50 protein-coding genes and 6 pseudogenes (1 of these 56 running past the window's edge) are annotated in these 54,016 nt (G+C 45.8%); 33 read left to right on the forward strand and 23 right to left on the reverse strand.

Annotated features, from left to right (window positions below; genetic code table 11):
• A protein-coding gene (locus tag HQQ92_RS00220; protein ID WP_173242382.1) for a ParB family protein crosses the window boundary here: on the reverse strand, positions 1–94 show its 5' end (the start). It extends 1,004 nt beyond the left edge of the window; the window shows 94 of its 1,098 coding nt (coding positions 1–94); it begins with the start codon at positions 92–94; its stop codon lies beyond the left edge, outside the window.
• Positions 94–1,293: a ParA family protein gene (locus tag HQQ92_RS00225; protein WP_173242384.1), complete on the reverse strand. Its 1,200-nt coding sequence runs from the start codon at positions 1,291–1,293 to the stop codon at positions 94–96. Before HQQ92_RS00225 ends, HQQ92_RS00220 begins: the two co-directional genes overlap by 1 nt.
• Before the next feature lie 250 nt (positions 1,294–1,543).
• Here HQQ92_RS00225 and HQQ92_RS00230 point away from each other — a divergent pair, with 250 nt between their 5' ends.
• Positions 1,544–1,690 carry a hypothetical protein gene (locus tag HQQ92_RS00230; RefSeq protein WP_217272597.1) on the forward strand — a complete coding sequence of 49 codons (147 nt, stop codon included), beginning with the start codon at positions 1,544–1,546 and terminating at the stop codon, positions 1,688–1,690.
• Positions 1,691–2,328: 638 nt separating this feature from the next.
• Here HQQ92_RS00230 and HQQ92_RS00235 read toward each other — a convergent pair.
• Together HQQ92_RS00235 and HQQ92_RS00240 are read right to left on the reverse strand one after the other, a co-directional pair.
• Entirely contained in the window at positions 2,329–3,060 is a 732-nt protein-coding gene (locus tag HQQ92_RS00235; RefSeq protein WP_006087331.1) for a hypothetical protein, read from the reverse strand.
• 437 nt (positions 3,061–3,497) lie between these two features.
• Entirely contained in the window at positions 3,498–4,115 is a 618-nt protein-coding gene (locus tag HQQ92_RS00240; protein WP_173242386.1) for a LexA family transcriptional regulator, read from the reverse strand.
• Between the two features lie 160 nt (positions 4,116–4,275).
• Here HQQ92_RS00240 and HQQ92_RS00245 point away from each other — a divergent pair, with 160 nt between their 5' ends.
• The 22 genes from HQQ92_RS00245 (at position 4,276) to traI (ending at position 30,527) form a co-directional block, all read left to right on the forward strand.
• Positions 4,276–4,455, forward strand: coding sequence for a TraY domain-containing protein (locus HQQ92_RS00245; protein ID WP_173242388.1), 180 nt, complete (start codon positions 4,276–4,278; stop codon positions 4,453–4,455).
• A gap of 52 nt (positions 4,456–4,507) precedes the next feature.
• Positions 4,508–4,879 (forward strand): hypothetical protein, encoded by a 372-nt coding sequence (locus HQQ92_RS00250; RefSeq protein ID WP_115407282.1) that lies wholly within the window; start codon positions 4,508–4,510, stop codon positions 4,877–4,879.
• Between the two features lie 3 nt (positions 4,880–4,882).
• Positions 4,883–5,185 carry a type IV conjugative transfer system protein TraL gene (traL, locus tag HQQ92_RS00255; RefSeq protein WP_012197972.1) on the forward strand — a complete coding sequence of 101 codons (303 nt, stop codon included), beginning with the start codon at positions 4,883–4,885 and terminating at the stop codon, positions 5,183–5,185.
• 40 nt (positions 5,186–5,225) lie between these two features.
• Positions 5,226–5,792, forward strand: coding sequence for a type IV conjugative transfer system protein TraE (gene traE, locus HQQ92_RS00260; protein ID WP_173242390.1), 567 nt, complete (start codon positions 5,226–5,228; stop codon positions 5,790–5,792).
• Positions 5,792–6,607: a type-F conjugative transfer system secretin TraK gene (gene traK, locus HQQ92_RS00265; protein ID WP_173242392.1), complete on the forward strand. Its 816-nt coding sequence runs from the start codon at positions 5,792–5,794 to the stop codon at positions 6,605–6,607. Before traE ends, traK begins: the two co-directional genes overlap by 1 nt.
• The gene (locus HQQ92_RS00270; RefSeq protein WP_173242394.1) at positions 6,604–8,136 is read left to right on the forward strand and encodes a TrbI/VirB10 family protein; all 1,533 of its coding nucleotides are present in this window, start codon (positions 6,604–6,606) and stop codon (positions 8,134–8,136) included. The genes traK and HQQ92_RS00270 overlap by 4 nt, the downstream gene beginning before the upstream one ends.
• A 20-nt stretch (positions 8,137–8,156) precedes the next feature.
• Positions 8,157–8,612, forward strand: coding sequence for a type IV conjugative transfer system lipoprotein TraV (traV, locus tag HQQ92_RS00275; RefSeq protein WP_254306280.1), 456 nt, complete (start codon positions 8,157–8,159; stop codon positions 8,610–8,612).
• Between the two features lie 3 nt (positions 8,613–8,615).
• Positions 8,616–11,204 (forward strand): type IV secretion system protein TraC, encoded by a 2,589-nt coding sequence (gene traC / locus HQQ92_RS00280; protein ID WP_173242396.1) that lies wholly within the window; start codon positions 8,616–8,618, stop codon positions 11,202–11,204.
• Position 11,205: 1 nt separating this feature from the next.
• Positions 11,206–11,577: a TrbI F-type domain-containing protein gene (locus HQQ92_RS00285; protein ID WP_173242398.1), complete on the forward strand. Its 372-nt coding sequence runs from the start codon at positions 11,206–11,208 to the stop codon at positions 11,575–11,577.
• Positions 11,574–12,278 carry a type-F conjugative transfer system protein TraW gene (traW, locus tag HQQ92_RS00290; protein ID WP_063883625.1) on the forward strand — a complete coding sequence of 235 codons (705 nt, stop codon included), beginning with the start codon at positions 11,574–11,576 and terminating at the stop codon, positions 12,276–12,278. The genes HQQ92_RS00285 and traW overlap by 4 nt, the downstream gene beginning before the upstream one ends.
• A complete protein-coding gene (traU, locus tag HQQ92_RS00295) occupies positions 12,265–13,272 on the forward strand; it encodes a conjugal transfer pilus assembly protein TraU (RefSeq protein ID WP_173242400.1) in 1,008 nt (335 codons plus the stop codon). Before traW ends, traU begins: the two co-directional genes overlap by 14 nt.
• A 22-nt stretch (positions 13,273–13,294) precedes the next feature.
• Positions 13,295–14,035, forward strand: a complete 741-nt coding sequence (gene trbC, locus HQQ92_RS00300; protein WP_173242402.1) for a type-F conjugative transfer system pilin assembly protein TrbC — start codon at positions 13,295–13,297, stop codon at positions 14,033–14,035.
• Complete coding sequence (gene traN, locus HQQ92_RS00305; RefSeq protein ID WP_173242404.1) at positions 14,032–15,900, forward strand: type-F conjugative transfer system mating-pair stabilization protein TraN; 1,869 nt, start codon at positions 14,032–14,034, stop codon at positions 15,898–15,900. Before trbC ends, traN begins: the two co-directional genes overlap by 4 nt.
• A 104-nt stretch (positions 15,901–16,004) precedes the next feature.
• On the forward strand, positions 16,005–16,772 hold the full coding sequence (gene traF / locus HQQ92_RS00310) for a type-F conjugative transfer system pilin assembly protein TraF (protein ID WP_309247070.1): 768 nt from the start codon (positions 16,005–16,007) through the stop codon (positions 16,770–16,772).
• A gap of 40 nt (positions 16,773–16,812) precedes the next feature.
• Positions 16,813–17,226 (forward strand): type-F conjugative transfer system pilin assembly thiol-disulfide isomerase TrbB, encoded by a 414-nt coding sequence (gene trbB, locus HQQ92_RS00315; protein ID WP_254306281.1) that lies wholly within the window; start codon positions 16,813–16,815, stop codon positions 17,224–17,226.
• 11 nt (positions 17,227–17,237) lie between these two features.
• Positions 17,238–17,414 (forward strand): hypothetical protein, encoded by a 177-nt coding sequence (locus HQQ92_RS00320; RefSeq protein ID WP_173242410.1) that lies wholly within the window; start codon positions 17,238–17,240, stop codon positions 17,412–17,414.
• Positions 17,411–18,799, forward strand: a complete 1,389-nt coding sequence (locus tag HQQ92_RS00325) for a conjugal transfer protein TraH (protein ID WP_131525418.1) — start codon at positions 17,411–17,413, stop codon at positions 18,797–18,799. The genes HQQ92_RS00320 and HQQ92_RS00325 overlap by 4 nt, the downstream gene beginning before the upstream one ends.
• Positions 18,800–18,801: 2 nt before the next feature.
• Positions 18,802–21,618, forward strand: coding sequence for a conjugal transfer mating-pair stabilization protein TraG (traG, locus tag HQQ92_RS00330; RefSeq protein ID WP_173242412.1), 2,817 nt, complete (start codon positions 18,802–18,804; stop codon positions 21,616–21,618).
• Positions 21,619–21,655: 37 nt separating this feature from the next.
• Positions 21,656–22,189: a hypothetical protein gene (locus HQQ92_RS00335; RefSeq protein ID WP_173242414.1), complete on the forward strand. Its 534-nt coding sequence runs from the start codon at positions 21,656–21,658 to the stop codon at positions 22,187–22,189.
• 2 nt (positions 22,190–22,191) lie between these two features.
• Entirely contained in the window at positions 22,192–24,315 is a 2,124-nt protein-coding gene (traD, locus tag HQQ92_RS00340; RefSeq protein ID WP_173242417.1) for a type IV conjugative transfer system coupling protein TraD, read from the forward strand.
• A gap of 13 nt (positions 24,316–24,328) precedes the next feature.
• Entirely contained in the window at positions 24,329–24,508 is a 180-nt protein-coding gene (locus HQQ92_RS00345; protein WP_006087381.1) for a hypothetical protein, read from the forward strand.
• Positions 24,509–24,566: 58 nt separating this feature from the next.
• Entirely contained in the window at positions 24,567–30,527 is a 5,961-nt protein-coding gene (traI, locus tag HQQ92_RS00350; protein WP_173242420.1) for a conjugative transfer relaxase/helicase TraI, read from the forward strand.
• Positions 30,528–30,547: 20 nt separating this feature from the next.
• On the opposite strand, the gene HQQ92_RS00355 is transcribed toward traI, so the two are convergent.
• The 13 genes from HQQ92_RS00355 to HQQ92_RS00415 all read right to left on the reverse strand — a co-directional run bounded on the left by HQQ92_RS00355 (position 30,548) and on the right by HQQ92_RS00415 (position 40,468).
• The gene (locus tag HQQ92_RS00355) at positions 30,548–30,907 is read right to left on the reverse strand and encodes a hypothetical protein (RefSeq protein WP_006087379.1); all 360 of its coding nucleotides are present in this window, start codon (positions 30,905–30,907) and stop codon (positions 30,548–30,550) included.
• A 558-nt stretch (positions 30,908–31,465) separates the two neighbouring features.
• Entirely contained in the window at positions 31,466–31,765 is a 300-nt protein-coding gene (locus HQQ92_RS00360) for a hypothetical protein (protein WP_173242422.1), read from the reverse strand.
• 48 nt (positions 31,766–31,813) lie between these two features.
• Positions 31,814–32,812, reverse strand: coding sequence for an ArdC family protein (locus HQQ92_RS00365; RefSeq protein WP_173242424.1), 999 nt, complete (start codon positions 32,810–32,812; stop codon positions 31,814–31,816).
• A 603-nt stretch (positions 32,813–33,415) separates the two neighbouring features.
• Positions 33,416–33,754, reverse strand: a complete 339-nt coding sequence (locus HQQ92_RS00370; protein WP_012197942.1) for a type II toxin-antitoxin system HicB family antitoxin — start codon at positions 33,752–33,754, stop codon at positions 33,416–33,418.
• Positions 33,751–33,996, reverse strand: a complete 246-nt coding sequence (locus HQQ92_RS00375; RefSeq protein WP_006087375.1) for a type II toxin-antitoxin system HicA family toxin — start codon at positions 33,994–33,996, stop codon at positions 33,751–33,753. The genes HQQ92_RS00370 and HQQ92_RS00375 overlap by 4 nt, the downstream gene beginning before the upstream one ends.
• Positions 33,997–34,191: 195 nt before the next feature.
• A complete protein-coding gene (locus HQQ92_RS00380) occupies positions 34,192–34,593 on the reverse strand; it encodes a hypothetical protein (protein ID WP_011979512.1) in 402 nt (133 codons plus the stop codon).
• Between the two features lies 1 nt (position 34,594).
• Positions 34,595–35,218, reverse strand: coding sequence for a hypothetical protein (locus tag HQQ92_RS00385; RefSeq protein WP_173242426.1), 624 nt, complete (start codon positions 35,216–35,218; stop codon positions 34,595–34,597).
• Positions 35,219–35,905: 687 nt separating this feature from the next.
• Positions 35,906–36,127: a hypothetical protein gene (locus tag HQQ92_RS00390; RefSeq protein ID WP_173242428.1), complete on the reverse strand. Its 222-nt coding sequence runs from the start codon at positions 36,125–36,127 to the stop codon at positions 35,906–35,908.
• A gap of 2 nt (positions 36,128–36,129) precedes the next feature.
• Positions 36,130–36,636, reverse strand: a complete 507-nt coding sequence (locus HQQ92_RS00395; protein ID WP_254306282.1) for a hypothetical protein — start codon at positions 36,634–36,636, stop codon at positions 36,130–36,132.
• A 1-nt stretch (position 36,637) separates the two neighbouring features.
• Positions 36,638–37,093, reverse strand: coding sequence for a type II toxin-antitoxin system HicB family antitoxin (locus HQQ92_RS00400; RefSeq protein WP_173242429.1), 456 nt, complete (start codon positions 37,091–37,093; stop codon positions 36,638–36,640).
• A gap of 124 nt (positions 37,094–37,217) precedes the next feature.
• Positions 37,218–39,098, reverse strand: a complete 1,881-nt coding sequence (locus HQQ92_RS00405) for a ParB/RepB/Spo0J family partition protein (RefSeq protein WP_173242430.1) — start codon at positions 39,096–39,098, stop codon at positions 37,218–37,220.
• A 390-nt stretch (positions 39,099–39,488) separates the two neighbouring features.
• Positions 39,489–39,722 (reverse strand): hypothetical protein, encoded by a 234-nt coding sequence (locus HQQ92_RS00410; RefSeq protein ID WP_173242431.1) that lies wholly within the window; start codon positions 39,720–39,722, stop codon positions 39,489–39,491.
• Positions 39,723–39,736: 14 nt separating this feature from the next.
• Positions 39,737–40,468, reverse strand: coding sequence for an endonuclease (locus HQQ92_RS00415; protein WP_173242432.1), 732 nt, complete (start codon positions 40,466–40,468; stop codon positions 39,737–39,739).
• A 253-nt stretch (positions 40,469–40,721) separates the two neighbouring features.
• Here HQQ92_RS00415 and HQQ92_RS00420 point away from each other — a divergent pair.
• Positions 40,722–41,323: pseudogene (locus tag HQQ92_RS00420) on the forward strand (IS3-like element ISSba5 family transposase); the annotation flags it as partial.
• 31 nt (positions 41,324–41,354) lie between these two features.
• On the opposite strand, the pseudogene HQQ92_RS00425 reads toward HQQ92_RS00420, so the two are convergent.
• Positions 41,355–44,320, reverse strand: a pseudogene (locus HQQ92_RS00425) (Tn3-like element ISSod9 family transposase).
• 225 nt (positions 44,321–44,545) lie between these two features.
• On the opposite strand from HQQ92_RS00425, the gene HQQ92_RS00430 reads away from it, so the two are divergent.
• The 4 genes from HQQ92_RS00430 to HQQ92_RS00445 all read left to right on the forward strand — a co-directional run bounded on the left by HQQ92_RS00430 (position 44,546) and on the right by HQQ92_RS00445 (position 46,537).
• Positions 44,546–45,103, forward strand: coding sequence for a recombinase family protein (locus tag HQQ92_RS00430; protein WP_173242433.1), 558 nt, complete (start codon positions 44,546–44,548; stop codon positions 45,101–45,103).
• 211 nt (positions 45,104–45,314) lie between these two features.
• Positions 45,315–45,656: a type II toxin-antitoxin system RelE/ParE family toxin gene (locus HQQ92_RS00435; RefSeq protein WP_173242434.1), complete on the forward strand. Its 342-nt coding sequence runs from the start codon at positions 45,315–45,317 to the stop codon at positions 45,654–45,656.
• Between the two features lie 11 nt (positions 45,657–45,667).
• On the forward strand, positions 45,668–45,967 hold the full coding sequence (locus HQQ92_RS00440; RefSeq protein ID WP_173242435.1) for a helix-turn-helix domain-containing protein: 300 nt from the start codon (positions 45,668–45,670) through the stop codon (positions 45,965–45,967).
• A gap of 309 nt (positions 45,968–46,276) precedes the next feature.
• Positions 46,277–46,537, forward strand: a complete 261-nt coding sequence (locus HQQ92_RS00445; protein ID WP_173242437.1) for a hypothetical protein — start codon at positions 46,277–46,279, stop codon at positions 46,535–46,537.
• A 226-nt stretch (positions 46,538–46,763) separates the two neighbouring features.
• Here HQQ92_RS00445 and HQQ92_RS00450 read toward each other — a convergent pair whose 3' ends face one another.
• Complete coding sequence (locus HQQ92_RS00450; RefSeq protein ID WP_173242439.1) at positions 46,764–47,399, reverse strand: SDR family NAD(P)-dependent oxidoreductase; 636 nt, start codon at positions 47,397–47,399, stop codon at positions 46,764–46,766.
• A gap of 42 nt (positions 47,400–47,441) precedes the next feature.
• Positions 47,442–47,978: a hypothetical protein gene (locus HQQ92_RS23630; RefSeq protein WP_254306283.1), complete on the reverse strand. Its 537-nt coding sequence runs from the start codon at positions 47,976–47,978 to the stop codon at positions 47,442–47,444.
• Positions 47,979–48,300: 322 nt separating this feature from the next.
• Between HQQ92_RS23630 and HQQ92_RS00460 the strand changes: the two are divergent.
• Positions 48,301–48,609 (forward strand): annotated as a pseudogene (locus HQQ92_RS00460) (recombinase family protein).
• Here the strand turns inward: HQQ92_RS00460 and HQQ92_RS23975 are convergent.
• The 3 genes from HQQ92_RS23975 to HQQ92_RS00470 all read right to left on the reverse strand — a co-directional run bounded on the left by HQQ92_RS23975 (position 48,545) and on the right by HQQ92_RS00470 (position 51,524).
• Complete coding sequence (locus HQQ92_RS23975; RefSeq protein WP_375539951.1) at positions 48,545–48,931, reverse strand: integrase core domain-containing protein; 387 nt, start codon at positions 48,929–48,931, stop codon at positions 48,545–48,547. The pseudogene HQQ92_RS00460 and the gene HQQ92_RS23975 overlap by 65 nt on opposite strands.
• Positions 48,932–49,492: 561 nt before the next feature.
• Positions 49,493–49,708, reverse strand: coding sequence for a transposase (locus tag HQQ92_RS23980; RefSeq protein ID WP_375539952.1), 216 nt, complete (start codon positions 49,706–49,708; stop codon positions 49,493–49,495).
• Positions 49,709–50,003: 295 nt separating this feature from the next.
• Positions 50,004–51,524: an EAL domain-containing protein gene (locus tag HQQ92_RS00470; protein WP_173242441.1), complete on the reverse strand. Its 1,521-nt coding sequence runs from the start codon at positions 51,522–51,524 to the stop codon at positions 50,004–50,006.
• A 279-nt stretch (positions 51,525–51,803) separates the two neighbouring features.
• Between HQQ92_RS00470 and HQQ92_RS23635 the strand changes: the two are divergent.
• The 4 genes and pseudogenes from HQQ92_RS23635 to HQQ92_RS00485 all read left to right on the forward strand — a co-directional run.
• A pseudogene (locus HQQ92_RS23635) lies at positions 51,804–52,324 on the forward strand (DDE-type integrase/transposase/recombinase); the annotation flags it as partial.
• 36 nt (positions 52,325–52,360) lie between these two features.
• Positions 52,361–52,498, forward strand: a pseudogene (locus HQQ92_RS23640) (IS3 family transposase); the annotation flags it as partial.
• 166 nt (positions 52,499–52,664) lie between these two features.
• The gene (locus tag HQQ92_RS00480; protein WP_173242443.1) at positions 52,665–53,663 is read left to right on the forward strand and encodes an OmpA family protein; all 999 of its coding nucleotides are present in this window, start codon (positions 52,665–52,667) and stop codon (positions 53,661–53,663) included.
• Positions 53,660–54,016: pseudogene (locus tag HQQ92_RS00485) on the forward strand (hypothetical protein); the annotation flags it as partial. The gene HQQ92_RS00480 and the pseudogene HQQ92_RS00485, both read left to right, overlap by 4 nt.

Consider the following 54,016-nt stretch of genomic DNA (forward strand, 5'->3'; position numbering starts at 1 on the left):
AAGACTCAATATTAGCTTTGGCTGCATTTATTTGTGCTTCTTCGGCACCAACAGCATTACCTAGAGGGCTCATTACCCCACGTTTTTTAGCCATTATGCTTGCTCCTGTTCACGCCAGACGTTCACAATATCTCTTAGAACTTGGCTGGTTACTTCATAACAATTTTGCTGTGCACTTTGGAAAGTCGCTTTACTTTTAGGGTATTCACTCTTAGACATATCGAACACAGTTGAAAGCAACGAAGATGACTGACGAATAGCTTCACTATGTTTAAATTCATTTGAGTACATATAAGGCGCAAAATGATCGTATAAACTATTCATTAGATCGGTTGTTGTAGTGCTATCACGATGATTTGTAATTAAAATCTTCATAAAGTCATAACCATGATGATTCGCATTAGCCAATAAAGCCCACACTTGAGGGATATAACTAAAATAGGAACAAGTAGCATCAATGTCGTTTTCTGTGATGGACAACGGGAAAACTACACTGGTAGCAGCAAAATATGCATTATAAGTTGCATACCCTAATGAGGGAGGGGTATCGATAATGATGATATCAAATTCATCTTGAACAGCATCGATGATCGTGCTCAAAAGAGAGTAAGGAGACTTTAACTTTTGACCAAATACTTGTTCATGAAACCAACCTTCAATAGCTCTATCACTTTGTGATGCCGGTAAAATACGGAGATTAGGTATAGTTGTAGGTAAGAATGCGTTTGAAACGACTTGTTCAAGTGTCTCACCTTCATCTAGATCAAAATTATTCATCATGAGATCGCCAACAGATAAACAACCTTCTAGATCCGCTTCTGGTGCGTAATACATGGACAAAGTAGCTTGACCATCCATATCGATGAGGCCTACCCGATACTCTTGATGAAACTCTGTAGCCAAGCCTGAAGCAATTGTTGCAGCAGAAACGGTTTTACCAACACCACCTTTTTGATTTTGTATAACAATAACCTGCATTTTTTGGTTATCACTGCGCTTAAATTTAGATGCTTTGCGCAAATTTTCTGGCAGCAAATCTCGTAACTGATACATTTCTTCTATGTTGATTAGCCATTGAGAATCTTCATGCCGCCTTGGATCAAAATCCGCTGTAGATACATATTTATCAAGTGTTTTTGCGTCAATATCCAAATAGGTAAAGGCTTCTGCACGCGTAAATTTTCGCAACTCTTTCCGGTGATTAGACAATAACCGTTGGTTACGTCGCTTAATATAGGCATCGGCCCCCATTTTAAGCTCTTGAAAAGTCTCTGTAGTCTGCATTCTATCCATGAAATCCTCCTTAAATAATTAAATATAAGTGTATACCTTAAAATTTAAGGTGTATACTTATATTCGATGGAATTTCTATTCTAAAAGTAAAAGTACCCGAATTTGGTCAGATTGTTAATGTGGCCAAACAACGAAATACGGAAGTTGAGGGTATTTAAATGAGAAATGATGGATAAAAAATACGGCCAATGATGATGGTCAAGATCATCACTGGCCTGTGCCACAACCTAGGATAAAGGTAACTAAACTTATGTCACAATTTCAGTATAACCAAATTGAAAAAGCGCGTCTAATCGACTTACCAATGATCCCATCGGGATTGTTGATTCAATGGTTAGTAACGAAACCTGATTGGTTACAACAGCGAGTATTTAAACAACTAACACTTCAACAATAAACCATAGAGAGCAGGGATTAAGTTCCTGCTCTTTAATGCCAGGTCTAAATACCTTTCTCAATTTTTAACCTTTCTTACTTGGCTCATACTCAAGTGATCTTACAATAAAATGGTTCAACCATTTTATTTTGAAAATCTCAGTTTTACTCCGTTTCTTCGCCACTTTGGCACTTAGCTTGCAAATCCCTTCTGCTAGACGCTTTTTTCTTTAGCGACTGACTATACAGCGCGTTTGAATTTTAATGGTCGTAGACAAAATTAACTTACAGCACTGCTTTTAGATATCGCCCCTAGCGTTAGCTAGGAATTGGCGAGGCATTATGTATTTAGTGGATTTATCCACTGCTTTTGATTCCTTTTAATAAGTTATCTTTTACTAATAAGTAAGCTCTTAAAAGAAAAAGCTTTTGGACTCCCGAATTTTACTCCTTTTTCTTACTCCCAATTTAATAAGGATATACATACCTTATCCACAAGAGATACGAACCTATGAGAAAAACATACGAGTTAACGTCAATCTCTATCAGAGAGATATGAAAATTTAGTGAAATTTAAGCCTTTAACTAGCAAAATTAGCTGTTATTTATCGTTGGGGTAGGGAAGGGCGCCGCCATATGACGGTAAGCTTAAAATAGCGATTAATGCGTACTGGGGGGATTAACGTTAGAGGAGAAAAACATATCCGCAGTAAATCGTTGCCTCAATGGCAACTGCCGCTTGAAGCAGCGCCACGTAAACGATAAACCATTATCAAGAGCTTTCTGATACGAAAACTTAATTTGCGCTCTTATATCATCGGAATAAACACCGATCGATTGTAAAAATTGAGGTGATAGCCACTTATAAGCAGCGCGAGAACGAATAGTACCTTCTTCGTCGGCTTTTTTAACTTCTTGAACCAGGTAGACGCCTGCAAGTTTAAGCATATCGATAAAGCGATACCAAGTTGAGCTTGGTATCGCTTCACCCCAGCGCTTAGCGTGAGCAAGCATGAGTGCATCATGGCTGGTAGGATCGAACCCTATGTTTTTAGCTTTACCAACTTGGCCGCTCATAAGATCGCATGTAGTTATCAATGTAACTGATATCTCAAATAGCTTTCGCTTAGTACGTTCAGACATTGTTCGTGATACGCCACCATTATCAACGTCTAACTTTCGGCTATAAATCAGCCGGCGCGCATTGTTGATCACCACATTAAAATATCGAGGTAAACGGCTACCTTTAAGCTTAAAACCGTCAAGACTAGCTTTATAGGCATTCGAGCCCACATCATGCTTATTATTTTTTACATGAAGAGCAGCTGCGCGTTTTTCGTTTCGTAGTCTCTGACGCTTCTGACGTGCTTTATCTGCGCTAGATTTTTGCATGAGACACTACCACAATGCACTCACGAAAAGATGATCTCAAGATCAACTGACGCTGGCATATGGGGTTTAAGTGTCTTAAATTTTGGTGCTGCAAAGGTAAGCAGCCATTGAAATAATTAGGCATTATATTGATTCCACATGTTTTAGGGCTGTTTGAATGGTTAGTTCAAACATTGCAGATCACTATAATCTGATCGATCGCAAAGATCAACGATCTTTCAATGGCTTGAATTTTAGGCACAAAAAAGCCGACCCATGTGGTAAGTCGGCTTTGTTGTCGAATGCTTCACGTCAGGGAACCACCCCCAACACACTCTAATTTTGAAAAATACACTACATAGATAACTATGTAGTAGCGTGCTATGTAATGCACTTTTGCTTCAAAATCTGTAGTAATTGTAGGTTAGCACGAATAACTTTTCAACTATAGATTAACTTTATCTAGTTGTAATTTGGCATTTAACTTTTCCCATTACTTCAAATTTTGCAAACTCCTGAAATGTGTAAATCTCATCTTTGTAGTCAGTGTTAAAACTTTTAACCCTAATCCCTGACGATGTATATGATAATATTTTCACCCACACTCTATCGCCCTGTTTTAAAACATAATACTTACCATCTTTAATAAAAGTATCACTTGTATCTATTATCACTAAAGACAAATCAGGCAGTATAGGCTCCATTGCATTACCGATAACTTCAATACAAAGTGCATTCTTTATGTCTACACCGTCAAGAAAGCTAGCATCTATCACAAAATGTGAACCAATTGCACTTCTTGTTAAATTTTGAATTTCTGCAAATGGCACAGAAACACTACCTAACTTGCTATCAAAATTCACACTCGCTTTAGTTGAACCAGTACTAAGCCACTCTAAACTAACGTCAAATAAAGTACAAAAGGCTCTCAAATGAGAACCTTTTGGCTCAGTTTTGTCAGTTTCCCATTGTGAAATAGCCATTGGCGTAACTGATAACTTTTTTGCTAACGATTTTTGTGTGTATCCCTTACTAACCCGCAGTTCCTTAATTCTTTTACCTATTCCGCTGCTCATGGCTGCTCATATTTGTTAAAGGCTTGATAGTTTGTATCAAGTATCACGCGAGTTGCATAAATTGCGACTTTACTCAGATAAAGTTAAACTTTACTTTGCAAAATTATCAAGTTAGTATCCGTTCAATATTACGTCAATTAAGTACCGGAATTAATTACTAATGGACCGAAAACCAACCCACGTTAACGTAAAACTTGAAGCAGAGTTCAATGAACTACTGACTAAATCGGCTTTGAAAAATGAACGTTCTAAACGAAAAGAAGCTCAAGCAAGGCTTAAAGATCACCTGAATCGATTCGAAGATATGGGCATGGGAATAATCGGAACCGACAAATCATAATTTTTTACCATCACGATCCCAAAATGGGATCGCAATACTAAGGAAGTGTTTTATGACCACCAAAACTCAACAGCCTAGCGCACAACAAAGTGAAGTAAACGAAGAAATTCTAAGACTCGCAAAACATATACCCAGTGATAGCACCATATTCATAATGCGCTGCACTTTCCTATTCATCATTTGTATCGTCGCTACTTTGCTGTTGTCTTGGGATGTACATGCTGCAGACATATTCGCCCCCGCTAAAAGTGAGATTGTTGACACCGTTGGCACAGGCTCAACTGCACAGTTCGCCATTCTCGTCGTGGGTCTGTGTGTTGGTGCGATTACTGGTTTTCTGACCAAAAACTGGGGTGCTGCTATCGGCAGTTTCATCGTTGGCATCATTTTCGTCAACGTGGCCTTAAAGGTTGTAGGTCTATAGGCCGTGGATAACCCCACTCAGTTTTTTAGCATCCCTAAACACCTCAATAACACCCCTACGTTATTAGGGTTTGCGATGGATGAACTTGTTCCTGCCTTAGTGTTTTTTGCCGTGTTATTCATGATGGATCACGCGCTCATTGGCATGGCGCTAGCCTCTTCATGGTTTTTAGGGATGCGCAGAATGAAATCACAATACGGCATGTGCGTGTTACGCCTCACTGCCTATTGGTATGCCCCTGCAGAATTTAGCGCTTCATTTTTAAAACGAACACCTGCGGCCTGTCGCCGCTACTGGTTACGTTAAATGATGTGAATTAGGGGGCCTATCCCCCTAAGGATGCCCCATGTTACAAAAGAACAAAATCGACTTTATCCGCATTGCAAAATCCCTCAACACGCTTCTGTTAATCGGCTTTACCGTTGCCATGATCAGTAACACGGTCCTAGCAAGTATTGTATGGATGGCCTACTTCAATAAAAGCCGCACCGTTGTACCACCGACCATCAGCGCAGCCTTTACCGTATCAGACACGTCTATAGACGAACCGTATTTACAGCAAATGGCCGAATACTTTGCCTTTCTAAAACTCAATGTCACGCCCGCTTCGGTAGACCATCAGTACAAACAGCTCGCAACCTATATCGATGAAGCTGATTGGCATCAGATGCAACCTTTACTGGTTGAAGATGCAGCCATGATTAAAAAACAAAACATCAGCAGTCACTTCACCATCAATGAAACCCAAATTGCCCTTGATGATCGTCTCGTCAAACTCACGGGCACGTTAAACAAATATGTGGGCAAACGCGCGCTGGAACCCGAAACCATCAGCTACATCATTGCCATGAATTATGACCATGGCCAACTGTCGCTCAAAGCCATTAAGAAAGTGCAAAAGGAAGTTAAATAATGAAGATTGCTAACCCACTTGTTTTCGCAGCCTGCGCGCTTTTTCCTATGAGCGTGTTAGCGGCAAATACGCCCCCAAAACACTACGGATTCAATGACAGCGAAACGGTTCCTATTGAGCTGTCGAGTGTTGATATCAACCGCTTAGTCGTGGAAGGTGACAAAATCACCTCGATTGATTGCCCTGAAGGATTTTGCGTTGTCACTGGCACGAAATCGGATAAATCCGGTGCAGCGCGCGTTAACCTCAATTTGGCCATGCCATTTACAGCCTATGTATCAACAGAAAAGGGCAGACATTTCGGCTTATTCATCAGCCCTAAAGCCATTCCTGCCGTGACCTCTATCTTCACTGCAGAACATTATCGCGAAGAACAACCCTCCGTTTTCGATAAGAAAACCCCTTATCCAACCATGATGACCGAGTTCACCGCGCAAATGATCCGCTACCTCGCCACGGGTAAACCGATTGACGGTTATCGTGTGCATGTCGTCAATGATGACCTTGAACGCACCACGGTAGACAGTGAGCCTAGAGGCACGGAAACATCTATCGATGACGCGATGTTTACTCGCTTAAATGAGCAAATGCCCAAACCAGCAGGACTGACAACAGAACCTGCTTTCGTGTTCACTGGTAAGCATTTCAACGGCATCATTTATCGCGTAACAAACCACGCAGCACTCCCAGTCACCCTCACCACAGCGCAGTTCTATTCCCCAACGACGCGAGCCGCAGCCTTATCAACCTATGAATTAGCACCACAACAAATAGGACACCTCTTTGTTGTCTCGGGCGGGGAGAGCATGCAATGAAGCAACTCCTAGACTACTTCAAAAAAGACCCCGAAGCCGACTTTGAGCAAGGCAGTGCGTTAAATGAAGCCAATAAAAAACGCAATTGGGTGATTGCAGGGGTGGGGGCCACGGTACTCGGAGCCCTCTATTTAGCTGGCGACGCCTATATGTCAGCCCCTAAACGTGCCCCTGAAACCGCAGCGGGCAATCCTATCGATTTTGGTGCCGTGATTGATAAAGATTTCACCGAAAAAGACAATCAGTCTGCGCTCACCGCACAACAAATTGCCTTAGATAAGCAGCAGAAAGCGATTGATAAAATGCTGAAAAGCATGGAAGCCATTGAGCGCAGCAATGAAGCTAATCGCCTTGATTTAAAGCGTAATTTAGAGACGTTCCAACTGACCGTCTCTGAAAAAATTGATGATAAGATTAATGCCGCTACCGCAAATGCAATGCAGCATAGCAATAACAATGTCACCGATGAATTTTCGACAGAAGGCATTGATGCATCAGCCTATCCCGTTAGGCAAAGCACACGCTACTTGGGTGAACAAACGCTGCCGCCACGCCCGAGCGTGGGTGACGGACAAAGCGGGTATGCTGCCCCCTATCAAGGCGGCGCTATCCCGCCACCTGCAACCCAAAATGGCATCGATTCCTTTGCACTAAATTGGGAATCGCCGGAAGAAAACCTCCCCAAAAAACGCACCCCTGAGAACTATGTTCCTGCAGGTTCGTTTGTCACGGCTGTCGTCACTGGCGGCGCAGATGCCAATGCGGGTGTGAATGGCCAAGGCGATACCGTACCAATGGTATTCCAAACCATTAACCAAGGTGTACTCCCTAACGGCAAGCCCTCAAAACTAAACAACTGCACAGTTTTAGGCGCGGCTTACGGCGAAATCTCATCGAGTCGCGGCATTGTGCGCACGACTCGCCTCAGCTGTATTTTTGAAGATGAAATCATCGACATTCCAGTCGAGGCGACCGTATTTAACTATGGCCGCAACGGTATTCGCGGTACTGCCATTATGAAGAACGGAAAAATCGTTCAGATGGCAGGGATTAGCGGCATTTTGACGGGCATTGGTGAGACAGGTAAGGCACTGAGCCAAACCACATCGAACTCAGCGCTAGGGTCAACCTCAAGCGTCAATGGCAGTGATGCACTGCTCAACTTAGCCGGCAGTGCCAGTTCAAGCGTGGGTAGCAAGCTCGCGGATTACTACATCAAATTAGCTGAGCAATACCACCCGATTATTGAGCTCAATCCGGGCAATACCGTCAACATCGTTTTCCTCAAAGGCTTCCCGCTCGATCCAGTTGGCATTCAAGAATACGAAGAAGCGCTAGCGCAGCAAGCCCAAAATCCTGTCAGTGCCACAGCGCAAATCCTCAACACTATCAGCAACCCACTGTTAGAACAGATGCCAGGGAATATTAAGCCGCAGGCCCAAGGCACAAACACGCCTACACCACAGCAGCAATATAACCAACAAGGCCAGCGCCCCCCTGTTAACTCAGCCTTTGGCCGTGCGAACTAATTCATTTAAGGAGTGACATTTTGAACACAATCATGAGCAAAAATGCATTACGTAACACCGGTATTATCGCACTGGCTTCATGGCTATTAAGTGGCTGTGCGGCGGGGCTGGATAGTGACTATTCATGCGATAAAGTCGGCGGCATCAATGGCTGTACTAACATGATGGAAGTGAGGCAACTTACCGACAGTGGCGTGTTTAATCAGCCACAAGCACAAAGCCCTGCGGTGACGGCCTTAAGCGGTCAAAGCACAACAGCACTCCCCAAGCTTGCGAGCCAACAACAAGACTTTATCCCTTTGCCACGCCGCGACCGCCACGGTGTACCGCTGCGCACGGCGGAGTCAGTCCAAAAAGTAACAATATTCCCCTACCTCAACGAGCAAGGGGATTACGTTGATACCAGCGATGTGTACATCGTGGTCGATAAGAGCCGTTGGACGGGCAGACCTGCCAAATACATCAAGCAGGATTAAGCCATGAAACAACGTATTAAAAACGATCTCGGCGCACTCTATGCCAGCAGCAAACAGCAGCACAACCATCTGCATCATGAATTGCCCTATCGCATTTATGATGATGCTGAACAAGTCTTTGAAAATGCTAATTCGCTTGGTTTTGGCTTTGCCATTTCGCTGTTTGGCGGGGCTAATGACGACTTAATCAAAACCATGAACGCCTTGGTGTGCACACTGCCAGAGGGCGACAAATGGCATTATCAATTCGTCATGGTGGGTAATAATCAAGTCGGTGAGCTCATCGAGCAAAATCAAGCGCTGCTCAGTGGCCGCAATGCCATTTGCGATAAATTTGCCTCAAATGAAGCTATCTATGCAAAACACAGTTCGACCAAAGGCTTTGGCACCAAGCTCAGCAGCGCATATCACTACGATCTAAAGAACACTAAAGGGTTTTTCTTTGTTTCAACCACCGAAGACATGCCCGCACTGTTGGATATGCGCCTTGGCATTGAGTCAGAGCTGGCGCAAACAGGCATGCACATTCGCCGTTTAGGCGCTGACGATTTGATTGAGCATTGCCGCGAGCATTTAAATTTTTCGCATCAACAAGACCGCGTTTCGCCCGCTAAGTATAACGAGTATCAACCTCTCAACACACAAATTCTCAGCCCTGACAGTGAGTTCATCATTAACCGCGATTCGGTCAATATCCGTCACACACCGATGCAATCAGACAACAGTGTCGATACCACCTTAATCAATCTTGGGCTAAAGGGGCTGCCGAACGATTTTAGGCTGTATGCGTTTCCCAACTGTATTGCATCACTCAGTTACACCATGAACAGTGTTCAATGTCCTTATCGTGTCAGCGTGTCTTTTTATATTAATAAAACCGGTGAGCAAACCACCCGTAACGACAGCAAAATTGGATCTTTGACCAAAACGGTCAACTCCCCTATGCGGTTGTTGATCCCCAGCGCCGCGGATGAACTGGCTGAACGCAAGGAGATACAAAAAGGACTCAGCTCACACGCCTTTAAAATCACCACCATGACATTGAATGTCACCCTGTATACGACAGAAGAAAAACAACGCCATGACACCTCAAAAGCGATTGCGACTTTCCGCACGGCAGGCATTGATTTAATCCGAAACAATAAACTGCAAGGCATGTGCACACTGTCCACCCTCCCGTTCTCAATGAGCGAAGGCTTTATGAAAGACAGCCAAAAAGCGGGCCTGTGTTTCATGATGAAAACCTCAAACTTGGTGAACTTTTTACCGATTGTTGCAGACTACAAACGCTTATCAGCAGGGCTACTCTTGCCAACAATGCGCCATCAAATTAGCTATTTCGATCCGTTTAACTGCGGCAGTGATAACTACAACATGGCGATTACGGGCGGCTCAGGGGCAGGGAAGTCATTCTTCATGCAAGCCTTGGTGAAATCTATTTTTGCCAAAGGGGGCAAGGCATGGATTTTAGACAAAGGCCAAAGCTATAAAAAACTCACTCAAACATTAGGCGGCGTCTATCTCGACAGTTCGCAGATTTTCCTAAACCCGTTTACCCACTTAGGCAAAGTTTTAAGCGTGCGTGATGCGGGTACTTTTGGCCCTATCCTCGATGATGAAGGTCAAGCCATTGATCCCATCACCGAAGTGTTGGGAAACATCACAGCGCTTATCGCCACCATGGCATCACCTGATGAAAAGCTCACCGGATTTCAGACGGCATTACTCGGCGATGCTATTTTGCTGGCATGGCAAAAATGCGGTAACGACACGCTGATTGACGATGTGCAAAAGGCACTCTATGACATTGCCGCACAAAAAAATGACGATACCCGTATCAGTGATATCGCCGCGCAATTAAACAAGTTCTGCTCTAACGGCATTCATGGCGCAATTTTCAATAAGCCCTCGATGCTCGATCCCAATATCGATATCACCACGCTTGAACTCGATGGATTTAAAGGCGAGCTACAACGTCCAGTGATTTTCGCGTTGATGGTGACGATTAGCCAACAAATGTACCTCTCTGGCCAACGTTCTATTCCGAAAATCTGTGTGATTGAAGAAGCGTGGTCACTCATGAGCGGCGCGAATGCGCAAAGTAAGGATTTCATCAACGAAGGTTATCGCACAGTGCGTAAGTTCGGCGGCAGCTTTGCCACAGTAACGCAAGGCATGAACGACTTCTTTGCCAACGCCGAGGCCGAAGCGGCACTGAACAGTTCAGATATTCATATCACCTTGCGCCAAGGTGATGGCTTTGGGGATTTCTTGAACAAGCATCCTGACCACTTCTCGCCCTTCGAGCAACACATGATCAAGTCATTCCCCCGCGCCAATGATGCGGGTCATTCCTGCGTCATGCTCAAAGCGGGCGGGCTAGTGTCCTTTCACCGGATTTTTGCCGATCCATGGTCGCGCGCCATGCTCTCAACTGAACCCAAAGAGTTTGAATATTGCGAAAACTTGATTAAAGGCGGCATGCCGTTACTCGATGCCATTGAACTGACAGCCCAACATTTCTATCCCGATGATATGGCCCGCTTTGATGCCATTTTGTCCGCCGCAGCAACCCACAAAGAGGCCGCATAAAATGGAAAAAACCATCATACAATCAATTTTATGGCTGGTGACGCTGGGCGTCATGATAACCCTATGGGTGACACGCGAACCCCGTATTGTCGAGTATGACATTAACGAAACCGTGGCGAGCTTTCACCAATCAATCGGTCAAAGCGAGCTATCCGACGAACAACGCGAAAAAGAAATCACTCGATTTACCCAAACACTGGACGATGTGGTGCAGCAATACGCCATTGATAACCATGTCGTGGTGTTAGTCAGCCCCGCCGTCGTCAGTGGCGCCGTGAATGTCACCCAAGAAATTCAGCAGTCACTACTGCAAACCCTTCAAGCGCAAAACAAGGCGAACCGCGCCCAAGCGAGCGAGGTCACGGCTAAATGAATAAATTCGCGCTACTGATGTTGGCGTTATGCCCACTATTACCGCTCAAGGCTGCGTCTATCGGCACCGTGGGGCAAGTGTTCCCCATTGCTGAAATTGACATGCTGCAGTGGATTGAAAACCGTCTGCAAACCTTAGAAAAAACGGGTGAGCTAGACAGTATGCGCGAGCAATTCCAAGAGAATGTCAAAGCCGGTGTTAAGCGCCCTCGTCCGGTGGGGCTCATTACCACTAAAACCCCTGAGGTGTTTTTAGTCGATCCCACCTTAACGCTGGCCAAAGATATCAATGATGCAAAGGGCAACCTGATTTATCCCAAAGGGACGCGCGTAAACCCATTTGACACCAAGACATGGCCAGCATTGCAAAAGGCCAACGTCGGCAAGTTTGAGTTCAGTAAAACGCTGGTGTTTTTTGATGGGGATGATGTGCAGCAAGTGTTATGGGCCAAAGAGTTTGCAACAACCCATGACAAGCCACACACCATCAAATGGATTTTAACGGGCGGCGAACCCGAAACACTGCACGGCCAATTAGATGCGCGCGTTTACTTTGACCAGCAAGGAAACCTCAGCCGCGCATTAACACTTAAGCGCGTTCCGAGTGTCGTTAAGCAAGCGGGGGTGATGTGGCAAGTGCGCGAAATAGATGTGTCAAATTTCCCCGTATTCATGGAGGAAACAAACCATGCGACACATTAAACCTGCGTGGCTTGTAGCATTATTAATGGGAGTCATTCCTGCACAAGTCAACGCGCAAGCGGCCTGTACGGGTACGTTCGTTAACCCGATGACCGACATTTGTTGGTCGTGTATCTTCCCGATGACCATTGGCAGTGTGCCTATTATTCCTGGGAGCCTACCCGATACGCGCAACCCCGTATCACCCATTTCATTTTGTCCCAAACCGCCGCCTATTTTTATGCAAATTGGCTTGAATATCGGCTACTGGGAGCCTGATACCTTAGTGGACGTGACGCGCGTCCCTTACTGCATGGTCAACATGGGCATGAAGCTCGACATGAGTAATTCCCCCCAAATTGGCGGTCGTGTTACAAGTCGCGATAACGATGCCAGTGATGGCGCGTTTTATCATGGCCATTGGTACAAATACCCTGTGATCTATTGGCTGCAAATTATGCAAAGCGCAGCCTGTATGGCCACGGACAATTTTGATATTGCTTACCTAACAGAGATAGATCCACTGTGGGATGACGATGAGTTGTCTTTTATTCTCAATCCCGAAGCCATTTTATTTGGCAATATCGTATCACAACTCGCTTGTGCCACCGAAGCCGTGGCCACTTCGACCAACAGTGTGTTGCCCTTTGATTTTCTGTTTTGGTGTATGGGCTCACAAGGCAGTGCTTACCCCCTGACTGGCACCACCAATTACCGCGACACGCCAATTCAGGCGGGTACGTTGATTTTAGAGCGCCTGAACTACAAATTGCATCGCCAAGGCATCGTATGGGAATCCCACGGTGAAGACGGCGCGATTTGCTATCAAACGCCGATGCCCCTCATGCCCAAATCCCGCTATCGCTATCAAATGACCAACACCATACCCGATGCGCTATGGGCGCACCCTTACACCACGACAACGGTGATCTGGGAAAGTGGCCACGACAACCCTGTGTCGGGTGACAACTTTGGTTTTATCAACTTCAAAAAACGCAATTGCGTGTTTTTGTGACCAATAAGGGGAGGGATTTTCGATGAAAAAGTTTGAGACCAAATTACCAACAACATATACCGCTTTATGCACAAAAATTGTGGATAACAGCCTATTTTCACATTCATTTAAGGGCTTAGCCCTGCTAGTGAGCTTATGGTGCCTTGGATCAATTTCACAGGTGTTCGCCCAAACGGATTACAGTATTGACGAATTAAAAGCGCTGTCGATGCGAGAACGCCACACATTACCCCCACTGAACGTAGACCAAGCCGCGCTGTTTGATAAAGCCCGTCAGTTCGAAGCGCAAAGCAAAGGCCAATTAGACAACGCACTATCGCCGTTGCTCGATGCCAAGCCCAACCCCAGTGCCGATGCCAATGGTGTGATGGTATTTGTGTCGTTGGGTATGCCTGCCACCAGTTTGCAGCAGTTACTCATGCAAAGCGCAGACTTACAGGTGCCACTCATTGTGCGCGGTGTACTGCCTCAAGGCTTTACCGCCACCGTAAAACAGATGAACCACCTTATCGATAACAAAGGTAAAACCATTCAGAGCGGGTTTGCCATCAATCCCCAGTGGTTTATGCAATTCGGCATTACCCAAGTACCCGCCTTTGTTGCTGTAAGACCCAACAAATGTCAGGCAAAACAGCCCTGCAGTACCGATGACTTTGACGTGATTTACGGCAACGTTTCGTTGTATGACGCGCTGAACTTACTTGCACAACACGGCAGCATTCCCGATGTGGCAGCGAAGACATTAGCAAAGGGGGCGAAATGACTCAGTTGAATAATGCCTTAATCCTCAGTGCCATCCTCACATTGAGCGCCGCCTTGCCTGTTATGGCGGCCAACAGCGAAAAGGATTACCGCGATAATGTGCAGTGGGCCAAAGACAGTATCAAGCAGAATCAGAACAAAGCGGGTTACACCGGTTTTGACGTTAACAGCCTATGCAAAGATGCGACATGCCAGCAAGAAGTCGCTAACCCGAGCGAAAGCCGTTACTACAACAACCCGAGCGCCATGGACAGTGCCAAAATGCAAGGCATGAGCACGGATGGCCAAGCCCAAGCCGTGACGAGTGGCTTTAATAATGGCCGCCCGACGATCGATGAAAACGATCCGGCATACCATACCGCCGTTGGCTATCAAAATGATGCTTACAATATTAGCCACGGCATTTCATCTAAGTATCATGACTGTGAAAAAGGGCTCGTTTGTGAGGTCGATTCTCAGCCACGTTCTTGCACGTTGCCCACCAATAATCCGGTGCAATGCTATCTGACGCCCTTTGTCAAAAGCACTTCGATATCAGAAAAAGAATACTCTTTTAGCCTATCTGGTATGCCACCATTCACTATTACGCTTCCAAATCCGAATGCACTGATTACAGGCATTCGAAGCCAAGGAGAATTGTTAACAATAGGAACAATGAATGTTGGAAATGGTAGTTATGGAATGACTGTTGGGCCAGCAACTCAGTTACAATTTAAAATTGATGGAGTTTCATTAGGAACCGCAACGCTAGAAAAAAAATGGGATAACCGTAACCCATGCGCAGCAGGCGTATCTTCAAATTCAAAATGCCCTTATTCCATCAGTGTAATATTTCCATATCAGCGCACTGCGGCGGAATTGTCACTTCAAGTTGAAACTACACTCAAAAATGTAGCTAAACCTTTCACGACTGAAATTTACAATTTACCACTAATAATAACTACCACCGAAACTAATGTAGAAATTGGCTATAACAATAGCTGCGGTGCAGTTTTACCAGAATGTCAAAAAGTTAAATCGCAATGCACACAAGGAAATGAAACCCGCATAATCAATGGCATATCTGTCACATTGGATTGCTGGAAAGAACAAACCACCTATCAATGTGCCTTTCCCAATACCTGCGACGCCATCGCTGATTGCAGCATTCAATCGACCAGCTGTGAAACCCAACTTGGCGGCGTTTGCATTAAAGATAAACAACAACGCCTATGTGATAAACAGCAATGCCGTGATACGGGCCTTATCTGCGGTGCAGACAGCTTTGCGCTCAGTGGTGACTATTACGATCCTGCGGCCACCCGCAGCACTGACTTTAACCATGCTGCGGCAGGACTGGCCGCCGTCAGTGACGCAGCCGGTGATGTGAAAGACAAAGCCAACATCAACGAAAACAGCGCCATCATTTTCAAAGGCAACATCATGGAATGCAGCGATAAAGCGCTGGGGATCAGCAATTGTTGTCAGGACAGCGGTTGGGGTAACGGCATCGGCTTAACGTCCTGCAGTGAAGAAGAAAAAGCGCTGGGTACCGCCAAAAAAGACAAACTCACCGTATCACTTGGCCAATATTGTGCTGAGAAAGTGCTTGGCGTGTGTATCCGCAAGAAAAAAGCCTATTGCGCTTTTGATAGCAAACTCGCGCGCATCGTGCAGGTTGAGGGCCGCGCGCAATTGGGCAAAAACTTCGGCAGCGCCAAGCATCCTGATTGCAGCGCCTTTTCACCTAACGAACTGCAACGCATTGATATGTCTTCAATGGACTTTTCTGATTTTTATGAAGATATGTACGACGCCATCGAACTGCCCAACACGGATGAAATTCAAAAACGCTTACAACAGTCGGTTGGAGGAACCAAACCATGAGGACGTTGTTAAATGACCGCTTACAACATGCCGCAGCATCTCCTTTTTTTCGGTGGTCAAGCCACGCGCCGTTGGCGTGGTTGTCCACAAAAAAAGGGGATTCGGTGGTCAACAAGCGCAGCGCGTTAGTGCTCCTTATGCTGACAACATTTTGCCACGGCGCAAACGCCACGGATGCACAAGGATGGCGCTGGTATAACGAACCCACTGCCCCCAAGAAGCAAGCACCTAAAAAGGCCGAAACGCCAAGCGTCACCCTCACGCGCACCCAAACACTAACGCCCACCGAGCAGATGGATTGGTTTCACAGCTACTACCAAGACACGCTCAATGACGCCGCGATAAACAGCCAAGACAGCACGAAAGTGGAAAAGGCCATGCTGCTTAATCAGTACGTCAGCAATAAATCGTCCGAATTCGGCATGACATTTAAAAAAGTATTACTCGACAACCCTGAGCTGTCTTACACCAAAGATAGACCGACGGAACAAGCGGCAAGAAGTACGTATTTATCATTAGAGCGCAACAAGAAAATGCGCGCAGTACGCACCCTTGCCGATGCGGGATGGGGCCTGTTCTTTGTCTACAAGGGCAGTGAAGAAATTGATATTGCACTGGCGCCCAGCGTGCAGCAGTTCGCAACGCAACATGGCATTGAGCTACTGGGCGTCACGCTCGATGGTGTAGCACTGCCAGCCATCGTGCAGAACCGCCAAAACGACCAGCACATAAACGTCCCGTTTAGTCCCGCACTCGTGTTAGTTAATCCTGGCACGGGGGAAATGAAACCGCTCGCTTATGGCTTTATCTCTCAAGACGATTTACTTGGCCGCTTCCTGAACGTGGCCACCGATTTCGCCCCTGACTTTTAAACGGAAAATACCCATGAAACGCATCATCACAGTAATGTTAATGACTCTTCTATTCTCTTTAAGCGCTAAGGCGACTCCTATGGGGGGGGCGGCAGTTGCGGCCAATCCGAATGATTACGCGTTAGTGTTTTTCTTTCGCTCTGACTGCCCGTTTTGCCACCAGTTCGCCCCGAAACTGAAACAGCTTGCGGCGCAAACAGGCACCTATACCTATGCCTTTTCGCTCGACAACCAAGGGATAGCAGGTTTTGAAGTGCCTATTCCTTCCACGCCAGACATTGCCGCTACTTTCTTTGAGAACCCGCGCAGCGTGACAGTGCCCGCCACATTTTTGATCAACGTCAATACCCGTAAGTTTGTCCGTTTAACGGTCGGGGATGTGACGTCCTCGCAGCTTCAACAAAGTTACCTTCAATCCCTCAATGACCCACAAGTCATTGCAAGCATGCGCTAGGAGCAACCTTCATGGACACGATGTTAATCATCAATATTTTGCTGGCCTTAGCCATTTATAAATTCGTACTCGTCCCAGTGCATGCATTGTTAAGTGCCGTTTGCTTGCGTGCGCTACGCACACTACACCCGCGCCATAACGGCAACATAAGCGGCAGCATAAGCGGCAATACAGGGGGTAAATCATGAAACGCTTAGCACTGACGCGCACACTACTGGGCGTCACTATTTCATGTTTGCTGACAACACACGCCTATAGTGCGGGGGTTTCTGGTTCACTAAACGATTTTTTCAATGGCCTAGGCTATGGCACTAACGTGACCAATCCGGGCTCATTCAAAGGCCAAAGCGCCAACTACTACAGCGGCGGCAATCTCTTTGTGCGTAGCCCCATTCGCGACGCACAACTGGTGAGTGTGCAAATGCCCAGCATTGCCGCAGGCTGTGGCGGTATTGATATGTTTATGGGGGGATTCAGTCACATTAACTCTGACGCGCTGGTGCAACAAGGTAAGGCTATCATTGCTAACGCCGCGCCGTTTGCCGTCGATTTAGCCCTGCAGACGTGGGCGCCACAAATCAAACAGATTAAGGACACGCTAACGGCCATTGCTGATAAGTATCTCAATCAGTCGATCAATTCTTGCGAGAGTGCCCAAGCGGGCGTGTCGGCGCTGGCGGGGTTTGCAGGTGTTGGCAGTCAAAAATACATTTGTGCCACTATGGGCACGCAAAATAACGCCTTTGCGGATTGGGTATCAGGCCAGCAAGAATGCGGCGCGGGCGGTCAAGCTAACAATCAGCTCGATAACGCCAAGAAAGATCCCGCACTAAAAGACATGGTGCGCAAAAATACCAATATTGTGTGGGCCGCCATTTTAAAAAACACCTTCCTTGCCAGCGATCCGACCTTGGCAGAATTTCTCATGTCGATTTCGGGTACGTATATCTATGACGCGACTGGCAATGCGCGCGGTTATGGCTCACTGCTGACCGACAACAATAACCTGATTAATAGTCTGTTAGAGGGCGGCAAAGCTGAAAGCTATCAATGCACCAATCAAGCCATTGACCAATGCTTAGCACCGACACAACAAACGATCACCATCCAAAGTAATCACGGCCTGCAATACCGCGTAGAAACCTTACTCAGAGGTATCGCCAGCAAGATGCAAAACGACCAGCCACTCACAGATAACGACAAGTCGCTGCTCGAATACACCACACTGCCCATCATGACCTTTTTACGCACCGAATTGGAGGCTGGGCTTGCGCCCCAAACCAATACTTACGCCAAAATCATCAGCGTGCAGTTTATTACCCTCTATCTGCAAAACATGCTGTCGATTGTGAAATCTTCTATCACGGCCACGAACAATGATCCCAAAGACATTGACCGCATCGAGAAAGACATTATCAACGCTAACCGTTTCTTAGCGGGACTGGCAACCAAAGCCCAAGAAGACGCGATATCACAGCACCAGCTCATTATGCAAAACCAGCAAATCAAACAGCAAATAACGGGCGCCATGAGCGCTAAAGCTAAGGCCAACTTGAATTTTGGGGAGCGATAACCATGGCGGTTGAGATATTTACCTACAGCAACGGGGACGTGGCCAAGCAAGTGATGAATGCCATTGCCGTGCTGTTCAAGTCCGATTCATTTGCCAGCATGATAAGCATCTGTGCACTGTTTGCCGTTGTGGCCACCGCGCTGCACTTTTTCATCAAGCGTGACCATAACGCGATTATGAAATGGTGCGCGGTTTACTTTGCCGTGCCATTGCTTGCCATGAACACCACCGCCACAGTGCAAATTACCGATTTAACCAATCCGACGGGTAACTATCGCGTGGACAATGTGCCCGCGATTGTGGCGTTTCCGGCCTCATGGGCATCGCATTATATGTATGCCACCACCCAAACGGTGGAAGATATTTTTCACGTACCCGATGATCAACAATACAGTAAAACGGGCATGATGTTTGGCTCTGAGCTGTACAAGTTATCCAGACAAAGCGAGATAGAAAACACCCAACTTAAAGGCTATTGGCAGCACTACATCAGCAGTTGTATTCGCGGAGATATGCTACTCAATAATAAATACACATGGCGAGATTTAGCCAGTGCGCCGGATATTTGGGACTTTTTAGCCACTCACAACCCTTCGCCGCTACGGGCGATTCAAATGGGTTTTGATGATTACCCCACTTGCAAAGAAGCCCTTCCGCGCCTCAAGCAACTTTTCCAAGCTGACAGCGCAAAAAGCATCAAGTTACTGGGCAGTTGGATTTATGGTGAAAAGGCCACAAGCCAACAAAGCTTTTTGAATACCAGCATCAGCAGTGGTTATCAAAAGTACGCCAATATCAGTCAAAGCGCGTCGCAAATAACCCTGCAAAACATGACGATTAACGCCCTGCGAAATGGTCTCGCAGATGATGCAGCGGTGAGCAACAACACCGCCGCCGCATTCAACTACGCCTATACGCAAAACAAAATGCAAACCACATCGATGTGGGCGGGAATGGCCCTGCAGGCGCGCGAATTTTTGCCCATGCTGCAATCGATTTTGTTTTTGCTGTTTAGCTCTGTCGCCTTTTTAGTAGTGGCGATAGCCATGATCCCCTCGCTCACGTTTCAAGTGCTCGGCAACTATTTCAAAGGCTTTATCTACCTAGGCACATGGCCGGTGATGTTTGCCCTCATTAACTTCATTATGACCACGCGCTTATCCCTTAACGCCACTGAAATCACTAACATTTACGGCGGGATCACGTTAAGCAACGTTGATCCCTTACAAGAAATGCACTCCCGCTATGCCGCTATGACAGGCTTTTTAATGATGAGCGTACCGACATTAATTGTCCCGCTCATTATGAAAGGCGGCGCGTCGGTAATGAGCAGTATGTCGCATCAGTTCGCGGGCATGATGAGCAGCGTTAACGCGCGCACCTCTGCGAGTGCGGCCAGTGGTGATATCAATTTGGGTAACGCTCAGGTGGATAACTACAGCTACAACAACACCAACGGCAATAAAATCGACACCACTGGCGTTGAACGTATTCATGGCAACACCAAGCAAGATGCAACTGGCTATGAGACCACCACCTTTGATGATGGCAGACAAGTCATTAATGGCCAAAATGCTCTAAGCCGTAGCTTGCCAGTGAACATCAGCGGCAGTGACGTAGTAACGAACTCGGCCTCGCAATCGGCCTCAAACGCGATCAGTGCCAGTCAATCCACCGGAGAACAACTCAACCAAACCACAAGCGCAATCCAAAACCAGAGCAATAACTTAAGTCATGGACTGAATAAAACCAGCAGTTATGGCAACAACAGCAGTACCAGCGAGGCTGGCAACCACCGTAAATCCGTTGCGGACCTCAGTAGCCTCGTCGAGTCTTACTCCAAAGAATTTGGCCGCTCTAAAGACGACGCTTGGAATGATGCAATACGGATGAATGCCGATGCCAAAATGGGCATCACTGTCGGCACGCCTGGCAAAGGATTGTTTGGCTCTGGCGCTTCTGCGGAAGTCAGCGCAGGGACGTCAGCGTCTACCGATGAATCAAGCAGCACCCGCCTAAGTGACAGTGAACGCATGAGTCGTCTACAAAGCTATCAAGAGCAGTTTAGTAGCACTATCGATAAGGTGAAGAGCTACAGCTCAGGTGAGCAAAGCAGTAACACGCACGCAAAATCGGACAGTGAAATGCAAAGTTTCGTTGAGAGCATTAACCAATCTGAATCCCTTGCCAAAACCCAACACGCCCAGCTCACCGAAGCCCAAAGTTACACCGACCTCGCCAATAGCGTCAAAAGTGGCTCTATCAGTATTGGCCGCGACTTTAATCAAGATTTTGTTGATTACGTTAAAGATTCCAGAGGTGAACATGGTGATTTCATGGACGTGATCAAGGGCGAATCGCCTCAAATGGAAGGCATTCGTAACCAACTCGCTGCCGAGTTTGCTAACACTCCCGAAGTCAAAGCGATGGTAGAGCAATACAAAAACCATGAATTACCGCAAAGCCGAGATGACATTATGCAGGCTCAGGAGCGCTACGCTGCCGATATTGATATCAATAAACAGCAATCACCACATTATGCCGCTGCGCCGCTCAATGACAGCCTCTACCAAACGGGCGAGTACGAGCGAATTGGCGGGCATGCAGCGCAAGGCAACACGGAAATCATGCAAGACGTCTGGAGTGCAGAGAGTAAACACGTTCCCGCCAATCTGCCCACCATCGATAGAGAGCAAGCGCAAGCCGAAGCCGAAGCGGCACACGCCCTTGTTCAAATACCACAGGATAATCGAAGTGACGATGAAAAAATGGCCGAAACAGTGCGTCAGTCAAGCCCCTTTACAGGACCAAAAATGTGATAATAGCCATGACTTTCAATCACAAAGAGATAACCTCATGAACATCATTAAAACAGGCGCACTGTTGCTGTGCTTATTAAGCTCACTTGCACAAGCTGAAACCTCCCTGTTCGGCCTCACCTTGGGCAAATCCACGAGGCAAGAGACAGAGCAAACCTACACCCTCCAAGACAAAAATACCGCATCGGGATTGCCTGATAGCTGGAATTATTATCGCGTGAGTGGTGAGCAGTTTAATGAGGCGCAGCTTAAGCATGCCACCCTCTATTTTGATAATACCCAAACCTTAGGCCGCATCAATTTTACCTTCCCAAGCTCCTTAGAAAAGTATAAGGCGCTAGAAGAACAACTTAGCCGCCAATACCCACGCATAAAAATGGCCCCCTTCGTATCGGAGCCATTACGCCTTGATAAGGCCGAGTTTCAAAATGACACCACCCATGTACTACTGGAATACAGCTATTACGGCACCTACTTGTCCTTTACAGACCTAAAGTATCGCGCTGCCGCCCAAAAACACATCGCAGAACATGAAGCCCTCGAAGCCAATAAACCGAAAAAGGAACCCTAGACGTGACCTTAAACCCCAAACGTACTAAAGGCAGTAACTACACCCGTGGTGGCCAGATTTTATTTCACAATTTGCGGATGTTTTTGCAGATTAACGCCGTGCTTATCCGCTGGACGTGTTATGGCGTGCTCATCTTAACAGCGCTGCTATGCTATCTCTTCCTTGATAAAGACACCTTAACGGGCGCTTATTATTGGATAAACCAAACGGTTAGCGTGTTTAGACCAGAAAGCCATGTCATGCAAACTGAATGGCAAGGCACTGTCTATACCAGTACGTTAGGGTCTCAATTAGAAAACCCGATACTGATTGCGGCCAACAGCCGCTTTTGGCTATGGGTACAAATTTATTTCCTCATTAGTAGCGTCTTTGGTATCGCTTTCCTCACTGTGGCCATGTGGTATTTCAAGAAAAAAGGGGACGAGCAAACCGAGGAACACTTTATTCGGGGGATGCAAAAAGCCACGCCGAAGGAATTAGCAAAACAGCTTAAAAAGGACAAGCGCCAATCTGATTTCAAGCTCGATGGCATCGGTATTTTCAAAGAACGCTTTGAAGTTCAACACTTGTTACTCGATGGCACCACGGGCGCGGGAAAGTCCGTGGCGCTGCGTAAGTTTTTAACGTGGATACGTGAAAGGGGCGACAAAGCCATTATCTATGACAAAGGCTGTACCTTTGTCAGTAAATTTTATAATCCAACAACCGACACCATACTAAACCCATTTGATGAGCGCTGTGTTTACTGGGATGTGTGGTGTGATGCGCATGAACCCTCAGATTTTGAGAATATGGCGAGCGCGCTCATTCCCCAGCATGGTGAGGGAGATCCATTTTGGGTGCAATCTGCACGCACCATTTTTTCATCTACTGCATTTAAGATGCTAGAAGAGCCTCAACAGAACCAAATCACTGAGCGATTACTTGAACTCATGCTCACCAGCGAGCTTGAATCGTTAAGTGAGTATCTTAAAGGGACCGAATCGGCCTCACTGGTATCAGATAAAATCCAAAAAACGGCGATATCCATTAAATCTGTCCTCGCGGCCTATATCAAATCATTACGATTCCTTGCCGGACTGGATGAAAAGGACGAACAGGGAAAACTCCTTCGCCGCAAATTTTCAATTCGTGAGTGGGTGAGAAACGATGCAGAAAGAGGCTTTCTATTTCTGTCCAGTAACGCACAGCAACATGCCTCACTGCGCCCCTTGATCTCAATGTGGCTATCCATTGCCTCGACCGCCATTTTAGAACAAGACGAAGATCCGGACCGCAGAATTTGGGTGTTGATGGATGAAGCACCAAGCTTGCACAAGTTACCTGAACTTGCCGAAACAATCGCAGAAGTGCGCAAGTTCGGCGGCTGTTATGTCATAGGTATTCAGTCTTTTGCGCAGCTTAAAAAAGTCTATGGCGAAAATGCGGCACTTGAAATGTTCGACTTGCTCAACACTCGCTTATTTTTCCGTTCACCCTCTAACGAAATGGCCAAAATCTCGTCTCACGATTTAGGTGAGCAAGAAGTCGATGTTTCTAAAGAGCAATACAGCTACGGCGCTAATGAAATCAGGGATGGCGTATCACTGGGCCATCAAACCATTACCCGCCCTGTGGTCACGCCCTCTGAAATCATGCAGCTTGAAGATTTACAATTCTGGCTACGCACGCCTGGCAATTATCCTGTGGTGAGAGTGGATTTAGTCTTTAACCAAATGCGCTCACTGTGCGCCCCGTTTATTAAGCGGGATTACACACCATCTGAGAAAGTGAAGAAATTAGAGATAAGCCTTAACTATCACCAATTCAGCGCGGCACAACATCTCGATAAGGCAGATAAAACCAAGCTCCAAAGCATTCATGACACCATGTATGAAGGGGATGAAAACAATGATGAACGCAGCGCGGAAGCGCAGCGCATGACCAAACTTGCTGAAAAAACCGATGCGGTTGCCCAAAGCCTCATCGATGCAAAAAAGGCCAAACCGACTGAGTTAGCGCTCAAGGATGCAGAGAAGAAAAAAGCCGTTGAAAAACAAAAGGCCGCAGACCAGCACATTGAGGATGCACAGCGACTTGAAGAGCAACAAATAGCCTCAGTACACGAAGAAATATCGCTCGACTAAAGGAGCTAAAACGATGACCTCATTCAACGCCACGACACGAGTGCCCGAATTGTCGGCGAAAAAGCCCTCACGTAAAGCCTCTAAAAATGACCATGAACGGATGAACGTCATGCGTCGAATTGAAGCCATCGCGGAACTCAAAGCGCTGGGCTTCACGTCTGACGAAATCAAAGCCCAACTCGACTCAGAATAAACCTACCGGATTAGTTCACCTCGCGCCCCGCGCGAGGTCCCTCTAAAGGAATATCAATATGCTTTCCATCAGTCCCATTGCGTCGAGCGCTGGCGGCGCGGCCAGCTACTACCTCAGTGAAGAAAAGAACCTCAATTTGCCTGACGTGTCGTTAGAAAAAGCAGCGGATGCCAAAGAAGGGGAAACCAACTATTACTTGAAAGAGCAGAGCGCCGAGCCCAATACCCAATGGTTTGGCAAACTGGCAGAGCAAGAGGGAATGCTAGGCAAGCCCGTTGAAGAACATCAACTCAAAGAGGTGTTAGCCGGTAGCCTAAACGACCAAACGCTTAAAACCCAAAATAGCAACGCCCGCAACGGTTTTGACTTTACCTTTTCAGCGCCTAAATCGGTTAGCTTACTTGCGCTCGTTGGTGGCGATAAACGCTTAATGACAGCGCACGATGACGCGGTAAAATTCGCGTTATCGCATATTGAGAAAGATGCGGCGCAGGCCAGACAAACAGACCCGGGGACAAAAGAAACGTCTTTTGAAAATACCGGTAATTTACTCTTTGCCATGGTGCGCCACAAAACCAGTCGTGAAGAAGATCCGCAACTGCACACCCACTCACTCACCGCCAACATGACCAAGGACAGCGAGGGCACATTGCGCGCTCTGGCCAGTAGCTTTAAACAAAAAGGTGGCATCATCAATGGCACGGGTGAGCGGGTTTATAACCATCAAAAATACTATACCTCGCTCTACCAAAGCGCCTTAGCCCGCAGTGTTGAACAAGCGGGTTATCAAACTCGTTCACTGGGTAATAATTTGTTTGAAGTGGAAGGTGTACCGCAGTCCTTACTCGATACATTTTCAACCCGTAGCCAGCAAATCAACGAACAAACCCAAACCTTAGGTTTAGACTCACAAGCCGCGCGGGACGTGGCCGCAAAGGATACCCGCAAGAGCAAAGCCTATACCAGCGAAGCCACCTTGTTTGAGCAATGGAAAAACAAAGCCAATGACAGCGGTTTTAACCTGACAAGCTTCGTGACGGACAGCATGTCGCGCCAATCCTCACTCAATACATTAACGCTAAAACCCGCCGCTATCGATGCGGTAAGTCGCGCGATTGAGCACGCCAGTAACACCCAAAACCGTTTTAATTACGCGAAATTAGTGGAATCAGCCACGCTTGAATTTACGCAGGGCCAAAAGCTCGACGCGCTTGATATTAAGCTGGCACTGGATAAGCACATCGAAGATGGCGCGCTCATTCCACTTGATAAAGAGTCTGCGACCTTTACAAGCGCCGCACACATCAAAGCCGAAACCAACCTGCTAGAGAGCATCAAACCCAAAACGGCCAACATGCGCCAAGTGGTCGATACCAACACGCTTCAAGGCAAAGGCTTAAATGCGGACAACCAAAAGAAAGTCTCTGAACTGTTCGCCAGTACCAAACAAGTTAACCTAGTGAACGTCTTTGGTAGCAGTGAACAGCTCGCGACCGCCCTATTAAATGTCGGTGAGGCCAACGGTAAACGTATTCACATCATTACCCCTGACATGAAAAGCAAACTGCACACCAGTGAACGGGTACAACGGGATTCATCGACTATTGGCAAGTGGATAATGAACCACTTCAAACCTGACCACACCCACACATTCAGCAGCTTTACTCAAACGGCCAACAACACTAACCGCGATATTTTAGTGGTTGAGAACGCCAATAAACTCGGCCTTAACGAGGTCAATGCCCTGCTCGCGCAAGCCAAAGCGGGTAACAGTAAAGTGATATTGCTCAATCACGCCAATGCCAAGCAAGGCATGAAAGCCGGTAACGCTATCGAGGTACTTAAAAAAGGTAATGTAAATGAGAGCAACTGGGTCGCCACCAAACAAAGCAACACGGCCATGCGGCTACATGAAAGCAAAGACAGTGACAGGGTTAACCTGATTGCAAAAACTTACGCGCAACTGCCCGAGAAGCAACACACCCAAGTCATTGCGGGCACCCATAAAGATGTGAAGCAGCTTAACAGCGCCATTCGCGCAGAACTGCAAAATCAAGGTGATGTATCGCGCCTTGGGCTCAACATCCCTACCCTTAATCCCGTGTTCTTATCCGCGCAGCAACGGGAAGTCGTCGGCCAGTACACCAAGGGCATGGTACTCACCCAATGGCAAAAAGTCGGCGGCCGCAATCAACAACAGCAATTGACGGTGGACAGCGTAAACCGCGATAACAACACCCTTACGCTGATAGACAAAAACGGTAAAGCGTCCGAGATTAACCCCAGCAGTAAAGCCTTTAAAGCCGCAGAGTACGTGATCGCGAAACCGGACAATTTACATATCGCCAACGGCGACAAACTCATCATGGCCACAAACCATCAAGACAGTGGTTTGAGCAAACAAATTTATACAATCAACGCCCTATCCAAAGAATGGGTCACGCTCAAAGACGAAAGCGGCAAACAGCACAGCGTTAAAGCCAGTGCATTGCACCATGCGCCGCTCAATCATGGTTACGCCACGACGCCAAGCAATGCCAGCCCTAATGCAAGTCACCACATCGTCAACATTAAAGCCTATAGCGCCTCAAAAGAGTGGTTACATGACACGCTGACACAAGGCATCAAACACATCGATATATTCACCGACAAGGCACAACAATTTGATGACCGATTAGAAAAAAGTGAGGTGAAACCATCCAGTATTTCGCGCATCATGCAAGCCGCTGACATGCCAGAAAAGTTCGTGAATAGCCAAACCACAGCCCTGCTCACCCAAGATGTGACCGCAGCACTGAATGCCATTGGCGCCCAGCATCAAGACAAAGGGCTTATTCACAATGCCGTAGATTTTGCCATCCAGCACATTAGCGAGAAAGAAGCCGGTTACTCACAAAAAGAGCTGATTGTTAATGCGATCAAGTACGCCTTTGAGGAAAAAGGCACCAGCATTACCCAACATGAAATCATCAACACCCTGCAACACATGGCCACGAACAGCACGGATAAAGGTGCGCCCTCACTCCTGAGCGCCGAATACCACGACGGCACCCGCTGGACAACCCAAGCCGCCATCGATACCGAAGTGCGTATTTTAGACAGACTACAAGCGGGCAAAGATCAACTTGCGCCCCTTACCACCGCTCAACACGCCGCGCAGGTACTCAGTCAAAATCAAAACCTGACCGATGGCCAAAAAGACGCGACCTTGCTTATCACCACCACCAAAGACCGATTTGTAGGTGTTCAAGGGTTAGCGGGTACGGGTAAATCGACCATGCTTGAAACGGGTATCGATCTTGTTAAACAAAGCGAATCCCTTCTCAACACGCAACCCAATAAGACACCGACACAATTCATAGGTCTAGCGCCGACACACGCCGCCGTTAACGAACTCAAAGACAAGAACGTCGAAAGCCAAACGGTGCAATCACTCCTAAGCAACTTTTTAAGCCAAGATGCGAAACCGGACCAATACGCCAACACCGTGTTCTTGCTCGATGAATCCTCGATGACCAGTAACGCCCAAATGGATAAATTTACCCATTTGATTGAGACAACAGGCGCGCGCGCCGTGTTCTTGGGTGACACTAAACAGTTAACGTCCCAAGAAGCGGGTAAACCTTTTGAACTCGCGTTAAACAAAGGCGCAATCAATAGCGTCACCATGAAAGACATTGTGCGCCAACAGAACAGCACGCTACTGAGTGCAGTACACAATATTGTCGATCGCCAAGGCGAAAGCGCTATTGATAAAATTCAGCAACAATTACCCTTTGACCAATACACCGCGCCCACCGCGAACGACGCGGTAACGCCCGAAAAGCAGGCGACCGCTAACATCAATCAAAGCTTGAATATCATTTCAACTTTGCAGTCGATAACCGATAACCCGAAGAAAAACCAGCAACTGGCGACCGAAGCCCTGCCCGCCACGGTGGCACTGGAATACTTGGCCAGAACACCTAAAGCACGTGAAAATACCCTTATCATTGCGTACACCAACAAGGAACGCGACGACATTACCCACGAAATCCGCCAAGGGTTACAGCAACAAAAAAGCCTCAGTACCGAGCAATTCACCGTACCGAGATTACGCGGAGTTCATGCCAGTAAAGCGGAATTGGCGACCATGTTGCCCTATCAGCAGGGGTTAATCCTGACGACCAGTAAAGACAGTTATTTTGAAATTATGAAGGTCGATAAGCTCAATAACATGCTCACCCTCGCGGATATGAAAACCGGCGAGGAAAAGCATTTCTTCCCCAAAAATCATGGCCACAAATTCACGAACCTTTGGGCCAAGAGTGAGCAACCTCTCGCAGAAGGCGACAGTATCATGCTCCGCAAAAGCGATATTGACCGTGAAATGCAGGGCAACAAAACCTATACCGTTAGCCGCATTGACGATAAACAAATGCAGCTCAAATCCACGGATAACCACACATTAACGCTCTCAACCAAAGAGTTGAAAGATGCTCATTGGGATTACGCATACACCCGCACCGCCGATATGGCGCAAGGGGCAACCTATGAGAATGTCATTACCGCGATTAAGGGCCAAGGTGCATTAACTAACGTAAGGCGCGCGTATATCGATATCACCCGTGCCAGTAAGCACGTAAAAATCATCACCGATAACCCGCAAAAAATGATGCTCTCATGGGTCAATAACGATCCCAATAAAGTCTCTGCACTTGAGACAAGAGATAAGTATTACCCTGAACATACCCCGCTATTTAATGACAAACCCTTGCCGCAGGAAAACCCAAAGTACCTCGATGTGAATGGATATGTGGATCTAAAACGGATGGCCACTGAGCTAAATGCCAAGCTTCCGGCCTACAGTGAATCGCTGGCAACGCAGCTTTTAGGTGAGCCGAACCGCGATAAATCAGACAAAGATAACCTGACATTTGGCAAAGAGGGGAGCCTAACATTGACCACAACGGGCCAATATCGTGGCTATTTTAAAGACTGGAAAACCGGCGATAAAGGCACCTTAATTAACCTGATTATGGTCGCTGAAAAATGCAGTTATAAAGATACACTTTATAAAGCCGATAAAATGATGAACGAACCCGATAAATATAATCTGGTAAAAAACCCACAGCATGATGAATTAACACATGCCATTCCAGTTAAGCAAAGCCAATTAGAAGCGCGCGCGAAGCAATACTTTAACGAAGCTACACCTATAGAAAACTCACTCGCACAGACGTATTTAAACAAGCAAGGCATCGAGGTTAAGCAGCATGAAAACTTACGTTTTCACGATGCCGTTTATTCGTCAGAAAAACGTGGAACCTTCCCCGCATTAATCGCGAACATCACCAATGATAAGAATGAGACTAAGGCAGTAGAAATTACTTACCTTGATAAATCCAGCGGTGACATTGCAGCGCTAAAAATAAACAAGCGCATACTCGGCTCTAAATCGGGGAACAGCACGACGATCAACAAAGGCAATAATTCAGACTATAGCATTGTCGCTGTCGGTGTAGAGAACGCGCTTAAGATAAATGCTGATAATAAAAACGGGGCTGACGTTATTGCGCTAAACAATAATAATGACACTAAAACATTCAATACAAATGAATTGCGCGAAAACGTGATAGTGGTACTTGATACTAATAATCCACAAGACACTGCAAAACTGGCTAATGACCTTACCGAAAAATTCAGCAAGGAAAATATACATGCGGTAATTATTGAACCCAGCCTGATACCTGACGGCTTAAACAAAGTCGAAACGACAAAGCAATTAGTCAACGAAGCGATCTATAACATCACGACAAAAGACAACACCCTATCTAAAGCCATTCAATCATTGAGTCATGATATTGCAGGCACAAAAAATATCACGATGAAAGATGACAGCACTAACGTAACGACGAATAAAATAAAACACGATGAACACTATCAACATTTAGCAATGGATAGCCACCGTTCAACGACGAAAGAATACTCCCCCAACATCGACAACCCTAAATTGGATATTGGGGAAAAGACCATGTAATGAATATATAAAGAGGACACTTAGTCCTCTTTATTTTCGCCCGCTAAAATCTGCTCAACTTTTTCCTCTGCCTTTCTCATTGTGTCCTTATGCTTAATACCTGCATTCTGTATATCAACAGGTGCCGCATTGTATGTCTGGTAATAGACCAGACTGCTAGTGTGTTGCGCCTTAACTGTATAGGTCAGAATCACCTCTAACAGTTCGCGAGTAGATAACCCCTCGGCATCATCTTTATGCTCAAGAATACGCAGAGCAAACAAGATCAAATCTCGCGCGGCAGCAGCATCTTTTTCCAAACCCTTCTCTTCTCGATAAGCAACAATCTTGGCATAGAGATCTGCATCGCAGGGGACTTGCACAACTTTACTTCTGGCCATAGTGACATTATCCAATGTATTAAAAGTGTATTAACAACGTATAGGTTTGCATTATAACTGTATTAACCAGTGTATTAAAGTTTAATACACTCACAAATTGAGTTAATGAGTAATTCCTTTATAAACATCACTTTAATACTAAATAATATACGCGGTATTAATACTGTATTAATCCGCCTGAAACCATTGGCACAAGGGCTTTTAATACGATTGTATTATTTTATTAATACACCTTTAATACGATTTAGTGTAAAAACGAAATGAATTTTCAAAAAAAAATATTTGAATCATATTGATATTTAAATGCCTAATTTCAATAACTTACACCACAAACAACCATAAGAATTGATTTATCAATTCTTGCGTGGGGTGTGGTCTTATTCTCAAGGTTCCAACTTCACTATTTCGCCAGGATTTTGCACTTTTCATTTTTTGGGGATTTTTTAGGGATTTTCGATTTTTGCTAGGCGGCTGCCGTATGAAGCGGCAACTTCCTCGGGGGAATTTCAGACCAAAAAAAACGCACTCAATGAGTGCGTTTTCTGCAAGCGTGGCGGCTTAATATTCGCTTGGCAATAATGCGGTGGTTCGTGCTCTGTCTGCCTCGGTGATGATCCATATTTCTACACCTTCAAACTGATAAGCTGAAAGGATACGACCGCCCTTAATTAACATCTCATTATTAAGCAGGTAATCTTCATCCTCTAAATCGCCCCAATCTCCGATCGCGTGACGATAGAACAAAGACGCTAACGCTAAACCATTACCATGGCCGTTATTGACCAATTCATTTATCCCTTTAGATGTATATAATGCACCAAGCCACTTCAATTTATCTTCTATTGTTTTATCCGACATATCTATTCCTATCTAATAAAAGGCTTAGTAAAAACTAAGCCTATAAAATCAAGCGGCCTTTAACTGTTCGCATGTGACTTGCATTAAATACTGATGAGCCTTAGACGCGGCACTGGCGGCTTTAAAAATATAGCGCTTATCATTCTTTAACTGCGTTAACCAACTTGCGATATAAGACTCATGCTGAACGTCACCGCTAATATTTAACTCGGCCATTAAAAAACTTGCGCCTAATTCAGCGATCAATTCTTCAAAGGCGTAATCATCCGAACCAAATCGAGATACCTTTATTCTGTCTAATCGGCTTTTTGCGCCTGTCCAATGCGTTAACTCATGTAATGCCGTACAATAAAAATCAAGGCTATTTGAAAAACGTTCGCGAGTGGGTAAAACGATGTTATCGGTAGAGGGTCTAAAAAATGCTTTATCTCCTTGCTCTACAATATTCGCACCTGTTTTATTAATGAAGCTTTCAACATGATCAATTGCATCAAATGAGTTGTTTACGTTTAAACCTTTCACTTCCTCAACATTTAACCCGTCGATTTGCTCAACGTTAAAGACAGTGAAACTTTTAAGCATGGGAATTACTTCTTTTTCACCTTGTTCATTTTCTTTTTCCCAACTCTTATAAAAAATAATTGAGGTGCCCTTCTCGCCTTTGCGAACTTGACCGCCTAAATTATTCGCTTGGTTATAGGTTAAAAATTGATTTGATGAAAATCCCGCATCAAATGCCGCCGCCCATAACAACAAAACATTAATACCGCTATAGGCTTTTTTAGTATCGAAATTAATCGGCAAACCTGCACCGATTGAATTTCTCTGCCACGGACACACCCAAGGCTTTACACCTTTATCTAATGCCGCAATGATTTGATCAGTGACGACCTGATACATATCTACTTTTTTAAATGCTTTTGCACTTTTACTTTTTGTTTTGCATTTTGAGATATCGTCTTTGGAGAGCCTGCTTGTCGCTTGTAAGCTGGCTTGCTCGCTGAAAGGCTTAGTGTGGCTTGCTGGGGTAGTGATTGAGTGTGTCATGGCTGCTTGCTCCGTTTGGGGTCTATCATCTTCGTTTTCGCCTGACGTCCTGCTCGCTCGCCATCGTTCTGATTGACAAGGGCGCGCAGCGGCGAAGCGAACCCTTGGCAAGCGGGTTGTGGTGAGCGACAGATTAAGACGGAAGCGTAAACGAAAGGGATAGAACCAGGAGCGGCCATGATGCCGAATGAAACGACCAGCTTAGCCACACTTGCCGCGCAGTGAGTAGGACTGTGCTTGGCGGTTTGGCGGTTGCGTTAGGGATTGGCAAGCAGGAACGTAGAGCCACGGCAAGCTTGCTTGCCATCAGTGGATCACGTTATCGCGGGGAGCGAAGCGAAAAGCCCGACCGAAGGGAACGCCCAAGTTCATCAGTGGTATTTAGATGACATAGCGCGACAGCAGCCAATAGACACTCAGAGTAAATAGATTGACCGCCGAGGCACGTTTCAAAGCACACCAAGGGGTATTGTCAGATAAACGGAAAAGGGCGGCGAAGCCGCCGCTTGTTTCGCGTTTGCGGGGAGCTAACAGGGGTAATGTTCAGTTTAAGTAGATCACATGGCTCAGGCTGATATCCATTGCTCGACAACGATTTGCAGCCTACAAACCCACGCTTTTTTGAACTGCCCTTTTGATAAACTCATTCGTGCTAGTCGATGCCTGAAATGCCGCGATAGACGCAGCCAAATGCAAGTCATGGCCTAATCTGACATTAAGCGATCCCTTGCAAGGCTTCTCTGGTTGAATGTCCTGTTGAGCACAGTCAGCAAGATAAGCGTTAATCGCCTCTTGAAAGGCTTGCTCTAACCCTTTGGCTGTTTCGGCCTCATAGTTGATCAACGGTGAAATGAATAGCACCTGCCCAAACAGAATATTATCCTCTGGGCTGATTTCTACAGAGCCGTGATAACCCTTATATGTCATTGTATTTTGCATCATAGTTTCCCCCATTCGGTTAATTTGTCTCTCACTTGGCGCAATGCGTAAGCCTTTAATTCATTTTTAGGATGCGGTTTATGCAGGTTGATTAACTCCTTCGGAATGCCATTATCAAACTTAACCCTCGAACCATCACCCTCTACTTGTTGATAACCGAGCACTTTTAACGCACCCGCTAATTCATTCCAAGTCAGTGTTTTGGACGATTTGAGCTTTGCTAATAATTTATCCGTTTTCGTCATAATGCCCCCTGCGATATAGGGGATCATTATACCAAATCAACCGCAAAAAGTGCAACTATATATAGTTGCAATAGAGTATTTTCGAGACTTAACCTATCGAATGGTTTGAACTTAAGACGAAAAAAATGAAGTGGGTCATGATGTGAATTAACGAGAAAGGGGAACGCATGTTCCCCTGTAAGACGTTCAGGCTGTTTACACAAACTGCCCTTGTAGATCCTTAATTCTCACTATCGGATAGCGATTAGCACTCTCTAAGCATTTAGCGCGAGCCCTTTCGATATTGATCGCTGAATCAATAAAATAGCATTGTTTTTGGGCAATATCGTTTTCAGAGTCATAGCCAACAATAAAAAAGCGGGGGGAATATTTAACCTCATCCACGGTATAACGGATCGCCTGACCTGTCGCGGATTCGTGATGGCCAATGTACCCTATCCCGTTAGCATTCAAATCAGCCATGTGGCTACTAACAACTGATGTTGCATAGTCCGCAGGCCAACCCGTTGCAGGGGTGCGACCATATAAACGTTCATGTTTATATTGCCCTTGTAAATAGGTGTTCATTTCTTCAAACGTCACTGAGGGTTTGCACATATCATATCGCCCCCGTATTAGCGGCCAACTCAATGCTGCCCCCTTCCATCACAAACCACAGAGCATGATGTGTATAGCAATCGCTTATCTCCCCGTCAGCCTCCACCGACACATAAACCGTTGATGTGATCCCCGAGGGTAAAGACCACATGATTGAAACGTGCTTATTTCGATAGTTCTGACTTAACGCCCTCGTTAGTTCATCAAGTGAGAGGCATTGCGTATCGTTGCCAAAATGCTTAATCACGACAGGAAAACGAACCGAAACCCGTTTTTTGTCAGTGCTAAACACATTAAAACGCACGCGATAATCAATACTTGCGCCATTGCGTCGAGGTTGATCGATTGATACGACATTTTGAGCCACTTTTGCCGCGACTAAGTACCGCTCGACCGCTTCAAACAATAACCCTTGTGAATAGGGATACCATGCTTCATTAGCCACGCCCTCAAGTCCGAGGCCGCAAAAGTGAAAGAAATTCATTTCAGTTAAAACAATGATCGTCAACTCGCCCCTTTTTTGCTGTTGAATATCGTCTTTGGAGAGCCTGCTTGTCGCTTGTAAGCTGGCTTGCTCGCTGAAAGGCTTAGTGTGGCTTGCTGGGGTAGTGATTGAGTGTGTCATGGGCTGCTTGCTCCGTTTGGGGTCTATCATCTTCGTTTTCGCCTGACGTCCTGCTCGCTCGCCACAACCCGCTTGACAAGGGCGCGCAGCGGCGAAGCGAACCCTTGGCAAGCGGGTTGTGGTGAGCGACAGATAAGACGGAAGCGTAAACGAAAGGGGTAGAACCAGGAGCGGCCATGATGCCGAATGAAACGACCAGCTTAGCCACACTTGCCGCGCAGTGAGTAGGACTGTGCTTGGCGGTTTTGCTGTTTGCTTTGATGTTGCGTTAGGGATTGGCAAGCAGGAACGTAGAGCCACGGCAAGCTTGCTTGCCATCAGTGGATCACGTTATCGCGGGGAGCAAAGCGAAAAGCCCGACCGAAGGGAACGCCCAAGGCCATCAGTGGTATTTAGATGACATAGCGCCGCAGCAGCCAATAGACACTCAGAGTAAATAGATTGACCGCCGAGGCACGTTTCAAAGCACACCAAGGGGTATTGTCAGATAAACGGAAAAGGGCGGCGCAGCCGCCGCTTGTTTCGCGTTTTGCGGGGAACTAACAGGGGATACTAGAGCGACTATCGGCGGCCAATGAAAACGAGCCTGAATGCGGCTGCGCCGAAATAAAGGGCAGAAATGGCAATGAACAGCCAACAAATCACCAATAGTAAATTATTCAATAAAGCCATCAACATGTCGCTCGCTTATTTTATCAATTCAAATACTTTGCGGTTAGCAGCGGTTTTGGTGTTATCAGTCAACGGCCATATTTCCCATGGTGAATCGACGCCTGTTCGACTCCTTAAAAAGTCATCTCCAGATCGATATTGAAACTCTTCGTAATCAATACACCACTCAAACACTTCGCCCTGTTTGACGGACTTAAGATCACTTATCTTCACAATCTCTATCGCACGTTGAGACATGGCTAAATTTCCTTGTCGTTATCCATTTCTTCATCTTCCCACTCGATGAGGCGGCATTTTTGAAACTCTGGATGCTCTTTAAGCTGCTCGTGAACATCAGCGGGAATATGAAAATTCAACTCCCCCGCTTCAATCGAATATTTCAAACACGCTAAGCCCTCATGCTCAAGCCCTGACTCATCAATCACGCGCTGCACTTGGTTTGCTTGGCATCGATACCGCGCACCCGCGACAACGACATTCACCGCGCCAGAGGGCATAAAAATCATCGTCACTGGATAGTGATGGCCACCAAACAGATTGACAAAGGAAAAACTGGCCCGATTGGGTTGGCGCGTACAACTCACGATATTGTTGATTGGCATGATAACGCCCTCACTGTGTTGCACTGGAATAATGTGGATCGGTTCATCGGCTTGTACGGCTTGCTCATAGGCCGCGACAACCTCGGGATTGTCCATAAGCTGCGCTTTCACCTCTGAAAATGGAATACCGGTTACTTTGCCCATATCAATCTCCCACTTTTGAACACGATCTTACTGAGTCTGCGCTGTTCATTAACTTATCAGCCGCCTTGGCTAAGAAGTCCGAACGGTCTTTGAACTCGCGATGAAACGCCACAAAGCTATCGATACGTACAATCTGCGATTCTGACAATGTGATATTGAGGCGTTTTTGTTTGGCTTTGAGCGCCTCTAGCGGCACCTCTAAGGCCAGCCATTGGTCGAACTTGGGATGCAATGCCTGATAGTCGCGATAACCTTCATTCAAGCTATCGACTAAATGACCATCGTTGATCACTTCCTCGGCCATTAATAAAATGGCTTCTTTAGCCTTAAACAAGATTTCTTCTTGGCTATCCGCCGCCGAAAAACAGCCATAGCCTAATTTTTCAAACACGGGGATAACGATACCAAACGCCTGCATTTCATCAGCAGGGCTTTCGATCCCGACCATAAATAGCATTGTAAAACCTCTGCGTTAACCGTTGAACCATTATACACACGCATACACACAACACAATTTATTTAGTTAATTCTTGCTCAGATTCACCCTGAATTAACAGGGTAAATCTGCATCAGTATGCGGTTTAAAATCCAGCGGGCATCAAGGCATCAAAGTAGGCTTTTTGTGCATCATCTAGCCCTTTTCGCTCCCCGTTCACTAAGCTATCAACCTGATTTGCTAAGTCCTTTTTCTTGAGTGCGGCGGCTTGTAATGCCCACTGCTCCCCCATGACAGGCTGAGCCATATCAATTAAACAAGACAAGCTCACGCGCTTAAAGAAGGTTTCCGCAGTAGGTCGCCAGTAGTTAGACCATTTCACATCGAGAGTCGAAATAACGGCCTCAGCGGCACAATGGCTATTATCAATTGACGCCTCGAACATGGAAGCCGTGGCGTAAGCCACCTGCTTTTCTTTCTCTTTTACATCGAGGGCGCAAAAAGCGCTAAAGCGTTCAGCGACCGTTGGCAGACCAACCCACGCTAAATTAAGACTGGCTCTAACCCCTTCAATCAACTGCACCGCTTTGTTATCTGTAAGCGATCCCGTTTTAGGATGACAAGTGGTGTCGTTAACGCTGATATGCAGTGGACGACTGCCATAATGTGAATCAGTGAACGCGCTTACACAGACAGAGAAATGCAACGTATCAAGCGCCACCGTTGGCGCACTCATTAACGCATGTTTCGTGATAATCAAACGCTGCGCCCGTAAGTCGTCATTAAGCGCAGCGGAATAACCGCTAGTATCCTTATCTTCAATTTTTTTCACGTCACCCACGTTCACGTTGAGTGGGTCTGATTGCACACTGGCTTGTAATTGTGCCAGCGCCTTTTTGTCGTCTTTATGCACTAACCCAATATAGATACTGACAGGCTCACCAAAACTTTTTAACACGAGCATACACCCCGCTAGCGCCATTTCAGCGGGATCATACTCACCCTCTTTTAAATCTAAAAGCCCAAACCCTGCAAGTTCATCATACTCAGAAACTAACTTTATCTGTGTCCACTTCCAGCCACACGCGATTAACTTTGCTGCTTCGATTTCCAATTTTGCGGTCGCTAATGATTCGAGCAACGCTTTATCATCAAGATAGACTTCATCACTGAACAAGTCTGAGGTCACAACCCCGCCCGCTTTTTCGTATTCTTCTTGGCCAACAAACTGAGCCAAATAGTGATCAGCATTCACAGCGGCGTCTTTAAGCATATTGCGGAATTGGTTTTCGTTGTAACGTCTATCGCCTGCCAGCTCCCACACTTCGACTTGTTTTTCGACACTGGCAATCGTGAATATCATCACGACATCAAGCGACACGTTCCCCGCTTTGTACGCATCGAGCACAACAGGGGCGACCATGCTTAACTTCATGCGCTGCTGCACGAATTTCGCTGTTACGCCAAACCGCGCCGCAACATCAGCAATGCTCGCGCCCTGATTCACCATGTCAGCAAAAGCGTGAAATTCATCGACTGGGTGCATCTTTGCGCGTGTGAAGTTTTCAGTCATTGATAGCTCGGTGGCATAGTTGACCACTTCTTCGGCTGTCAGCAACTTAACAGGCACAAGCGTTTTCGGTTTCAGCTTATTATTTTTGACGGCTTTAATGAGCTGTCTCAGTCTACGGCCACCGCCCAAAACTGGGTATAAGCCTTGCGCGTTCATGGGCTCGACGATCAGATTTTGTAAAATGCCATGCGCCAAAATGGAGGCATACAACTGTTCATCGTCAGCCTTGGACGCATTTTCTTTACGCACGTTCTTCTCAGACAACACCAACTGGTTAATCTGCAATTGCAGTAACACTGGCTTTGCTGTTGAAGCCAATGCCACCACAGCGTTAGCCGCTGTTGCCGATTTTTGAGCAATATCGGGCTTGTGAGAGCCTGCTTGAGTTTTTGGGCTGGCAGGTAAAGTGATGGCTTTAGTGTGAGTTGCTTGCGCTTGAATTGAGTTTGTCATTGCTTGTTTTCCTGTCGTTTAAATATCGTTCTCGTCTTCGCCTAACTTCCTGACTCATTTCACGTTCTGACAGACAAGGGCGCGCAGCGGCGAAGCCTCCCTTGGCGGGCAGGTTGTGAAATGAGACAGATAAGAAGTGACAGCGCAGACGTGAACGGTATTGATAGGGAAACAATGACAAGCGATAGAGAAGCGCACGCTTACTCACACTTTAGCCGGCAATGAACCGGACAGTGCTTGTGACTTTGATGTTTGCTTTGGTTTGGGCTTGGTTGTTGCGTTAGGGATTGGCAAGCAGGAACGTAGAGCCACGGCAAGCTTGCTTGCCATTAGTGGATCACGTTATCGCGGGGAGCGAAGCGAAAAGCCCGACCGAAGGGAACGCCCAGTTTAAGACCAATCTCCGGTGAGCTGTTTTACTTCGGTTTCGCGAAGACAAAACGCCGTATTAATCGACGTTAGATTATCAAACTTCTCACGTTGAGTGAGCGCAGGATCTTGCTCAATTTTTCGTTCAGCGCCGGTCACTTGGATTAATAGCGTATCGAGATTTTTACTGGCTTTAAATTTACGAAACCAATGTAAATCTAACTCTGTCAGGGTGTTTCTATTAATATAATTCATAGCTTCTCGTATATTTACCAAATATTGGCTTGCTGATAGCGGCTTTTGACGATCTCATTATCATTGAGCTGAATGGCGGCAATTTGTTTAGCCCGCTGACACTCTTGGACATTCACCGGATATTGCTTATCCCACGCACTCATAAGCTGGCGCTGTGACTTACTCATAGAATATTTAGGATAACTTTGGTCCATATACAGATAGGACCGAGCAATGCGCCCTCTAGCGGCTTCGGGAGGCTGAGCTTTGCTGCCATCAATGCGCATATCACAGGCACCAAAATCAGATTTAGCCGACGGTAACAGGGCAAAATTGTAATTACTGCGCAGCGCGTTCACAGCGCCGATAGCCGGAAACAGATTGTGCATATCCGCTTGCATGTATCGATACTCAATATTCATCTTCTCGGCACACTTGCGGCCCTTGAACGACTTACCTTTGCTATCGACACATTGCCCATGGCCATCACGCCACTCAGTAAATGCTTTGCCAAAATTTTCGGCGGGAACAATGTGTTCCCATTCGATTTTTTTAGCGCGCGCTAAATGCGTTTTAGTAGTAAATCCTGGCGGAGAGATTACCTGCCCTTTTGCGTCAAATGCAGCACCGCAATAGAGGGTTTCACGATGATCTTGATAGACCGATAACAGCTGTTTTTTAGCCTGATTAAACGACTGATTGGTCGTATTGGAAGCAACAGCAAAAAGGGGAATTACCGCAAGGATAGAAATAAAAAAACGATTCAAAAACAAACCTCTTTTCAATGGATTGACAATATTAGATGAAACAAAAAGCCATGTTAGCAATGCGATACAGCCAAGACCTCTACTTTACCCAGAACCTTAAGCCGTCACAGATATAACTTGTTTAAGCCATCATTATCGACGACAGCTAACGAGGCTCTTTATTTAAGCGAATGACAAACTGTAGTGGCACACTAATTTTGGCCACCTAAATAGAGGTGATATTATTACCTCGTAGATGACTTTAGGTGAACACATGAGATCGACAACCAGAAAAACATTTAGTGCTGAATTCAAACTTGAAGCTGCCCAATTAGTCCTCGATAAAAACCATAGCATCATCGAAGCTGCAAAGGCGATGAACGTAGGTAAATCCACTATGGATAAATGGGTGAGACAGTTAAAACTAGAACGCCAGGGTGGCACACCAAAAGCATCTCCGATTACCCCTGAACAAATTGAAATCCGTGAGCTGAAGAAGCAAATAGCTCGTCTTGAGGAGCACAATCTTATCCTAAAAAAGGCTACCGCTCTCTTGATGTCAGACTCGATGAACAATTTACGCTAATCAGCGCACTCAAGCAGAGCCACTCTATTCTCACAATTTGTAATGCATTCAAAGTGCATCGAAGTAGCTATAAGTATTGGCTAAAAAGAAAAGAACATATTGATACAGACTTTACTATTTTATGCAGTGAAGTGAAGGCCGCACATCGTATTAGTCATGGCTCTGCCGGTGCGCGAACGATAGCGCAATTAGTGACTAATAAAGGGATTGGTCTCAGTCGTTATCGAGCCCGTAATCTCATGAAAAAGCTTGGGTTATTAAGCTGTCAGCAGCCTAAGCATTCTTATAGGGGTCGCCTCAGAAAACGGAAAAAATCGTACGCTAAGCCGGTGATAGAGGTCGTAGAGGCCTGAATTTACCTGAACCTATCTTGGCGCTGCTGCGCCACAGATAATCCCCTGTCAGGTTGATGTGCTCCCAGCCTAGCGGCGATAGGTACTGCAATAACTCTTCATCGACGGCATGTCCCTTGGCACGTAACCCATGTGCCACCCTTTCCAGATAGACGGTGTTCCATAGCACGATGGCGGCAGTCACCAAGTTAAGGCCACTTGCCCGGTAACGCTGTTGCTCAAAACTGCGGTCACGGATCTCCCCCAGTCGATTGAAAAACACGGCACGAGCCAAGGCGTTACGAGCCTCCCCTTATTCAGTCCGGCATGTACCCGGCGGCGGAGCTCGACACTTTGCAGCCAATCCAGAATGAACAGCGTGCGCTCGATACGCCCCAATTCGCGCAAGGCGACCGCCAAGCCATTCTGACGTGGGTAGCTGCCAAGCTTCCTCAGCATGAGTGAGGCCGTCACCGTTCCCTGTTTTATCGAGGTAGCCAGCCGCAAGATCTCGTCCCAATGTGTACGGATTAGCTTGATGTTGAGCGTCCCGCCAATCATTGATTTCAATCCCTCGTAGGTGACATCGCGCTTTGGAATGTAGAGCTTGGTCTCACCCAAGTCGCGGATACGCGGTGCGAAGCGAAACCCCAACAGGTGCATCAACGCGAAAACGTGATCGGTGAAGCCAGCCGTGTCGGTGTAGTGCTCTTCGATCCGTAAGTCAGATTCATGGTAGAGCAGGCCGTCGAGCACGTAGGTTGAGTCGCGCACACCGACATTGACCACCTTAGTATGAAATGGTGCGTACTGGTCGGAAATATGCGTGTAAAAGGTCCGTCCTGGACTACTGCCATATTTCGGATTGATGTGCCCCGTATTCTCCGCCTTGTTGCCGGTGCGAAAATTCTGGCCGTCAGAGGAGGATGTAGAACCATCGCCCCAATGTTCGGCAAACGGATGCCGGTACTGCGCATTGACCAGCTCGGACAAGGCCGCGCCATAGGTTTCGTCACGGACATGCCAGGCTTGCAGCCAAGCGAGCTTGGCATAAGTCGTTCCTGGACACGATTCTGCCATCTTGGTCAGACCCAGATTGATCGCATCGGCAAGGATCGTCGTCAGTAGCAGGTTCTTGTCCTTGGCCAGAACACCAGATTTCAGGTGTGCGAAGTGCCTGGTAAAGCCCGTCCATTCGTCCACTTCAAGCAGTAACTCAGTGATCTTGACGTGCGGCAGGATCCTAGCAGCCTGATCGATAAGGCGCTGCGCGGTATCTGGTACTACTGCATCCAGCGGCGTTATCTTTAGGCCAGAGGCCGTGATGATGGCATCCGTTAATTCGTTAGCCTGCGCCATGCTGTTGACGGTGGCGAGCTGCGTTTCCAATTGCGTCAGCCGTTCATTCAGATACTGCTCACAGTCGGTGGCTACGGCCAGCGGCAATTGATTGGCCTGCTTGAGACTGATGAATTTCGCGGGTGGTACAAGGTAGTCCTCGAAGTCCTTAAACTGGCGCGATCCCTGTACCCAGATGTCACCGGAACGCAATGCGTTCCTCATCTCCGACAGCGCGCATAGCTCGTAGTAACGCCGGTCGATGCCGGTATCGGTTATCACCAGCTTCTGCCAACGCGGCTTGATGAAATCAATTGGCGCATCTGCAGGTACTTTTCGGGCGTTGTCGTTGTTCATGCTGCGCAGTACTTCGATAGCCTCCAATACACCTTTGGCAGCCGGTGCGGCCCGCAACTTTAGCGCGGTGAGGAAGGTCGGTGCGTAACGGCGTAGTGTGGCGTAGCTCTCACCGAGACGGTACAGGAAATCGAATTCCTCGGGCTGCGCGAGCGATTGTGCCTCTGTCACGCTCTTGGCAAAGGCCTCCCAGGATATGACGCCCTCGATAGCAGCAAACGGATCATCACCCGCTTGCTTAGCGTCGATCAACACTTGGCCGATACGGCCGAACAGGCGCACCTTGGCATTGATAGCCTTCCCAGATGCCTGAAACTGTTTCTGATGTCGCTTCTTGGCATCATTGAACAGCTTGCCCATGATGCGGTCATGCAGATCAATAATTTCATCTGTAACAGTGGCCATCCCCTCGATGGCTAGCGCAACCAAAGTCGCATAGCGGCGTTGTGGCTCGAACTTGGCCAAATCGGCGGGGGTCATCTGTCCGCCTTCTCGGGCGATCTTGAGCAATCGTTTTTGGTGGATCAGACGATCGACACCAATAGGAAGATCAAGCGCCTGCCATACCTTGAGTCGTTCGATGTGCTCAAGCATGTGCCGCGAATTGGGTTTGACCGGAGACAGGCGAAGCCAAGCCAGCGTAGTCGTTTTGTTGTTGTCCCGAAGCTTGAGCAGATCATCGAGCCGGTGGCGGTGCGAGCCTGATAGTGGTTCGGTCAAGGTGTCGTAGATACGCCGGTTTGCACGGGTTAGAGCCTCGGCACAGACGCGCTCGACAACATCTAACGTTGGCAAAATGATGTGTTTATGACGCAGCATCTCGACTACGCTGTTGGCCAACACTATGCCCTTGTCAGTCTGCAAGGCCAGTTCGGTCGTGGTATGGACAGCCTGCCGATGGTGCACTTGACTAAATGGTTCCATGCCAAGATACACCCGCAGTTCGAGCAAGTGCTCGCGCCGTGTCTCCTCCCGCTCGGCATACTGCGGCCAACATACAGGATCGAGCTGTAACTGTTGTCCTATCCATTGCAGCAGAGGCATTGGCACCGTAGCGTCGGGCAACAAGCCCTGGCCTGGGAAGCGCAGCAAGCATAACTGTACCGCGATCCCCAAGCGGTTAGCATCACCGCGCCGCTGCCGTATCAGTGATAGATCGGGTTCGCTAAACGTATAGTGGCGGATCAGTTCGTCTTGGGTATCGGGTGACACCAGCAGGCTGTCTCGCTCTGCGGCGGATAGGATTGAGCGGCGAGGCATGCGGTTTCCTTCTTCTTGAAAACGTAGGTTTGTAAGAGCAACGACAAGAGCTCTCGGACACAACAGCAGATCAAGGGGTTATGATTCTCAAAAATCATTCTTGAAATGTTATTCTCAGTTGCCTATCATTTCAACGAGTTTTGATAAGGAGATACCCGTTATGAGGCCATCTGTTGTGCTCGATCTCAAACGAAGCATTATTCGTGAGACGACGAGAAATGAATCATGCTGATCGGCTATGCGCGCATTTCGACACAAGATCAGAACCTGAAGCTTCAGCTAGACGCTTTGGCAAAAGCGGGATGCCAAAAGGTTTTTGAAGACACGCTCAGTGGTACTCGTGCTGATCGGCCCGGTTTGGGCAAGGCACTAGAAATGCTGCGTGAGGGCGACACACTGGTTGTTTGGAAGCTGGATAGATTGGGCCGGTCAGTCAAACAACTGGTAGAGCTGGTCAGCGATCTGCACAAACAAAACGTCCAGTTTAAGAGTCTCACCGATTCTATCGATACCGGCACGCCATCGGGCCGATTCTTTTTTCATGTCATGGCAAGCCTCGCAGAGATGGAACGAGACTTGATCGTCGAAAGAACCCGTGCGGGGTTGGACGTTGCCAGACAACTCGGTCGTAAAGGCGGTCGCAAGCTGAAGATGACCGACAGCAAGATCGAATCAGCCAAAAAGCTATTAGCCAGTGGAGTCCCCCCCAAGGATGTGGCTAAGAATCTTGGCGTGTCGGTTCCTACGCTATACCGCTGGCTCCCTGCCTCTGCGCATGCTTAGCGTACGATTTTTTCCGTTTTCTGAGGCGACCCCATCTAGCCCTTTTCTCTCACCGTTCACTAAGCTATCAACCTGCGTGGCTAAATCCTTTTTCTTGAGCGCGGCGGCTTGTAATGCCCGTTTATATTCACCTTAATAATAGAAATACACTTGATGCTATAGCTTTTATGCTATATTATTTTTATAGCATAAAAGCTATAACGGATGGGGTATGTGGGAAGTTATAACAACTGCGGTTTTTGACGATTGGTTTGAAGTGCAATCCGAATTCTTACAAGACGAAATTTTGGCGTCATTAAATATCTTACATGAATTTGGGCCCCATTTAGGTCGCCCCCATGCAGATACCCTTAGAGGCTCTAAGTTCACGAATATGAAAGAACTGAGAATACAGTACGCAGGAAACCCAATAAGAGCCTTTTTTGCATTTGCCCCAAGCCGAAATGCAATCGTTTTGTGTGCAGGAGATAAGACAGGATTGAACGAAAAGTGCTTTTATAAAGAGATGATTAAACTTGCTGACACTGAGTTTAGTAAGCATTTAGCAAAATAAAGGATATTACTATGTCTAACTTAAATGAGCTTATGGCCAAGCGTAGTGTTGAGAGTAAAGTTCGTATCAAAAAACGTACGGATGAATTACGCCGTGAAATCGTCTTGAGCCTGCTGCGCGAAGAATTAAATATTTCTCAAACTGAACTAGCTGCCGCTATGGGAGTAAAACAGCCTACCTTAGCGAAAATTGAAAAGTCCGATAATGATCCGCGCCTATCTACGCTCAAACGCTACATTGAAGCGATGGGTGGGAAATTAAGCCTAACGGTAGAAATGCCTGCAGGCAATGGCCGAATTTTTCATATATGAATACATAATAAAAATCTAAAATTTCGATCCTGCTGCCGGTTCGTGATTTTTTTGGTGGGTAATCACCGCGCTCTTTGCGGTGTTATCCACAAAAAATCAGGGTTCGGTGGCGAGCTGCTTTGGACTTTAAATGGTAATGCTTGATAGAAGACGGGTTAAAAATTGTAGATAACCGTATTTGTTGAACTTCTCTGGTCAATAATGACTAATTAGTTGTAATCTAGCGGCAACTGTCTAGATCCACGGTGAACAGCTCCTAGACAGCCAGCCCTCGAAAGAGGGCGCTTTACAATCTAAAAAGGAACTTTTGTGAGATATATTTATATTGCTGCCTTGCTCACTGCACTCACGATCACAGCAATCATCATGTATCCAGAATATACTAGGATGCGAAATATTCAGCAATTTTGTAAGCAAGTATCCACTCAAGACTTCCCTCAAAATGTATCAACAAGTAGTGACAATAAAATGGATTTTTGGAACAAACATTTTGCAGAAAAAAGAAAGGACAAAGAAGAAAAAGCTTATTTAAAATGTGTGATTAAACTTACTCACAAGGCCATTCAGTAGAACAATGATTCCCAAGCATTCATAACAAGTGGAAATAGATCTTCATTCAGCACATGTAAATAAGTTTCCGTAACGTATACCTAAAATACTTTAGGATAATAGTAGTGGAGGGGGAAGATGGCTATTCGATAGGAAATATCGATATAGCCATTTTTATGTCTTGTGGTTAAGGGGCTTGAACTCCTCTTGACCGAAAACGTAGGTTAAATGATGTGCGCCAAAACCCCTAGTAGGTTAACGTTTTATCAACACATTGGTAAATTTGTCCAATACTATTTGGATCATTTAGTAGAAGATGAGTAAGGCGAGTAACTTCATTTCGGTTAATTAACCCATGCACTTCGATTTTTTGTGATAGCTCACCTCGATGTGTAATTTCCCCATCTTTTAAACCTGCAGGGCGAAGGATCGTATAATCTAAGCGGCTGCTTTTCAACCAAACTTCTGCCAATGATTTTTCACGTACTGCACTACCAAAATTTTGTTTTGATTGTTTGCTTAAATATTGCCATGAGTCACCACAGCCAAGCGAAGTAACTAACAAAAAACGATTAATATTTTGATATTCCAAAGCATCAATTAAATTGCGATGTCCAATATAGTCAACGGGAATATTGGCCGCGCCATAGGTTCCCATAGTAGAGATCACCCATGCATCTACAGGTAATTTTTTTACTGTCTGGTTTACTTGTGCTGCGTTAGTTGCATCACAAGTAAGGATTTTAATACCTAACTCAGTTAAACGATTGCACTTACTCGGTGTTCGTACAATTCCAACTATATTGAAACTTTGTTTGTAAAAATACTCAACCATTGCCGCACCTAATCCACTTGCAGCTCCCCATATCACGACAGTTTTCATTCTTTACTCCATATAAATAAAGTTTTTAGGATAAAAAGACGATCACGCGCCAATCTTGTCCTTCAAGCTTTTCTTTAAAATTTTTGCCATCGTGTTGCCTGTTTTTGGCTTGTGCGGCTCTTTTAAATGAATGACATCATATGAATCTGAAGTGAAATTATACGCTCTACCAAAACCCCTGAAATATAGCCCTTCTATAGGCTCTAATTGAAAGGCTTCAAAATCTGTTACATCAATAAGCCCTCCACCAAAAATACCAAACTTTTCTTGATAAATTATTTTTATTTTATCGCTGATCTGAACATGAACCGGCTTGCATAAAATTGTTAGTCTTTTACGTGAAAACAGGTTGTTTTTTACAGTTTCATCGCCAACACAAATAATTGAACACAGTTGTTTATTCTTATAAAATTTTGTTTGTTTCGCTATGTTGGTTGATATGATATGAAACTTACCATCCATAAAAAAAGTTGGGTGCGTACAGATAAATGGCTGTTTATTTTCGGTGTCGTAAGTTGATGCGGATAAAGTGTCTGAACTGTTCATTAAATTTATTATTTCGCTATATATATCGGGCATAGAAACTCCATTTTTCTGTGATATGTATGTCAATATCGAATAAAAAGACTTTCCTTGTATTGATCTAGATCAAGAAAAACCATATTGCGTAGAGTAGTGTGGTTTGGTTTAAGGGGAGTTGTTGCTATTTTCAACAACTCCCTAAAAAGCGAAAGTTCTGAATTATGTAGTTTTACAAAATAGGTATCAAAAAACACTCGTTTAATGAGACCTATTTCTAAGCATTGTTGATCTTCGTAATAACTACTCGTGTTTGTCTTATAAACTCATCTCGCTTATCATAATGCCATTAACCCAATAAAAAATCAATTAAATGAGAGACATGGGACAAAAAAGTGGTTATGCCCGGGTAAGCACCAGTGATCAGGACCTCGATATGCAAATCGATGCTCTTATAAAGAAAGGCTGCGATCGCTCTTTAATATTTACCGATCAAGTATCGGGATCATAATCATTTCGTCCAGGCTTGGAGCAATGCTTAGAGAACTTAAAACCTGGAGATACGCTAATCGTTTGGCGTCTAGACCGACTTGGTCGCTCGATGTCGCACTTAATTAATGTACTGGTCAACCCAAACTGGACACTTTTACTTGAGAATTCTCAAACTCTACAGGTGACAGATCGTCATTAGCAGAATGACGTCGCTCCAAGTTGTAATATTTCATGTAAGCCATCGCATCTTGCTTCATAAACTCTCTTGTTGGCTGAGCAACTGTAAAAATCCAATCGTGTTTTAAGCTACTAAAGAAACGCTCAACAACAGCATTATCCCAACACGCGCCCACATCACCCATGCTGGCTCGGATACCATAACTCGAGAGCAACCTACCGAATTGCTTACTGGTATATTGCGAGCCTCGATCACTATGAAATACCAACCCTCTGGCCGGTTGTAGGCTTTTATTAATGCATTCGATATCAAATCTGTGGTCATGCGTTTGTCTATGTGCCATCCCACAATCCGGCGTGAATATAAATCCATCACCACTGCTAAATACATCAACCTTCACTTGTCTTTAAATAGGTCACGTCACCCGCCCAAACCTGATTAGCCGATACTGTATTAAAGTTCATGTTTAACAGGTTATCAGCCACTGCATCTGAGTGTTTTCGCTGTGTCGTCACCTTGTAAGCGCGTCGCTGGGCTGCTTTGAATCGAAGGCGGTACATCATTTACGAACGAGATAGCGACCAACCTAGTAGCCTTCCTTGCGCAATTTCTTCACCATTTCACGATTCCCTAAGCTGCCTCGACTTTTTAAATAGCTGTCGAACAAGGCGATAAAGCTTCAGTGCTTCAAGGCTTATCACGTTTGCAGGGCGCTTATGCCAATCATAATAGCCTGATTTACTGACACTCATTACTCGGCATAACAGTGTTATGGGAAACAGGTTAGATTGCTGTTTGATGAAACGAAATCTTACTTCATTTCTCTCGCAAAGAAGGCGCTGGCCTCGGCGTGCCCCTTGGGTATTTTTAGAATTTCTTTCTCCATGCGTAATTCTTTGTTTTATCAACGACATTGCTTTAAATTATCATGTTCAGACTCTTCTAAGATAATGCCTTGCTGCAAGGCTTCGTGTTTTACCTTCCAGTTGTAAAGCTGACTTGTGCTAACTCCAAGAGACTCTGCCGCATCAGCAACGCTATTACCTTGTTCTAGCACCATCAATACGGCTTCATTTTTAAATGCCTGCGGATAATTTTTATGTGATTTCTTCAGACTCATATAGACCTCTTAATTTATTAACCATACTGTCTCAAAATTAAGCGTCCGATGGGATTAGACCAGAACAAGGCGATGCCGATCAGATCTGCGGCTACGGTTTTAGTTCAACCTATTTAGGAAACAAAGCCTATATCCGCTTTAGAGTCCACTCAAAGATTGCATGTTTAGCAAGCGATTGCCGTCCGATGTGATTAGACCAGAACAGTTTCACCTAGCGTGATTAACAGACTCTATTTTCGGCTAAACGACCATGAGGAAATTTATAGTTGACGCTCTGCAGTCTGATTTTCTTATGCTAACGTTTAAAATCCTCGACTAACCATAGCTTTAAATCTGCCAGCTTCATCGGCTTAGCAAAGAGATACCCTTGTAAAAAATGCACTTGGCGACTGGTTAAATAATCCGCCTGCTTCTGCGTCTCAACCCCTTCTGCCACCACCACATAATTCATCTTGTGAGAAAGGTCGATAATAGTATCGAGCACATGGGAAGTTACAGAATCCTGCCCTATGGTATCAATAAAGCATTTATCAATTTTCAAGTAGTCTAACGGCATCGTTTGCAGCAGGGATAAGGTGGTTTGCCCTGTACCAAAATCATCAATTGCCACTAGAATCCCTAGCTGACGTAAGCTTTCAATGCACTGACAGATATCCGGCGTTAGCAATTGCCGTTCGGTGATTTCAATCAAAGGCTTAACGCCAATGCGATCCAAAGAATCCCGCAGATGAATAAATTTTGACTCGATATCATCCTGCGTAAAGTGTTCTGGTGCCACGTTAAACGCAATTCTAAAGCCCGGTTCGACCTTCATATCGGCAAAATCTTTTAATGCCCGCTCAAAAATATAGTTAGTCAATGGAACAATTAACTTGCCCTCTTCGGCAATGGGAATAAATAAATCAGGCCGCACTAAACCCATTTGAGGATGCTGCCAACGCACTAATGCCTCAACCCCCTTAGCCTTACCGTCCTCGGCACAAATCACTGGCTGATAAACTAAGAAAAACTCTTTGTTCTCTATTCCATTGCGAATGTCATCGGCAAGGGAATGACGAGTAACTCTTGAATAGAGTACAAATAGGATAGAACCCGTAATCAAAACGATGCTGAAGGGCAATAAAATGGTCAAAAATAGCCAAAAGAAATGCCAGAAAAAGGCTGGTGACATTTCTAGTAATACTGAAAAATTGTGCTCGTCAGAATCTAGCGCCATCACCTCGTTTTTTATAAACTCGAGTGACTCAGGAATCGTTTTACCATTGATTGATAAAGCAACATTCACAACAGCGCTAGGAAACACATCAGGCTGTACAAAGGAATCTACTAAATATTTCCCTTCAATAATCACAGCAGCGCCGTGTTTAGATATCGGCTCCCAGTTTAATGACACTACCGCTGGCACCTCAGGCATATAAGGAGTGCTGCCAACAATGAACTGGCTAGATATTTCAAAATTTTCAGTAGTACTGAGTCTATCTAAAGGGACATCGATATCACCTCTTTTAGATGAGCAATAAAAATGTTGCGAATCAAATATTAACGCTGAGCGAAAGTAAGGTTGGAACAACATATAGTTATATAACTTTCTGCACTCAGTGTCCTTCAGCGCCAAGGCATAATGGTTTATCTCATTTGCATGTGAGATCAAAGTATCAATGTGGTCAACATAAATAGCACCTATACCTTTGACTTTATCTTCCACAAAATACTGGGCAGAGAGATAACTTGCTCCAACTGCAATCCCAATAGGAAACAATATCACTGCCAGCCATTGCCACAATGGCAGATTTAATTTTGCTATTTTTCTTCGCATATTTCTCTGTTTCGTTCCTTAACTCGTACTATACCCAGTTAAAAACCGTTTCAAAATTTAAGCTGCAAGGTATGTATATGCTTGTATCTCAGTCCATGTTTGCTTGATATAAACAGGCTAAATCGAGTTTTATTTTAGTATAAAAAACCAGTGCGCCATCAATTAGTTTTAATCTATTCCCATATCACCGAAATAGCGGCAATAGTAATAAGGACGGTTCTGTCGCATTAATGTGTCGTCAGGTAACATGCTATTTGGGGACATTGCCTACTCAGGCCACTGATACGAAAAGCATTTAAACGGTTATATTATCCAGTTGACAGTCTTGCGCAATGTGTTCGCTGGTATCTAGCGCGTGCGCCATCTTGAAGAGATGGTGGCAGAGCGCGGGGGGAGCCATTGTGGATAAGATGTTTCGTCGGCATAAGCGTACTGTTGGACGTCGGTGGCGCATGGACGAAACTTACATCACAATCAAAGGACAGTGGAAATATCTGTATCGCGCGGTCAATACTGCAGGACAATCCATCTTATTTTTGTATAGCTACCTTGCATTTTTTCGCAAGGCCATTCGCTATCACAGTGGGCTGCAGATACCCACCATCGATAAAAGTGGCGCCAACATGGCAGCTTTGACTACACTCAGTGCCAACAAACCTGCAGAAGAAAAGATGACTATCAGGCTGAGCAAATACCAGAATAACTCTTGTGAAGTGGAGCACCGTAGCATCAAACGACGAATGCGGCCGATCACACTCTTTTATTTTTTCTACGGTAACGCGACAGAGCTGTTATTTATAGTAAAAATTGGCAGTGCTATACCTCTCATCCAATATTCTGAGTGGGTACCCGTTAATGGTTATGTGAATTTTACTGAAGCAGATAAAGCGATCATTAATCACATCACAGGATATTATAGTGAAACTAGACCCCATCAATATAATGGTGAGTTAATGCTAACTGAGTCAGAATGATTGTATTGGAATGACTCTAAAAAAACGTGGGTAACGGAATGACTTTAGCACTACAGCATTTGAATCTTGCAAACCGTGATTCCTATCGCGTTATTTAAATGCTATATGCGCAGAAAATAAAATATTCGTTTAAACTCTATCTATCTATCTATCTATCTATCTATCAATGAAAAAACTTCTTTTATTCGTCAGTATGTTTGGCACTCCTACGTTTGCCAGCACTGAGTCACCTCTGTTTTTTATTGAAGCAAAAGGTGGATATCAATGGGCTCATGACGACAGTTATGAACACTCAAATCCTAAAGGCGCTATCTTCGGTGTTTATAATGGATTACAGTTTTCTCCAGCTTGGAGTTGGGATGTAGGCTATCAATATCATGATGATTTAAAGGCTGATGCAACATCATCAGTTAATGTTAAAACGTGGTTGATTGAAAATGCAATACGTTACGATTGGTATCTACAAGACAACCTGAGTTTATACGGTCGATTTGGCGCTGCTTATTGGGATATGGAAAAAACGCACTTTTCTTCAGATAAACTTGATGCGACCGGCTTTTCTCCTCTTGGTGAAGTAGGGGTTAACTATAACTTTACCCCTAATGTTCGTTTATCGGCTGGTTATCAATACATCGACAGTATTGGTAAATCAAATACAGGTAAATATGATAGCCATGGTTTTTTGGTAGGGCTTACCTATACATTTGGTCATGCAGCTCAACCGACGTTGATTAAAGAGTTATCAACTCCTGCTACGAAGACTGTCGTTGTTGAAGCGTCACCTCAAACACTTACTTTTTCGTCGAAAAGTACGAACGGCATTTTTGGTTTTGATTCTACTGAACTCAGCCATGATTTTATCAAGCAGTTGGCGGAAGTTGCCGAAGTTTTAAATACTTACCCACAAGCTAGAGTGGTTGTTGTAGGACATGCTGATTCAATAGGCTCAGAGGCTTATAACCAAGCGCTTTCTGAGAGACGTGCTCAGACGGTAGCTAATAAGCTTTTTGAATTAGGAGTGTGTCCAGCGCAAATTGAAGTTCAGGGAGAGGGATCGTCTCACCCCGTTGCAGATAATCGAACTGCAGAGGGGCGAGCTAAAAATCGCAGAATAGAAGTCACCATCCCTAATTTTCAGTACCAAAAGTCGGACAAATTATCATGAGCAAGGTTTTTAAGTATCTGCTTTTAATCGCAGCATTTCCTCTATTAGTGCTGTTGACAGGTTGTGATTCCGGAGGAGCGTTTTCTGGGGCTACGGTAAAATTAGAGCGCATAGATATCAGTGCTTCGCCAATAAAAACGAAAGGAGTGAGTCAGTTGACACTGGCTGCTGGCAATAAGCAAACCTTTGCCGCAGTGGGCCACTACTCTGATGGCTCATCAAGCAGGCTAACCGATTTAAGTGTGAACGATTGGCACTCAAGTGACAAGGATGTAGGTTTTTTCGATGCCCCAGGTGTATTGGTCGGTGGTAATGCGCCAGGTATTGTGATTGTTAACGCCACAAAAGATGAC

Origin of the sequence: Shewanella sp. DC2-4, from assembly GCF_013248875.1 — a bacterium.
GTDB lineage: Bacteria > Pseudomonadota > Gammaproteobacteria > Enterobacterales > Shewanellaceae > Shewanella > Shewanella oncorhynchi.

Coding starts and splice junctions, on each gene's coding strand:
- HQQ92_RS00225 (WP_173242384.1), bottom strand. CDS start 1,293: ATGGATAGAATGCAGACTACAGAGACTTTTCAAGAGCTTAAAATGGGG.
- HQQ92_RS00230 (WP_217272597.1), top strand. CDS start 1,544: ATGTCACAATTTCAGTATAACCAAATTGAAAAAGCGCGTCTAATCGAC.
- HQQ92_RS00235 (WP_006087331.1), bottom strand. CDS start 3,060: ATGCAAAAATCTAGCGCAGATAAAGCACGTCAGAAGCGTCAGAGACTA.
- HQQ92_RS00240 (WP_173242386.1), bottom strand. CDS start 4,115: ATGAGCAGCGGAATAGGTAAAAGAATTAAGGAACTGCGGGTTAGTAAG.
- HQQ92_RS00245 (WP_173242388.1), top strand. CDS start 4,276: ATGGACCGAAAACCAACCCACGTTAACGTAAAACTTGAAGCAGAGTTC.
- HQQ92_RS00250 (WP_115407282.1), top strand. CDS start 4,508: ATGACCACCAAAACTCAACAGCCTAGCGCACAACAAAGTGAAGTAAAC.
- traE (WP_173242390.1), top strand. CDS start 5,226: ATGTTACAAAAGAACAAAATCGACTTTATCCGCATTGCAAAATCCCTC.
- traK (WP_173242392.1), top strand. CDS start 5,792: ATGAAGATTGCTAACCCACTTGTTTTCGCAGCCTGCGCGCTTTTTCCT.
- HQQ92_RS00270 (WP_173242394.1), top strand. CDS start 6,604: ATGAAGCAACTCCTAGACTACTTCAAAAAAGACCCCGAAGCCGACTTT.
- traC (WP_173242396.1), top strand. CDS start 8,616: ATGAAACAACGTATTAAAAACGATCTCGGCGCACTCTATGCCAGCAGC.
- HQQ92_RS00285 (WP_173242398.1), top strand. CDS start 11,206: ATGGAAAAAACCATCATACAATCAATTTTATGGCTGGTGACGCTGGGC.
- traW (WP_063883625.1), top strand. CDS start 11,574: ATGAATAAATTCGCGCTACTGATGTTGGCGTTATGCCCACTATTACCG.
- traU (WP_173242400.1), top strand. CDS start 12,265: ATGCGACACATTAAACCTGCGTGGCTTGTAGCATTATTAATGGGAGTC.
- trbC (WP_173242402.1), top strand. CDS start 13,295: ATGAAAAAGTTTGAGACCAAATTACCAACAACATATACCGCTTTATGC.
- traN (WP_173242404.1), top strand. CDS start 14,032: ATGACTCAGTTGAATAATGCCTTAATCCTCAGTGCCATCCTCACATTG.
- trbB (WP_254306281.1), top strand. CDS start 16,813: ATGACTCTTCTATTCTCTTTAAGCGCTAAGGCGACTCCTATGGGGGGG.
- HQQ92_RS00320 (WP_173242410.1), top strand. CDS start 17,238: ATGGACACGATGTTAATCATCAATATTTTGCTGGCCTTAGCCATTTAT.
- HQQ92_RS00325 (WP_131525418.1), top strand. CDS start 17,411: ATGAAACGCTTAGCACTGACGCGCACACTACTGGGCGTCACTATTTCA.
- traG (WP_173242412.1), top strand. CDS start 18,802: ATGGCGGTTGAGATATTTACCTACAGCAACGGGGACGTGGCCAAGCAA.
- HQQ92_RS00335 (WP_173242414.1), top strand. CDS start 21,656: ATGAACATCATTAAAACAGGCGCACTGTTGCTGTGCTTATTAAGCTCA.
- HQQ92_RS00345 (WP_006087381.1), top strand. CDS start 24,329: ATGACCTCATTCAACGCCACGACACGAGTGCCCGAATTGTCGGCGAAA.
- traI (WP_173242420.1), top strand. CDS start 24,567: ATGCTTTCCATCAGTCCCATTGCGTCGAGCGCTGGCGGCGCGGCCAGC.
- HQQ92_RS00355 (WP_006087379.1), bottom strand. CDS start 30,907: ATGGCCAGAAGTAAAGTTGTGCAAGTCCCCTGCGATGCAGATCTCTAT.
- HQQ92_RS00360 (WP_173242422.1), bottom strand. CDS start 31,765: ATGTCGGATAAAACAATAGAAGATAAATTGAAGTGGCTTGGTGCATTA.
- HQQ92_RS00365 (WP_173242424.1), bottom strand. CDS start 32,812: ATGACACACTCAATCACTACCCCAGCAAGCCACACTAAGCCTTTCAGC.
- HQQ92_RS00370 (WP_012197942.1), bottom strand. CDS start 33,754: ATGATGCAAAATACAATGACATATAAGGGTTATCACGGCTCTGTAGAA.
- HQQ92_RS00375 (WP_006087375.1), bottom strand. CDS start 33,996: ATGACGAAAACGGATAAATTATTAGCAAAGCTCAAATCGTCCAAAACA.
- HQQ92_RS00380 (WP_011979512.1), bottom strand. CDS start 34,593: ATGTGCAAACCCTCAGTGACGTTTGAAGAAATGAACACCTATTTACAA.
- HQQ92_RS00385 (WP_173242426.1), bottom strand. CDS start 35,218: ATGACACACTCAATCACTACCCCAGCAAGCCACACTAAGCCTTTCAGC.
- HQQ92_RS00390 (WP_173242428.1), bottom strand. CDS start 36,127: ATGTCTCAACGTGCGATAGAGATTGTGAAGATAAGTGATCTTAAGTCC.
- HQQ92_RS00395 (WP_254306282.1), bottom strand. CDS start 36,636: ATGGGCAAAGTAACCGGTATTCCATTTTCAGAGGTGAAAGCGCAGCTT.
- HQQ92_RS00400 (WP_173242429.1), bottom strand. CDS start 37,093: ATGCTATTTATGGTCGGGATCGAAAGCCCTGCTGATGAAATGCAGGCG.
- HQQ92_RS00405 (WP_173242430.1), bottom strand. CDS start 39,098: ATGACAAACTCAATTCAAGCGCAAGCAACTCACACTAAAGCCATCACT.
- HQQ92_RS00410 (WP_173242431.1), bottom strand. CDS start 39,722: ATGAATTATATTAATAGAAACACCCTGACAGAGTTAGATTTACATTGG.
- HQQ92_RS00430 (WP_173242433.1), top strand. CDS start 44,546: ATGCTGATCGGCTATGCGCGCATTTCGACACAAGATCAGAACCTGAAG.
- HQQ92_RS00435 (WP_173242434.1), top strand. CDS start 45,315: ATGTGGGAAGTTATAACAACTGCGGTTTTTGACGATTGGTTTGAAGTG.
- HQQ92_RS00440 (WP_173242435.1), top strand. CDS start 45,668: ATGTCTAACTTAAATGAGCTTATGGCCAAGCGTAGTGTTGAGAGTAAA.
- HQQ92_RS00450 (WP_173242439.1), bottom strand. CDS start 47,399: ATGAAAACTGTCGTGATATGGGGAGCTGCAAGTGGATTAGGTGCGGCA.
- HQQ92_RS23630 (WP_254306283.1), bottom strand. CDS start 47,978: ATGCCCGATATATATAGCGAAATAATAAATTTAATGAACAGTTCAGAC.
- HQQ92_RS23975 (WP_375539951.1), bottom strand. CDS start 48,931: ATGGCACATAGACAAACGCATGACCACAGATTTGATATCGAATGCATT.
- HQQ92_RS23980 (WP_375539952.1), bottom strand. CDS start 49,708: ATGAGTCTGAAGAAATCACATAAAAATTATCCGCAGGCATTTAAAAAT.
- HQQ92_RS00470 (WP_173242441.1), bottom strand. CDS start 51,524: ATGCGAAGAAAAATAGCAAAATTAAATCTGCCATTGTGGCAATGGCTG.
- HQQ92_RS00480 (WP_173242443.1), top strand. CDS start 52,665: ATGAAAAAACTTCTTTTATTCGTCAGTATGTTTGGCACTCCTACGTTT.